We start from the raw sequence: 44,268 nt of genomic DNA, 5'->3' as shown, positions 1-44,268 counted from the left end.
TGCCCGTGGAAGAAATCCTGTGCGAATTGGAGGAAGAAGAACTAGAGTGTAAGACCTGCGGCAGTTCCCTGCGTCCCCTCGGCAAAGAGACGGTGAGGGAAGAGATAGAGTTTATCCCTGCCCAAGTGAGGCTCCTCCGGTATGTCCGTTTTAGTTATGTCTGCGAAAACTGTGAAAAGGAAACCGGCGAAGCCACTATTGTTAAAGCCCCCACTCCAGCACCTGTTATCAAAAAGAGCTTGGCTTCTCCTTCCAGTGTCGCCCATGTGATGTATCAAAAATATGTCAACGGGATGCCCTTGTACCGGCAGGAAAAAGACTGGGCCAACCAGGGAGTAACTCTTTCCCGGGCCACCTTGGCCAACTGGATTATCCGTTCGGCCCAGGACTGGCTGTTACCCTTGTGGGAAGAAATGAAATCCTATCTTCTTAAACAGCCGGTCATCCATGCCGATGAAACGGTGATCCAAGTGCTGAAAGAAGAGGGGAAAAAGCCTTCTTCTGAATCCCGCATGTGGGTTTATTGTTCGGGCAATACCGGATCGTCTCCGGTGATACTCTACGAATACCAGCCCACCCGTTCCGGGGAACACGCTAGGCGGTTTCTAGCTGGCTTTAAAGGTTACCTGCAAACCGACGGTTACAACGGTTACAACAAAGTGCCTGATGTCACCCGGTGCGGCTGCTGGGCCCATGTGCGACGAAAATTTGAAGAAGCCATGCCAAGAACCGGTGACAAGTCAGGCTCTTCGGCAGCGATAGGATTTGATTATTGCAACCAGCTATTTGCCATTGAAGAACAACTAAAGGACCTGCCACCGGAAGAAAGGAAAAAGAAGCGTCAGGAACTGTCTAAACCTGTTCTTGAGGCTTACTGGTCGTGGATTAAAACCATTAATCCTCTCCAAGGGTCCAAACTTGGCGAGGCAGTGGAATATTCCTTCCATCAAAGGGATGCCTTGCATACTTTTCTTAAAGACGGGAGAATTGAGATCTCCAACAACCGGGCTGAGAATGCCATTAGACCCTTTGTGATGGGCAGGAAAGCGTGGCTTTTTGCCGATACCAAAAAGGGAGCTATGGCCAGTGCCATTGTTTACAGTATTGTGGAAACGGCTAAAGCCAATAACCTGAACGTGTACCATTACCTGACCCACATTTTCCGCACCATGCCGGCCATGGATTTCAGGAGCAATCCATCTTTGCTGCAGGATTTGCTGCCTTGGTCCTCCAAGCTGCCGGAGGATTGCCGGAACAACAAAAGTCAATAGTGCTGGACAAAACCGGAGAAAGCCTAAAGGCCGTTCCGGTTTTTTCTTGTCAATGGGCGGAAACTTTCTTGTGGTCACTTGAAAAACATCGATGTGACGAATCCCCGGCGCAACACGTAAAGATAGACCGCCCTGATGTTGTCAAGGCATCTAATTATTGAGCGCTTACAAATCAACGCACTTGCCATCCACTACGAGCAAGGGTTTGGTGATATTCTGGGGCAGGATGCAGGCTATTTCCCCGATTTCCCCGGTGTTCAGCTTTACTTTGGCCCCGGTGTAGTAGCTGGCGATGTTGCTCAGAAACACCAGCAGTACTTGGGGATCGAAGTTCTCATAGCCCATTTTTTCCAGCTCTGCGAAGGTATCAAAGGGAGTGATCCTTTTCTTGTATACCCTCTCCGAGGTTAAAGCATCATAAACGTCCGCCAGCATGATGATCTTAGTATAAATACTCAGGAATTCTCCCGTAATCCCCAAGGGATAGCCGGTGCCGTTGACCCGTTCGTGGTGCATGAGCACGGCTTCCTTCACGTCTTGACTGACTTCCTGATGGGCTTGTATCAGTCCGTAGCCGAAGGCAGCATGTTTCTTGACCTGCTCCCTTTCCTCCGGCGACAGAGGGCCCTTTTTGTTTAAAATTTGCGGCGGGATTTTAGCTTTGCCGATATCGTGGAGCACGCCCGCTTGGATGACTTTCCTGATCTCATGATCCGGAAGCCCCATCCAGCGTGCAATGAGGCCGCCGTAGAGGGATACGTTTAACCCGTGGGTAAAGGTGTATGCGTCTGTTTTTCTCATTTCATTGATGCTTTCAATGAGGCTGTAGTTGTCCATCACCTGGGTAAAGGCCGAATTAAAGACGACTTCCATTTGCTCAAGTTTCAGTTTCCTACCTGCCGCCAGGTCATGGAGCACCGTTTTAATCCTGTCCACGTTCTCCCGGTACTGCTTTTTAAACTCCCGGTGGGGATCGGAAGCAGGCGGCGGTGCTTCCTTTTCCGGCTCGTGGCCGGTAGGCACGTAGACCGCGATGCGTTCCACGCCGAAGGCTCTCAGCTTGGCAATGATTTCCTCATCGACATGGGAATTCTTCGGCATAATGAGAACGGAGTTCTTGAAAACATCCTCGGCCAGGATGAGGCCCGGCCCACAATCCTCCAGGGTACGCACTACTTTCTCCATTACCTTATATCCTCCAGGTAACAGATTTGGTTTCTCATCCCAGGCAAGCCCGGGAAGGAAGCCATCACCTCCAGAGGGTGATGGCTCTTTTTTTTTTGTTACAGGTTCCATTCTACAAAAGGTGACTATCCTCCTGTCGTTATTTGTCGTTCCTGCCAGGAAATTAGGGCCGGGTCTCCGGGGCGCGGGCGGCAGGGAGGATGTACCATGCCTGCTTATGTTGTTTCGCCGGAGCGGTTAAAGTATCATAGTGGTAGAATAGTTCTTCGTGGTACATGCCGGCCAGGACAATGACCCGGCGGCCCAGGGCCGGGTAAGGGAGGAAATGCCGTGCTACCCATCATCAGAGCCAAGGAGATATACAAAACCTATCAAATGGGAGAGGTGACGGTAGAGGCTTTAAAAACCGCTACCTTTGAGCTTTACCAGGGGGAGTTTGTGGTGGTTCTCGGCCCCAGCGGGTCGGGTAAGAGTACCCTGCTAAACATCGTCGGAGGTATGGACACACCCACCGGTGGGGAGCTTTACTTCAAGGACACACCCCTCCATCAAGCCGACGCCAAGCAGCTAACCTATTATCGCCGGCACGAAGTTGGCTTTGTTTTCCAGTTCTACAATCTCATGCCCAACCTGACGGCCTACGAGAATGTGAGCCTGTCCGTGCAGATTGCCAGGCACCCTCTTTCGCCGGAACTATTGCTGGAAAAGGTGGGCCTGGCGGACCGGGCGGATCATTTCCCGGCCCAGTTGTCCGGCGGTGAGCAGCAGCGCATCGCCATCGCCCGGGCGGTGGCCAAAAACCCTACCCTCCTTTTGTGCGACGAACCCACCGGTGCCCTGGATTTCCAGACCAGCATCACCGTATTGAAGCTGCTGAAGGAGTTTTGCGAAGAATACGGTAAAACGGTGGTGGTGATTACCCATAATACAGCCATTGCCGCCGTGGCGGACCGTATTTTTTACCTAAAAGACGGGGTGATCGAGCGGGTAGAAAAGAATTCTAGTCCCCTCTCGCCGGAGCAGGTGAACTGGTAATGCTGTGGAAAAAGATGTGGCGGGATTTAAGCCAAAACAAGGGCACCTCTGGGGCTTGTATCGTGATCATCATCCTGGCTTTGATGCTGTTTACTTCCATGTCCCTGGTGTCGGATACCTTAAAAAGTTCCCGGGACCGTTTCTATGCCGCCCAAAACTTTGCCGCCGGTTTCATTCAAGTGCAGGCTCTTCCCTTTGCTGAAATTGAGGCTTTGCGGCAAATTGAGGGTATTGGGGACATACAAGGGAGGATCGTCAAGGATGTCAGGGTTTTAGCTCCGGCCAGGGGAGATAACGTTTATCTCCGCTTGGTATCCCTGGACTTGGAACAGGAGAGGCTCATTAACGGCGCCTCCCTCCTCCAAGGGGCGCCGCTGAACGGCCAACAGCCCAATGTTTGGCTTGACAATATGTTTTTCGCTGCCCACGGGCTGGCGCTGAACGACGAAATCGAAGTGGTGGCCGGCGGGAGCAAAAAGGTGCTGCAGGTGGTGGGGGTGGCCCAGAGCCCCGAGTTCATCTATGCCTTGCGAACCGCGGCGGATATGTTTCCCCGGCCGGAAGAATTCGGTATTGCCTTTGTGCCCCTGGAAGTGATGAAAGCACTCTTTCCCGGGGAAAAGGCTTTTAATGACCTGGTCTTTACCCTGGAGCCGGGGGTGGAATTTGATGATGTCAAAGATTCCCTGGAATATCACTTGAAGCCCTATGGGCTTACGGCCTTGTACCCGCGCCAGGATCAGGTGAGCCACTTGTTACTGCAGGGCGAGCTGGACGGGTTGGAAGCCATGGCCACCGCCCTGCCCGTCATGATCTTGCTGATCGCCGCCGTGATCCTGTATATTGTGTTGACCAGGCTCACCGAGCAGCAGCGGGGTCAAATCGGGACCCTGATGGCCCTGGGCTATACCCGGCGGGAAATCCTTTATCACTACTTGTCCTATGCCCTGGTGGTGGGAGTAAGCGGCGGCATCGCCGGTGCCATCTTGGGAGGGCTCCTTTATTACCCCATGGTGGCCCTCTACCGGCAGTTTTTCAATATGCCCATCGAGCCGGGGAGCTTCACCGTGCACTACTTGATCTTCGGTCTCATCCTCACCCTGGTTTTGTCTTTGGCCGGGGGTTACCAGGGCTGCAAGAAAGTGCTGGCCCTGGCTCCGGCGAAAGCCATGCGTCCCCCGGCGCCGCCCGCCGGGAGAAAAGTGTTGCTGGAAAAGATCAAGCCGGTTTGGGAGATGTTTACCGTGCAGGGCATGATGGCGGTGAGAAACGTTTTCCGGAACAAGGGGCGCAGCGCCTTCGTTTTTGCCGGCATCATGCTGTGCTTTGCTATTTCTTCCTTCACCTGGTCCATGAACGACCTGTTTCAAAAGATGTTGTTTGACCAGTATGAAATCGTGGAAGTCTATGATGTCAAGGTAACCTTCGCCCGGCCGGTGGACGCCAAGGGAGCGGCCCGGGAACTGGAATCCTTTCCTGGGGTGTCCCTGGTGGAAGCCCTGGCGGAAGTGCCGGTGACCCTGCAAAACCAGTGGCACAAGCTGGATACGGTATTGCTCGGCCTGCCTGCGGGCAGCCGGCTTTATAATATTGTCGACAAAAATAGTAACAAGGTCTCCCCTCCTAAAACAGGCATCCTGCTGTCGGAACGGCTGGCGAAACAGCTTGAGGCCGGCACCGGCACGATGCTAACCGTGGAAAGCCCTTTGCTGAAATCAGGGGAGGCCAAGGAGTTGGAAGTGGTGGGTATCATACCCCAGTATGTGGGCATGAACGGTTATATGGAACTGGGGGCGGTCCAGGATTTCCTCGGGCAGGGACCGGTGGCGACGGCGATGATGGTCAGCATTGAAGAAGCCAGTGTTCCTGCCTTCCAAGAAAAATACATGCAAAGCCATGTGGTGGCCGGGCTGGATCACAAGGAGCAAAGGCTGGGTAAACTGAAGGATATGATGGACAGCTACGGCAGCATGATTTATATCTATATGGTGATTGGGGTGATCATCGGGTTTGCCATTATCTACAGCAGTTCCGTCATTACCGTGGCGGAACGAAGCCGGGAATTGGCGTCCATGATGGTGCTGGGCATGACTCCCAAGGAAGTGCTCTCGGTCATCACCTTTGAACAATGGTTTGTGGGGATACCGGCTATGGTGGCGGGCATCCCGCTGGCCAAAGGGATGTTATCGGGCATGTCCCAGGCCGTCAGCTCCGACGTGTTTACCATCCCGGTGGTGCTGACCTTTTCTTCCTATCTCCTTGGGTGTATTGTGACCTGCCTCTCCATCTGGCTGGCCCAGCGAGGGGCGGCCAAGAAAATAGAAGGTTTAAGCCTGGTGGAAGTCTTGAAGTCGGTGGAATAGAAAGTGGGTGACCCATGTGAAAAGAAAATGGAAAATCATTCTGGGCATCTTAGCGGCGGCAGCGGTGGCAGGCTATATGGTATGGGAAATCTTGAAGCCTTTGCCGGCGGAGGTTCTGGCGGTGCAGCCGGGTACCATCAGCATCATTTTCAAGGAAGAAGGAAAGGTCGTGCCCGCAAAACAGCAACCCGTTTATGCCATCCACGGCGGGCGCATTGAACAGGTGCTGGTGGAGGAAGGACAGGCGGTCCGGGAAGGGGATTTGCTGGCGGTAATTGATGTCAAAGAAATAGATTACCAGCTGCAGGAATTATCAGCCCAGTTAAAGAGCCTGCTGGGGGAAAGAGCAGGCAAGCTGCGGGAGTCTTAAGAGATCCAGCTGCGCAGTCAGGAACTCCTGGTGGAGCAAGCGGAAAGGGAGTTGGCCGTCCGGCAAGTGAATTTTGCCAGGCTAGAGCAGCTGTACGAAGCAGGTGCCATCACGGAGGCTGACTATGAAGAAGCCAGGAACATGCTGGCCCAGGCCCAAACCCGGCTGGAACTGGAAAGACAGGCCCTGGCGTTGCTGAGGGAATCCGCCGGCCCCGGCAGCGGCACCCAGCAGTTTTATGAGGGGAAAATGGAAGCGCTGCAGGCCCAGATCAGTTACCTGGAGTACCAGAAGAGCCGGAGCCGGATTACCGCGCCGCTAAGCGGCATCGTGAGCGACCTGGGAATTAAAGAGGGTGAGCCGGCCAATCCGGCCGTGCCCCTCATGAAGATCTTTGACCCCAGCCGTTATGCCGTAGAGACTTATGTGTTAACCGGCGACATCCGGGGCATTAAGGAAGGTATGGAAGTAGACGTGATCCTGGACGGGAGAGGAGAAGATGTTGCTTATCGGGGTCTAGTCAAGAGTATCGCCCCTTCCGCCGTCTCCATGATTTCGGCCCTGGGACTGGAAGAACAGCGGGTGAAGGTCACTGTCGAACTCAAAGACGCCGCCGCGGCCGGACTCTTTCCGGGGTACACGGTAGACGTGGCCTTTACCGTGGACGAGAGAAAAGATGTTCTGGTGGTTCCCAGAACGGCTCTCTTCCCCTACGAGGGAGGCGATGCCCTGTGGGTGGTGGTTCAGGGCCGGGCGGAAATCCGGCCGGTGCAGACCGGATTCCACAACAGCCGGGATGTGGTGATTACGGAAGGATTAACAGCGGGAGACCTGGTCATCCTGAATCCGCAGCTGGAAGGCTTGCGCAGTGGCAAGAAAATCAAAGTCCTGCAGTAAGGTTCCGGCACAGCACCTGGTACAGAAGCCTGCTGTTTTCCTGCGGGAGTGAGAAAAGGGGTTGTAAGTACACATGGGGCTGGTTCAATTGTGGAGTAAGGCAATTTGTGCAATTTATTTCCGAGCGGGAAAGAGGTAACCAAAAGCTTGATGGTTCGCGCCTGAGTCCATGATTGAAGGGTAACGTTTCTAAAGTGAGAAATTTTAGCATTAGTAACAGAATAAAGAAGGAATTTGGTCAATTAAAGCGAAACATAAAACAAACGTATGTTTGCCCATTGTTAATGCCTTATGTCATGATGCCGGTGAAGGGAGTAAAGGCTGTGGTGGAGGTAGCCTGCCAGTTTCGCGATCCGATTCATGGTATGATCCCTCTAAACGCAGGAGAATTGGCCATTGTAGATTCCGAACCTTTTCAACGATTGCGATATATTCGCCAGCTAGGCACATCCTATTTGGTTTACCATGGAGCTGAGCATACCCGATTTGGACACAGTATCGGGGTGATGTTCTTAGTTGGACGAGCCATGGATGTCTTGAAAGAAAAATTACCGGAACAAATTGATGACTGGGAATATGAACGCCTTAAGCAAATCGTTAAAATTGCTGCTCTGTTGCATGATATTGGACATGCACCGTTTTCCCATGTGGGGGAAGAAGAGGACGGATTATTTCCACAATTGCAGGACTATGACGGGGAATTAGATTATGGACATGAAGTCTATTCACGTCTTATAGTCCAGAATTGTTTTAAAGATGTAGTCGAACAAAACAAGTATTTAAGAGAGCTGGACATTGATATCGCCACTGTACTTTCCTTTATGAAAGGAAATGTGTTAGAGCCAAAATGGTTTTTTGCCAAGGAACTTATCAGCGGTCAGATCGATATGGATAGGATGGACTATCTTCTGAGGGATTCTTATTATTGCGGTGTAAAATACGGTGAGTACGATTTGCACCGTTTATTGGATACGTTAACGATTTGTCCTTCGCCGGAAGGGATCTGGCAGCTGGGGATCGAATCAGATGGGGTACAAGCTGTAGAAGGGTTTGTTTTCGCCCGGTATTGGATGTTTATTCAGGTATATTTTCATAAGACGCGCCGAATTTTGGACTACTATCTGGTAAATTTCCTCAAGGAATGTCTGCCGAAAGGGCATTATCCTACTGACGTTCGGGAATACCTGGAATATACTGACAACCATATTTTAGAGTTGATGGGAGCAAAAGCGCCTAGAAATCTTTGGGCGAAGCGTTTATTGAGAAGAGAATGTTTGAGCGAGGTGTTTGTCTCCAATCCTCATCAATTGATGCATGAGGAAGATGGTTTTAGCGATTACCATAAGCTTGGATGGATAGACAAAGTACTGAGAGAAAAGTTTCCTATAAACAGCGAACCGGAAAACTATTATGTGGATCAAGCGAAAACCCTGGCTGCCAAGTACCAGATTAGTCCTAGTACCTTTCTCTCGGGCGAGACGGAAGAGGAAAGTAAGAAGCTTTACGCGATTCCTGTTAAAGATAAACATACTGGTACTATAAAGCCTGTGCAGGACTATTCTTTGCCCATTAAAAACTTGTCTGACCTAAAAATTAACATTATCCGGGTATATGCGAATAAAGAGCACCATGTCCAAGAAGACAACGTAACCGCCTATGAAAAAGTAAAGCAATACATGGAAACAGTTGACGGGGAATGGCAAAAACACGTGGAGGAAATGAAAGACCTAGAAAAACGGTATAAAGAGATGCAGTCAGAGAAAGAAGCGTTAAGTAAGCGATTTCAATAGATGGAGGGACCATTATGAACAAAAAGGCCTTTTTGACGGCTCTACTAACTCAACTGGGGGAGGTAAACGGGAAAAAATCCCTGCACAAACTGGTTTATCTCGCCCGAGCCTTTGGCCTTGAAACAGGGTATTCGTTTCGCTTTCATTATTATGGACCTTATTCGGATGCCCTGGCCTCTGATTTTGAGTATCTTTTGGAAACCAATCAAGTAAAACTCTTAGATAATACCAAATACAAATACGGCTTATCTGATACCTTTACTTGGAAGGCAAGCCTTCAGGGGTCGTTAACAACCGAGGAGCAAGGAAAAATTAATAAATTGATTGAAACCTTTGGCAACAAGACCCCGCATGAATTAGAACTATATGCTACCATTTATTTTATTGACCACCATGAAAAATATGTTTTGGGCAATAGTGCGGAAGAAGATCTGTCCCGCACAGTCTTGGAAAAAACCCATAATGTTAAACCCAAGTATCGCATGGCAGAGATTAAAAAGGCATATGATGAACTGGAGAGACTGGGTTTACTTTACCAATTACCTCATAGATCGTCCGGACATTGACCGTATCCAACGGGATGGGCCAATTAAGAGTCACCGGTAGTCATGCATGGCGATACAGCCACCAGGTAAGCCAATGTTCACCTACTTCATAAAGGAGGTCTTGCCGGTTCGGATTGGAAAACAGCTCTGCACAATTGTCGACTGTAAGAGGGACAAGGTCTGTTTAAAGACTGCACAAGGGGCCGGAACTCCTATATCCTTCTTTTGTGCAACGGGATGAATAGAATAGCCTAGCCTTCAAAATGAGAAGCTTCGCCTGTCTGATGCTTCTCATTTTGTTTTTTATGGCCGCGACCCTTCTTGCCGGGCTACCAGTGAAGCACTGTTCCATGAGAAAAAGTATTCTGCATGTCGAAATGTGACGGAAGGGATTCGGCAAGAAATAAAGAATAATTTAATTAAAAGGCCAATTTTTAAATGGGAGAGGAAAGCTGATGAAAAAACAGGAAGTAGTGGTCTTCAATTTGGTAGCTTTCATTTCTTGTGCAGTGATCCTATTGGCCAATCAAGTTTGGTGGGTTGTCTTATGGGTGGTGGTTTTAGCATACGGCAATTTCCTGCTGCTGCGCCAAAGTTCCCGGGACCGGGGGGACATGGTCAGCCGGGCTTTGGAGGTAGCCCAGGGCAATTACGAGGGAGTGCAGGCGTCGGATGATCCAAAGCTGCTGGAGCTGGCCGCATATGTCAAGGAATCCAACAAGAAGATGCTCCACTCTTCCTGTGAAGTGCTGCAAATGAGTGATGATTTAGACCGGGCCATCCACGAATTGACCGCATCGGCGGAGCAGGTCAGTTCCACCTGTGCCGACATTGCCGAAGAGCTGCAGGAGCAGCAAAGCATGGTGGAATCCGTGGCCAGGGCTTCCAATCACATGATTGAAGCCAGTAAACTCCAGGATGCCAACGTGGCGAAATGCCGGTCCATCAGCGAGACGGCCCTGCTGCAAACCAGGGCATGTGAACAGTCCTCCAACTCTTTGAAATCCCAAATGGGGGAGATCTCCGGCTCTGCAGAAGAGCTTTACGGCATGGTTTTGGCCCTCAAGGACAAAGCCGGGGGCATTGCGGAAATTGTGGACAGCATTACCGCCGTTGCGGAGCAGACCAACTTGCTGGCCCTGAATGCCGCCATTGAGGCGGCCAGGGCAGGGGAGAACGGCAGAGGTTTCGCAGTGGTCGCCGAGGAAGTGCGAAAGTTGGCCCAGGAAGCGGGGGAGGCCGCAGACAACATTGTGGGAATTATCAAAGAAATCCAAACGGACATCGTGGCGGCGGCGGCCAAGGTGCAAGAGGTACACCACAGCACTAAGGATGGTAACCGGGTAGTGGGCGAAACGGAGCAAAGGCTGCGGCAAGTGGGGCACGTCTTCCAGGAGATCGCCCATCACTTGCAGGAGGTATCCAGTACCAATGAACAGCTCCAGGCTTCCATTCAAGAAGTGGCCCGGTGCATCGAGCCCCTGCACCGCATCGCAGCGGAAACGGTAGCCTTCAGCGAGGAGATTGCCGCTTCCGCCGAAGAGCAGTATTCCATCCTGGAGTCGGTGTCGGACTTGACGGTGAAACTGCATAGTGAGAGTGACAAGCTCCAGCAAATTATAGGCGACCGGGTCTTGGAAAGCAGGCTGAAAAACCTGGGCAAGCGCGCCCAACAGTTGGATCTGGAACGGGTGATTGACCAGAACAACGTGGCTGCCGTTGCCAAGGAATTGGGAGTGGATGCCTTTGGTATCACCGACGAAAACGGGGTGGTAATCTATCATACCCAGCGGGATCAGTTGGGGCTTGATCTGGTGAAAATCGACAGAGAATATGGGGATTTATTAAGCGGAAAACTGGAGCAGGTGATCACTCCTATTAAAAAATCGGAAACTGACGACAGCTACTGGAAGTATGCTAATTTCCCGCGCTTAAAGACCAAAGGCATCATCGTGCTGGCGGATAAAATGGAGACGATCTTGAGCAGGTGATAGTTATTTCATATGCGAGCGGGGCCGGTTCTTCGCCGGCCGCTGTTTTTCCATGGCACATAGCCTGAGGGAAAAGCCCATCACCATCAAACCCAGGGATGCTACCGTCCCCGGGTTTTGTTCTTCTTTCTCCGGCCTCCCTTATGGGCTCTACGGGCGTCTTGCGGGGAAATCTTATGGGAAATGGCGAGTTGGTTGGCAAAAGGTTTAGTGAATGGCGGCAAAAATGCGGCCTCACTCAAAAGGTGGCGGCTGAGTATTTAGGCGTGGATCAAAGTTATGTTTCAAAATGCCAAAAAGGGTTTTGTGAGAGGCCAGGGTTGAACTGAGAGGAAGGGGTAACCTATCCGTTAACCTGCCTGAAGCCTGTGATCAGCAAAACCAGCCCGATGACTACGCCGGCCCAGAAGCCCCATTTGCCGAATGTTACAGCCATGAGGAGGGGAACAGTGAAAACAATGAACATCAGGCAGCCGATGGCTGTCATTTTCTCCCCGGCTTCCCTCATGCGCTCAACGGGCGATTCTTCTTGTTTGTTTTGCTTGCCGGTCATAGAATCCTCCTTTACCTCGCTGGGGTTGGCGCCTGCTGGGCAGTATGCAGGGTTATACCCCCAGGGCTTGCCAGGCTTGGCCCCATTCCCGTCCCTTTCATGCCGCAACGGAACCGGGTCAAATCAAATACAAACACAGATTTTTTGCGAATTTTCAGTAATTATAATACATAGTTAGCACTAGGTCAAGGGGTTTGACTGGGAAAATGGAAAAATTATGCAATGAGTAATTGGAGTCGGGGGGGCGGGTAGGGTCCGGAGCATCCCTTTGCCTTACAACGCGAAGAGGTGGGCGCCCTCGCCGCTTCCACCTCTCAAATACTGTTATCCGTTACTTGGGCTCCTTCCCGCCAAATACCTCTTCCCATTCTTTTTCCCGAAAGCCCACCAGTACCGTCGTCCCGTCGGTCAGCACCGGTCTTTTCACCAGCATGGGGTGGGCGGCCAGGTAATCGTACAATTCGTCTTCCGGGGCGGTGTCAATGATGTCTTTTAATCCCAGTTCCCGGTATTTGACGCCGCTGGTATTGAAAAACTTTTTTAAAGGCAGGCCGCTCTTCCGGTGCAGATCCATGATTTCTTCCTTGGTTAAAGGCTCATGGAGGATATGGCGGGTTTCGTAAGCTATTCCTTTTTGGCGGAGCCAATCCTTGGCCCTCCGTACCGTCGATCATTTAGGATAATCCAGCAAGAGCCACGGCATAAACATCCCTCGATTCTTCAGTATTGTGTCTTCATTGTAACGATGGCAGCGCCTGGTTGTCAATCCGATGAACCCTGGCGAGCTTCCCATGACCGGGGTGACAGTGAGGGGTTCCGGCATAAACCTTTGCATGACGGCAGAAAGAAAGGATCCGGAAGACGCGTGTTTCCGGATCCTTTGCTTATGAAGCTACCAATTCCTGATGTCAAGGTGTTGATACTTGGGCAGTAACCGGGTGGGTTTCTTCAGGGCGTCCTTTCTAAAGGGCGGGGCCAGTTGGCTCCCATCGCAGACGATTTCCAGGACCGTAGGTTTCCGAGACGCCAAAGCGCTTGCCAAGGCCGGGCCCACGTCCTCCGGTTTGGTAACCCGGATGCCCTCGGCGCCCATGGCCACCGCTACCGGGACGAAGCTTTCCGGATTGGGAATTTCGACGCCGACAAAGCGGTTGTTGTAGAAGTCGATCTGGTTCTTCTTCTCCGCTGCCCAAGCCATGTTGCGGAACACGATGGCCACCACGGGTAAGTTGTGTTCCACGGCGGTACTGACTTCGTGGAGGCTCATGCCCCAAGCGCCGTCGCCGATAATGGCCACTACCGGGGCTTCCGGTTTGGCCAGCTGGGCTCCTAAAGCCGCTGGGTAGGCAAAACCGGTGTTGCCGAAGGTCAAAGCGGCGATGTGCATTCCTTCCCCTTTGAAGCGCAGGTAGCTGTTGGCCGTGGAAGCCACGTTGCCGATGTCGGTGGCTACGATGGCATTGCCGGGCAACACTTTTTGAATTTCATACAGGGCCCGGCGCGGGTTGATGGGGTTGCCGTCCACCATGGCTAATTCATGGATTTCCTTATCCCAAGCCTCTTGCCGGCTCTTGATGACTTGCAGGTAGTCTTCTTTCGCCTGGGGTTCCAGGAACCGGGCCTGCAGCCGCTTCAGGATTTCCTGAGCCGCTTCCCTGGCATCGCCGATGATGCCCACTTCCACCGGGTGGGTTCTGGCGATATGCCGCGGGTTGATGTTTACTTGAATGATCTTGGCCTGGCCCGTGAAATACTTGATGTCATATTGGGGCAGGGTACCGAAGACCGACAGCCTTGTGCCTAAAGCGAGGATCACATCGGCTTCCGCCAGGGTCTGCATCGCCGCTTTGGAACCCATGTAGCCGATGGGTCCTAACCACAGGGGGTGATCCGCCGGGAAAGCGTCGTTATGGAGATAAGTGCAGGCTACCGGCGCCGTCAAAAGTTCGGCAATCTTGGCCACGATGTCTTTGGCTTTGGTATCGACCACGCCGCGACCGGAGAGAATCACGGGCCGCTGGGCTGAGGCCAGCAGTTCCACGGCTCTTTCAATGGCGGCCAGGTCCCCGCAGCCCCGCTGGTCCACCCGGTATTGATGGGGTTGGAGAATCTCCTCTTCGATCTCACCGTAGAAATAATCCCGCGGGATGTCGTAGAGGACGGGGCCCCTTTCAGCATAGGCAATGCGGAAAGCGGTGCGCAGGCAATCGGCTACCCGGGAGGGGTGGGGCACCCGGATGGCTTCCTTGGTAATAGCTTTAAAGATCTGCACCGTATCGGCTTCTTGGAAACCGTCCCAGCCCACGGTAGTGCTGCCGGCGGAAGGGCAAATCACTACCATGGGGGTGTGGGCCATGTTGGCGGCGGCCACGGAGGTCACCATGTTGGTGATCCCGGGACCGTTTTGCCCGATGACCACGCCGGCCCGGCCGGTGATGCGGGAATATGCATCCTCCATGTGCCCGGCGGACTGCTCGTGGCGGACGGAGATAAATTTAATCCCTGCCGTGGGGAATAGATCCAAAAGATCCATGAAAGCAGAACCGACGATACCGGTGACGTGGTCCACTCCTTCCGCCAGCAGTGTTTCGCAGATCGCTTCACTGGGGGTCATTTTCACTTTTGCCACAGTTCTCTCTCCTCCTTGCTTCGTGTAACGTGTTTAACCATTTTAATAGTAGTTCTTGACGATTTCCAACAGTTTAAAGGCTTTATCCACCCGGTCCACTTTGACCTTGCCGGTCATGAGAGCCACGGTGGTATTCAGCTGGTTCTTGAGCAGTTTGGCATAATCCTCATCGGAAATGGTGATGGTCAGGTCCGGTTGATGGGGGCAGTCCTCGTAGACCGTAATCCGGCTGTCTTTGATGACCATTTGTATGGGACCGCTTTCTTTCAAGTTCACCTGGAAAGTCAAATCTACCCCGTCCATATAGCTGGGATCCGCATTCATTTTTTCGCAAAAGGCATAGATTTCTTCTTTGACGCTCAATGTTTTTACCTCCTATGCTGTAATCTCCGTAGATTGTTGATGGGACAAGGGAAAGCTCCCTTGTCCCGGATGGTAGCCTGAAGCAGCCTTCTTACCGGCTGGGCGGTCCGAATTGCGGATCGGTAATGACGTTGACGCAGGACATCTTGCCGGAGGCCAAGGCCCGGTCGATGGCGTTGCCCACCTCAGCGGGGTCGGTGACGAATTCGCCGTAGCCGCCCAGGGCTTCCACCACTTTTTCGTAGCGGACTTCGTTCATGAGATCCACGCCCACGAATTTGGTCTTGCCTTTGGCCTTCTTGGCTTCGGAGCGTTTAATCATGCCCCACAGGCCGTCGTTCAGAATAACGGTGGTGATGTCCAAGTTGTAGCGCTGCAAGGTATCGAATTCGGCCATACCATATCCGAATGCCCCGTCACCGGTGACCAGGATCACTTTCTTATCCGGGTGGGCCAGTTTAGCGGCGATGGCGTAACCCATGCCTACTCCCAGGGGTCCGAAACTGGTGGAGGCGATGGAGAGCATTTGGCCGGGCCCGTAAGCGGGAAGGATCAAGGTGGCCCAGATGGCGGTATCACCGCCGTCGATGACCACGACGGTATCTTCATCGATGCGCTGGGCAATTTGGTGCATCAGGTGTACCGGGTGGATGGGGGTATGGGTCGGATCGCAGAGTTGGCCGAACATGCCGGCGAATTGCTGTTTAACAGCATTCATAAAGCCGACCCATTCCGGATAGCTGCTCTGGTCCAGTTCCCCGGTGAGCTGCTGCAGTACTTGTTTTGCGTCCCCGTGGATACCCACGGTGATGTCCAGCTGGTTGGTCAGCTCGGCGGCATCGATGTCGATGCGGATGATCTTCAGTCCCTTGCGGAAGTTGCCGGGGCTTAAAGTGTAGCCCGGTCTGGTGCCGACCAGGATCACCAGGTCCGCTTCCGACAGCAGGGCTTGGAGAATGGGATGGTCATAGCCGGGGCTGATAAACAGCGGGTGCTTGTCGGAGATGCAGCCCCTGGCGGCATTGCGGGTGGCAAAGGGGATGCCGGTTTTCTCCACGAAGGCCTGCAGTTCCGGGTGGGCCTGGGAGAACCAGACGCCGGAACCGGCGATGATGACCGGCTTTTTCGCATTCTTAATGAGTTCCACGGCGGCCTTAATGCTGGCCGGATCCCCCATGGGCCGGCTGGCGGCCACGTATTTTTCTTGGAGCTCTATTTTTGAAGCATCAATTTCCATTTCCATGACGTCCCGCGGGATTTCCAGGTAGACGGGTCCGGGACGGCCGGTGGTGGCCTGGGCAATGGCCTGGCCTACATATTCGGGGATCCTATCCGCCTCCACCACATGGCGGGCGTATTTAGTCATGCTGCTTAAGATGGGCATTTGGTTGAAGTCTTGCAGCTGGTTGCGGTCCTCTTCGCTGATCCTGGCCTTGCCGCCCAAAGCGAAGACCGGGAAGCCCCCCACATAGGAGTTGGCCAAACCGGTGAGCAAGTTGGTCACGCCGGGGCCGGCGGTGCCGGTGCAGACCCCCAGTTTACCGGTGGTCAAGGCCCATCCTTCCGCCGCAAAGGCAGCGGTCATCTCATGGCGTACCCCGATAAAGGGGATGCCCAGTTCTTCACAGCGCTCCATGGCCGGGTACACGTGCCCCCCCGGGATACCAAACAGGTACTGCACACCTTCTTTTTTCAACACCTCAGCGACCAGGGCTCCTGCTCTGCATTTTCCTTCCATGTACGAAACCTCCTTTGTGTTTTATTTCATCAGCATTTGAATCAGCTTCATCTTCCCGTCATAGGGCGGGTACCTGACGGGAATGTCGAACTTGGCGGACTGCTTGATAATCCCCTTGAGGTGGGAGAAAGTGTCGAAGCTGGTCTTGCCGTGGTACCGGCCTAGGCCGCTTTCTCCAATGCCCCCGAAGGGCAGGTAGGTGGAGGCCACATGCACCACCGTGTCGTTGATACAGCCCCCGCCAAAAGGGACCCGGCGAATGAGGTCCTCGGCTTTGGCGTTGTTCCCGGTAAAGTAATAGCAGGCCAGGGGTTTGGGCCGGGCATTCACCAGCTCTACCACTTCGTCTAGGGTGTCGAATTCCACCACCGGCATGATGGGGCCGAAGATCTCTTCTTCCATCACCGGGTCGTCCCACTGCACCTGGTCCAACAGGGTCGGGGCAATGACCAGCTTTTCCCGGCGGGCGGTGCCTCCGTATAAGATGCGCCCGGACCGGAGGTAGCCCAGCAGCCGCTCAAAGTGCTTTTCATTGATAATTTTCGGGTAATCGGGATTTGCCAGGGGGTCTTCCCCGTAAAAATCCCGGATGGCCCGGCACATCTTTTGGATCAGGTCATCCTTTACCTTCCGGTGCGCCAGCAGGTAATCGGGGGCCACACAGGTCTGGCCCGCGTTGAGGAATTTGCCCCATACGATGCGCCTGGCGGCCAGGTCCAAGTTGGCATCCTCATCCACGATGCAGGGGCTTTTGCCGCCCAGTTCCAGGGTGACCGGGGTGAGATGCTCGGCGGCAGCGTGCATGACCATTTTCCCGACACCGACGCTGCCGGTGAAAAAAATGTAATCAAACTGCTCTTGCAGCAGGGCCTGGTTAGCCTCCCTGCCCCCTTCAATGACGGCGATGTACTCTTCCGGGAAGGTATCCCGGATGATGCCGGCCAGCACCGCCGAGGTATGGGCGGCGTAAGCCGAAGGCTTAAGTACGGCGCAGTTCCCCGCCGCCATGGCCCCGACCAGGGGAACCAGCGCCAGCATAAAAGGATAGTTCCAAGGTGACATGATCAAAGCTACGCCGTAGGGCTGGGGGTAGATGTAACTCTTGCCCGGGAAGCTCACTAAAGGCGTTTTCACTTTCCGGGGCCGCGCCCATTTAGGCAAGTGCTTCAGGGCAAAGCTGATTTCCTCTAATACCAATCCTACTTCCGTCGCATAACTTTCATAAGGTGCCTTGTTCAGGTCTTTGCGTAAGGCCAGGAGGATTTCCTCCCGGTGGTCCGTAATGCAGGACTTCAGCCGCCGGAGCTGCTCGAGACGGAAGGATAGCGGCAAGGTTTGGCCGGTAGCGAAGAAATCTCTTTGTTTGGTGGTGATTTCACTGATTTTGTTACTGGTCACGCCTTTATACACATCCTTCCATACTATCTATCAGGACTATTTGGCCGCTTCTTTCTTACCGGTTTCCGGTAGGAAGGCCAGGATCAGCAGCAGGGAAATCACCGGCAAAGCCACGGCGACGGCGGTGGCATTCCCCAGTCCCAGCCAGACCGCCATGGTGGTGACCACGGTGGGTACGGCAATCTGCCCGATGCGGCCCACGATGTTATTGGACCAGGCCATGGCATTGGCGCGGATTTCCGTGGGGAAGAGCTCGTTGGTTAAAGTGGAGCCGACGATTAAGAAGGAGTTGACAAAACCGGCGGCCATGATGCTGCAGAACAGCACCAGGTAGAAGCTCTTCAAGGTAAAGGTCAGGACGCTGAAGACACAGCCCAGGATGATGATCATGGTAGCCGCCCGCTTGCGGCCGATAGTGTCCATCATCTTCCCGTTCACGGCGATGATGATGATGCCGGTTAAGGTCTGCAGGACCAGGCCCAAGCTCACCATGTTGGGGGTCCAGCTGAGTTCGTTGACCACCCGGAGGGAGAAGAAGTTCAGGGTGCCCTTAATGCCGAAATACAGGAAGAACCAGATCAAGCACATGACCACCATGTACCTGGTAAAGGGATGGCGCCAGGGGCCGAAGAAGTCTTCTTTTTCTTGCCGCTTGCCTTGTTTCTTTTCTTCCTGCAACTGCAGGAAGGCTTCCGTTTCCGGCAGCCGCTTGTTCATCAGCAGGACCGGGATCAAGGGGAAGGCCCCGGCCACGTAGAGGGCGCGCCAGCTTAAGCCGATCTTGGTAAAAATGGGGAGCAGGATCCCAATCAGCAGGGCTCCCAGTACGGCGGTGAGCTGGAACCGGCCGACGGCGGTGCCGCGGTGCTCGGTGGAGAACTCCTCGCAGATGATCACATAGCCCACGGACCAGCAGCCGATAAGGAAGATCCGCGCCACAAACTGGATGAAGATAAACAGCTGGGCATTGGGAGCAAAAGCGGTCAAGAAACTGCAAATGGAATACATGTACACGCACATGAGAAAGACTTTGCGCCGGCCGATGCTGTCCGCCAGCCGGGAGACGAAAAAGGCCACCATGGTGCCGAAAGCGATAATAGACAAGGCATAGCCCGTCAACTGGGTGCTCATGTTGAAGTCGGCCTGGATGTAGGGCAAGGCGATGTTCACCAGGGCGTCATCAAAACCCTCGAAAAAGGCACCCAGGATCAGGATGGGCCACAGTTTTCGTTGGCGATCGGTGAAGACCAGTTTCTTACTTGCCGTTGTATTTGAACTCATGTACCATTGCCTCCCGTATAAGAGGGTTCTGACTGCGGGTAATCTTTATTTCTTGAGCAGGTAGGCGTTAAACAGCTTCAGCTGCTCCAAGAGGCCGGACTGTCTTTCCAGGGAAACATCGGCGGCCCCATCCGGATAGGTGAAGAAGCCTTCGCCGGTCTTCAGGCCCAGTTTGCCTTCCTTGACTTTTTGCATGATGGTTCCCGGTACCGTGGTGTCACTGCAGAGATCCGGGAAGATCACGTTGTAGGCAAAGGCGCAGGTATCCAAGCCGATGTAATCCATGGTTTCAAAGGTGCCCTGCCAGGCGGATTTGAAGCCGATGCAGGCGGTGGTTGCAGTATCCAGGTCCTCCAGGGAGACAATGCCTTTTTCATACAGGTAGAGGGCTTCCCGGGCCATGGCGGCTTGCATGCGGTTGATGAGGAAACCTTTGATGAATTGGTTGATGACAATGGGTTTCTTACCGCACTTTTCCAGTTCCCCTTTGAGCCAGGCTACCTTGTCCGGGTTGGTCCGGTCATTTTTCACAATTTCCACCAGGGGAATGATCTGCGGAGGATTCATAAAGTGAGCCACGAAGAAGTTTCCCGGCCGGAATTGCGGGAAGATGTCGGGCAAGGGAAAGGCAGAAGTGTTGCTGACAACGACGGCGTCGGGCCGGCAGTACCGGTCCAGTTCATCATAGACCTTTTTCTTGATTTCAATTACCTCAGGGACTGCTTCCACTACTAAATCGGCGTCTTTGACTGTTGCTAAGTCGGTGGTGGTTTCCAGATTCTCCAACAGGGCGGGCACGTCCAGGTCGCTGATCCCTTTGGAAACCATCAGCTCCAGGCTGTTTTTGATTTCCCGGGCGCCGGCGGTTAAAGCTTCTTCTTTAATGTCCGTGAGCGCCACCCGGTGCCCCCCCATTAAAAACACTTGAGCAATCCCGGGCCCCATCACACCAGAACCAACAACTGCCACCTTCATTTTTATTCCCCCTTTGAGCATGATGACGAGGTTTCCGCGAGCTTGTGAACCTCTTAACATAATTGTACCGCGGGTAATTGGAAATGGCTAACAGATAATTTTTGAATTTTCAACGTTTGTTACAAATGACATTTGTGACTGGGGTAAAAAAAGATCAGCCACGATAATCCTGGGTGGCGGATTTCAGGTGAGCAATGAATTCTTTGGCTGTTTCGCTGAGGGCATTTTCAGGGGGATAGACCAGGGCAATGCTGATGCGGTTGTGCTGCTCGATGGAGATGGCTTTGATTTCACCCTTTTTAAAGATCAGCTCTTTTTCCAAGCCGATACCGGTGACAAAACCGACGGCCAGGCCTTCTTCAATGACTTTTTTGTAGATCTGCACGTTGTCCGATTTCTGGATCTGCAGTTTGGCGGGGTCCTGGTGGCCCATGAGGATCTCCAGCAGCCAGTCGTACAGGACGCCCCAGACGATGAGTTTTTGTTTCAAGAGCTCGGGCAGGGAGATGACGTGCCTGTGCCTGAGGGGTGATTTCTTGCCGGCGCATACAAAAACACGGTCCTCGATGATGGTATCGTAATGCAGGCCCAGGTCATGGATGAATCTCACTAAACCCGGTTCATCAACGGTCCGGATGATAATGCCGATATCGCTCATGCCCTGGGCTACGTTCTTGACAATCCGCGGCGGGCTGTTCTCCCGCAGGGTCAGGGTGACCTGGGGATGGAGCTTTTGGAAAGAAACCAGGACGTCCGGCAGGGTCATAAAAGGCACGACTTCGATTTGCAGCCGGCCTTTGAGCACTTTTTTCACCGGTTTTTCTTTGCTGAACAGGTCATACAGCTCGTCAATCTTGGCGACAATTTCCTGGGCCTTGTGGACGAACATTTCGCCTTCCGGTGTCAGGGCGATGCCCTGGGGGGAGCGGACCAAAAGCTGGACCCCGAATTCATTCTCCAAATTGCGCAGGGCGACGCTGAGATTCTGCTGGGATACGTGAATCTCCTTCGCTGCTGCCGTCATGGATTTGTGCTGGCTTACGGCAATCAGGTAATGCAGCTGCTCAATTCGCATATAGCCCATCCATCCTGTCATTAGTATTGTATGGGTAACCTGAATAGGTAGCCCTGGGTTAGCTGCTTGTTTGGGTGCTGCGACCAGATGTCCCCAGCGCCGGTTGATCCTGCGCCTTTGGCGAAGGCCGGTCCCGACCCTTGGTATGGTCCCGGTATGCCCCGTTAGGTTCAAATCGACAAAAGAACTTAATTGGTTTATCTAGCTTAATTATAACATAGTTTCACAAATAAGGGGAAAGAGCCTGAGTTTATCCGCCGGTAGAGAAACCTGATTCTGCGCCAGGTCCGGCACAGGCTGTTGTCCAGTGAGAGGAAAACAGTGTATAATATTGGCAACTTTTTGTCGGCAAAGGAGGGCTGCCCGTGAGCGGGAGAGAGCTCGCTGGATTGGCGTGCAAAGTGTTAGGGCTTTTCTTAGTGATGCAGGGTGTTAATCTTTTGTCTAATGCTGTCTACCTATACATTTCCGTACCGGTGATGGAGACGGACATTTTGCCCGCGGTGCTGTACCCGTTAGGTTATCTTGTTTCCGGGGTGCTGTTATGGGTCCTGGCCGGCCAGGTGGCTGCCTTGATGGTGAGGGGCAGGCAGGACGGCGACGGGGGAGAAGCTGTCAGCGCCGAGGAACTACAGCGCCTGGCCTTTTCCGTCCTCGGCCTTTACTTCGCCGGGAATGCCTTGCCGAAACTGGTCAGAGTCGTAACCAATATATATGCGGCTGACCGGTGGATGCCCGGTACGCCGGCCGTCTATGTCCGTGACCTGGCCGGGGTTATCACGGAACTGCTAATCGGAATCGGGTGCTTTTTCGGTGCCCGGGGTTTGGTCAACTTGCTGCGTTTCTTGCGGCAAGCGGGCCCGGGGATGAAAGGATAGGACCAAGGGGAGAAAAGAGCGGGAGCCCCGGTGGAGGCCATAAGAGCGCGGATTTTAACGGCACCGGGCCACTGTCATCGTTGCGGGCAAAGGGAACCGGACCGGTAGATGGCTGCCTAGGAGCCTGGCATGAAAAGGGGATGTTACGAAGCTATATTTAAGGAAACCTCGGTCCGGGTGAAAGTTGGACTTAACCCGAGCAGCAATTTTTCATTCATGGATGGCCGTTGAAGGAAATCTCGTGACGGAGGGAACTAACTAACGGGGGAGGTTTTTGACAGCTTGTGCAAACGGACACTTGTGCGGGCACTCTAATAATGAGGGGACATTGGGCTTTTGCAAAAACAGCGGCTGGTTTTTTGTACCGGGGCATCATCCGGTGTCGTCCTTTAGTGCTCAGAGGCCGGCCGGTGCTGTCGTGCCGGTGCGGGGTTTGGCGGGTGGCGCCACTAATCGGAATGCTTCCGCCGGCAGGGCTCTTTGCAGCCGGTGAGGAGGTCTACAGCAGGTCCTGGCGTGCCGGGGTTAGAAAAGCAGGAGTGGTTGCCGTTTCGCTCTGGGCGGTTTCTTTATATGATGTCTCCAGTTCCTTTAGGTCGCTAATCAGCTTATCGAGATCCTCGTGCCAGGCGAAATCGTGGTCCGGGTGGTTTAAGAGCTGTAACTTGTCTATGCCTCCCTGGCTGTCGATATAATTCCTGACGTACTGGTAGAAGAGCTTCGTCACATGGGCTCTTTCTTCTACCGTCACCAAGCCGTCCACCTGGCAGATGCCGTCAGAGATGTGCTGCCGGCACATTTCCCAGATATCCTTGTGACCGGCGTAGAAATAATCAGTGATGAAAAACTCCACGCTTACCCCGTAGCCGTACCTCTGCCAAGCTTTTTCCGGTGTCATGAGATGGTAGCGTCTGCGCATGGGGTTCGCCTCCTTGCAGGTGGTTTTCCCGAAAATTTTGCTAGGAGTTTGCCATAGTCTTATGGTAATTTAAATATAATAAATATTCTTGCAAAAAGCAAATGAAAATTCTTTAAATAGCATTAATTTCGTCATTTCTCAGGGGCCGGTTCTTTATTGCGGTGCGGGGTTCCCGGCCACATGGTGTGCTCCGGACCGCCAAGTACCGTGTACCCGGGTGCAATCCCGGGCCCGTTTTAGTACACCATTAAATTTGCCATCCTCAAGAGGTAAAAACCGGGCAATTTAGAACAAGATAATTAGGGAAGGGCGAAAACCCAGTGCTTTTCCAAGCTCAAGTGCTGCCCGGCTTGGGTGAGAAGGGTTGACCCTAACTCTGGCACAAGGAGTGATTACATGTTTACCGGTAAACCCGTGCGGGAATATGTAGAGGCCATAGGCAGTACCACTTTTCCCTCACCAAAAGGAGGAAGTGTACTGGCTGTCACCGGGGCCATGGGAGCGGCCTTAATTAGGATGTGCTGCCAGGTGTCGGCCAACCGGAATCCGGGCGAGACCCGGCGTTACCGGGATTTCCAGCAGCAGGCGGAAACCCTGATGCACAAGTTCCTTGCTTTTGCGGACCGGGACACGGAAGTGGTGGAGGAAATGATCGAAGCCCTCCGGGAAGCCAAGGGAAAAACCATGGAACAGTGTATCCGGCTGCAGCAGAGCTACGAAGCCGCCGCCCGGTCTTTAGAGGATATCAAGCATCACCTCCAAGAGCTGACGGAGCTGGCGGAGGCATTAAGGTCCTGGTGCGCCACCAGCTGTGTGATTGATTTATTTATCGTCCAGCACCTGGCCAGGGCGGCCATGGAGGCCACGGCGGAATCCGTTTTGGATAACGGACTGATGCCGCAAAAATCCGGCTGCCCCTTGCCGGAGCAGCCCCGGGGGTGATGGGAAGTAAAGCCTGGGGGCTTTTCCTATCTATACTTGGTACAAGTCGCCATCCCTGGCGGCTTTTTGCTTTTTCCGGCCGGGCCTCCCGGGACGGGGGGTGGAATCGTAATCCGGCCTCCAGCCCGGCCTGGGGCCGGGGACGGGAACTTATCCAGGTAAATTTCGTCAAAGGAGTAAACGACGAAATCAAGCAAGAGGTGAGAACAAATGAGAAAATGGGGAACGGTGCTGCTGGTGGCTTGCCTGGCCGCCGGTATTCTCACCGGGTGTGGAGCCGGGGTATTTACCGGCAGCCGGCAGGTGGATTTGAGCAAGCTGGACCCGGCAGTGCTGGACGGCAACACGGAGTTTGCCTTTGACCTTTTCCGGGAAATCAACCGGGAAGATGCAGAAAAGAACATCTTCATCTCGCCCTTAAGTATCTCCACAGCCCTTACCATGACTTACCAGGGGGCCCGGGGCACCACCATGGAAGGGATGACGGAAGCCCTGAACTACCAAGGTATTGAGCTTGCATCTTTAAATGAGACTTACCGCCGGCTGCTGGGCTATTTAGCCGGGGTGGACAAGGACATTGAGTTAAAGATCGGCAACTCCATTTGGCTCCGGGCCGGGGAAGAGATCCAGCCCGCTTTTCTGGAAGTAAACAAAGACGTTTTCCGGGCGGAAGTGGCGGAACTGGATTTTGCCCGGCCGGATGCCGCGGAAACCATTAACCGGTGGATTGCCAAGGCCACGGAAGGTAAGATTGACAAGATGCTGGAAGGGGAAATCCCTCAAGATGTGATTATGTATTTAATCAATGCCATCTATTTTAAAGGACAGTGGACGGAACAATTTGACCGGAAAAACACTTTTCCGGCGGAATTCCGCGCCGGCACCGGCGCCAAACAGCCGGTCCAGATGATGAGCAAATTTGGTCAGGCCGAGTACGGGGAAGGGGCGGACTACCAGGTGGTCAGGCTCCCTTACGGGAAGGAAAAAACCGCCATGTATGTGGTACTGCCCAGGGAAGGATTAGAGATTAACGCCTTTATCGACAACCTGACCAGGGAGAAGTGGGAAGAGATCAAGCAAAGTGTCAGCACCCAGCGGGATGTGGTGGTGCAGCTGCCCCGGTTCAAAATGGAATACGGCATCAAGCTCTTAAATGACAGCTTGTCCAAGCTGGGCATGGCGGAGGCTTTCACGGACCGGGCGGATTTTTCCGGAATTCGAGACGATGTCTATATTGACCGGGTAATGCACAAGGCGGTCATCGAGGTCAATGAAGAGGGCAGCGAGGCTGCCGGGGTGACGGTGGTGGAAGTGAGGGAGACGGGGGCCATGGAGCCCCTGCGGTTCATTGCCGACCGGCCCTTTGTCTTCGTGATTGCCGAGGAAGACACCGGCAGCATCTTGTTCCTGGGCAAGATGTGGGCGGTGGAATAAAGGCTGGGCCCAAAGCACAGGGGCGTAAGCACGCGGGGACGGATCTGTTGTGTCGTCGTTAACACACAAGAACCGTCCCCCTGTGTATGATACGTTCCCCTGAGCACCTGATGGCCCCCTTCAGAGAAGGTTCATCAACTCCTGCAGCACTTCCCCCGCCTTGCCCCGGATGAACAAGTCAAAATCATAGGCGGCGCGGCGGCCTTCTTCCAGGTTGATGTAGACGGTCTTGCCCCTGGCCAGGCGGGGCAACTGGTTGACGGGGTACACTTCGAGGCTGGTGCCGATGACCAGGAGCAGGTCCGATTGCTGGATTTCCGTAACGGTGTTGGTCCAAGCTTCTTGGGGCAGGCTTTCGCCGAATAAGACCACATCGGGTCGCAGCAATTGCCGGCCGCAGCGGCGGCAGCTTTGCTTCTGCAGGAACTCCTCCCGGGTGGCGGGAGTGCCGCAGCGATGGCAGTAGAAGGTCCGTATGTTCCCGTGGAGCTCATAGACGGTCTTGCTGCCCGCCAGCCGGTGGAAGCCGGTGATGTTTTGGGTGGCGATGGCGTCGATGAGGCCTTGTTCCTCCAGTTTGGCCAGGACGTAGTGTCCTTGATGGGGCTTGCATTTCTCCAGCAGTTCCAAATTGATGCGGTTAAACTCGTAAAAAAGCTCGTAGTTTTCCTCCAAGGTGTCAACGCTGGCTACCTTTTTCGGGTCCACCTTGCTCCACCAACCGGTTTGGCTCCGGAAATCCGGGATGTTGCTCTCCGTATCCATGCCCGCCCCGGTCAGCACTACCACATGGAGGGCATTGGTCAGCAGCCGGGCCAGTTCCGCAATTTCGCTCTTCATAGGCTCCCCCTCACCTGTGTCGTGGTTTTATCTTCTATTAAGAAATATTAGCCTATTCTCACCGCTTTCCTTTTGAATGGGGCCGTTTTTAGCTTCTTTGGCAGTTGGTGCATGCCGGGAAAAGCGAAGACCTGCCTCACGTCCATTAAACGGGGCAGGCCTTTTTGGTCTTGGGCCGAAGCTCCGGCGTACCCACCTGAGCCTGCGTTTTCCGCCTCCACCAGTTCATGCCGCCGGATCAAGCAGCGCCGGTTCCATTGAAATGGCTGCTTCATGGTCGCACAATTCTCTTAGCCCAGCAGTTTCCCGGTTTGGCCGGGCCGTGCCCGGGTTAGCCTCCTGCCGGGAGGGGCCGGGGCCTTGAAGCCGGGGCTAATACTTTGGCATGGTAATCATGGCTTTGAACAAGTCCCCGTCGATTTCAATCCCGAATTTCCCCTTTTGCAACTCGATGAGGCTCTTGGCAATGGACAGGCCCAGGCCGCTGCCTTCGGTGGTCCTGGCCGCATCGCCTCTGGTGAAACGCTCCATTAACTCCTCCGCCGAGATGTTGAGTTCGTGAGCGGAAATGTTCTTGAAGGTGAGCCGCACTTCACTCCCCAGGTCCTCCAGGTCGATGTAAACCCGGGAGCCCGGCAGGGCATATTTGAAGATATTGGACAAGAGGTTCTCGATGGAGCGCCACAGCAATCTCCCGTCGGCGGCCACGTAAACTTTTGCCTGGGGATGGTGGAACCGGAAATCCAGGCGGGTGGCTTCAATCCTGTCGCTGACTTCTCCCAACCCCTGGTTGATGAGGGATACCGGGTCTAGTCGTTCGATGTTTACCGGGATGTTGCCGCTGGAGGCCTTGGCCGCTTCAAACAAATCATCGGTGAGGGTTTTCAGCCGCTTGGCTTTTTGGTCCAGGATGTTGATGTACTCTTTTTGTTTCGACGGATCCCCTTCTGTTTTCAGCAGGTCCACGTAGGTAATGATGGAAGTGAGCGGGGTCCTGATGTCGTGGGACACATTGGTAATGAGCTCCGTCTTGAGCCTTTCGCTTTTCAGCTCGTTTTCCACCGCTTTTTTCAACCCCCCGGCAATGCTGTTGATATCCGCTGCCAGCCGGGCCAGTTCCCCCTCTCCCGTGACGGGAATGACGTGCTGGATGTCCCCGTTCTTGATTTTCTCCACACCTTCTTTGATGGTGTTATAAGTCTTCACCTGCCGGTAAGCCAGCCAGGCGGCCAAGCCAATGGTGACCGGGGCGAGATAGAAGGTGAGGGCCACCAGCAGGGGATAGCCGATCACCGCCAGCACCACTTTCACCGCCAAATTGCCGCTGGCGTATACTTGACTAGCCGCCCTGTAGGCCAGGTGGAAAGACCGGTAGAGTAAAGTGTGTTTCCAGAGGGTGCCGTTCTTGTAATGCTTCACTAAGGACAGGAAAAGGAGCAGCACCAGGGTGACCGTGGGCGCGGTCAGGTAAACTATCACTTGATCGATGCGCTCAAATAGGAAGTCCACCGCGCCGATCCAAATAGCGGCAGCCCCCAGGCACAGGAGAAGATTGAGGTCGTTGTAGATTTTGTCCACGGGCAGGAAATGGACTTCCTTGTCTTCCCCGCACGTGCGCCCGGCGGTCCATACCAAATAGGTGACGGACAGCAGGAAACCCAGCAGCAAGCCGGCCACCAGCCAAAGGCCCCTTTCGATGTCAGCCTTGGCCGTCTCCCAAGCCTGCATCCTGTCCTGCAGGAAATCGTTCGTAAAGGCTACATAGACCCTGGTATCCAGCAGGTCCAACCGTTCCAGCAGGTGGGTCAGCCGGTAAAGGTGACGGTTGTCCGCAAAAGATTCCGGGTAGAATTCAAAGCGGTAGTTTTCCGCCAGCAGGTAGGCAGGATAGGATTTGAACCGTTCTTTCCCCGTATCCCGGCTGTTGGTGTAGACGTGTTCACCGCCGGCGGCGTAATACACAAACCCATGGTATCCGGCCAAGCGCTGCTTGAGGGCCTGGTAGGCTTTTAAATCTTTTTTAATGAGCGTATCCCGTACCTGGGCTATTCTATCGGGGTACAGCTCTTGATAATTGTTAAAGTTCTCTTCATCGCTTGCTTCGGGGCGAAAAGTTTCCCCGTGGAACCACAGTTTCCAGGTTTCCTCCCGCAGCCGTTCCTCTGTTACCAGCCCGCCTTGCAGGATGTACTCTTCATCCTTGTATTTGCCTACCAGGTCCACCAGATCCCTGAACATGGGTTCGATTTCTTCCACAAAGGACAGCCCGGCCAGGTAATTGTCTTCCAAGACGATAGGGAAATCCCCGTCCACCTGCACGCCTACGTCCACAAAGAATTTCACGGCGCCGGTTAAACAGGCCACGGCCAAGATAAAAGCGAGCACCTTGGTCATGACTCCATGGCTAAATTTTCTCCACCTTGTAGCCAACTCCCCACACCACCTTCAGGTATTTCGGTTCCTTTGGATTGATTTCTATTTTTTCGCGGATCTTGCGGATGTGCACCGCTACCGTATTTTCCGGGTTAAAGGCCGTTTCGTTCCATACCTTTTCATAGATTTCTTCAATGGAAAAGACCCGGCCGGCATTGGCCGTCAGCAGCTTGAGAATCTTGTACTGCACCGGGGTGAGATGGACTTCTTCCCCGTCCACTGTGACTCTCTTGCTGTCGTCATCAATTACCAACCCGCCGGTTTTGTAGACATTGTTTTTGGTTTCCAGGCCCCCCAACACGGTGTATCTCCTTAACTGGGATTTGACCCGGGCGATTAACTCCAGCGGGTTGAAGGGCTTGGTAACGTAATCGTCGGCGCCCACATTGAGGCCCAGCACTTTATCGTAATCCTCCCCTTTGGCGGACAGAATGATCAACGGGATGTTTCTTTCCTCCCTGATTTTCTGGGTAGCGGTAATGCCGTCCATTTCCGGCATCATGATATCCATGATGACGAGATGGATCTCCTGGGTGTCGAGGAGCTCCAAAGCTTCGCGCCCGTGGCAGGCTTTAAGCACTTGGTAGCCTTCGTTTTCCAGGTAGATGGCAATAGCATCGACAATGGCTTGATCGTCATCACAGACCAGTATCTTCATGACAACTCACTCCCGGTTTGGTATTCTGCCCTATTATAACATCTCCCGGCTGGGGGTACGGTTCCCTTCTCCTTTCCGCCGGCTGAAGGCGGCCAGTATTTTCTTCCTGCCGGCGGGCAGGAAGAAGCACATGGCGGCGGTCGCCGCTGCCAGGGCGGCTAAGCCCAGGTCAAAGCGGTGGGCAAGGAAAAATGATCGGACCGCTTCATAATTGCCGTGAAAAGTCCGGCCCAAAAGGAGCATGGCGCAGGCCCAGGGGTAGATGCCCCCAAAGGTCAAGGCCAGATAGGGAGACACTTTCATCTGCGCCATGCCGGCTACATAGGAGATATAGTTGCCCAGCCCGATGGGCCGGGTCGCGGCCACGGTCCAATAACCGTAGCGCAGGAAGATCCGTCCGGCTTTGGCCAGTCCTTGGCTCCCTCTTCGCTCCAGCCACCAGCCCAGTTTCCGGCCGAGAAAATAAGGAATTAAACTGGCCAGGGAATAGACGGCGCTCATGCCGGCGGCAATCCAGGGGATGCTGCTGGACGGGAACAGGTAGCCGTATGCCAGGGCCATGACAATGCCGGGAAACGGGAGGGACGAACCTTCCAAAAACATGGCGATGTATAGCCCGGCCAAGCCCAGTTCCTGCAACGTGTCCAACAGGACGGCAGTCATACTGCACCTCCCTTCCTTGCTGCTGCTGGTTTCAGGGTTCATTATATAAGTCAAAGTTTAAGAAACACCGGATGAGATTCTTAAGGTTTTCTTAAAATGACAAAAAAATAGCCTTGTACGTGGGGGTCACGTCAAGGCTATTTATATGGACTGTGCTGGTTTAGCGGGACCTACAAGCACTAAAGGTCAATTTCTAGAGCCACCGGGCAATGGTCGCTGCCCAGGACCTGGGAATGGATCTGGGCGTCCTGGATCCTGTCTTTGATTTTCTCGGAGACGAGGAAGTAATCAATGCGCCAGCCGATGTTCTTCTCCCTGGCGTTGAACATGTAGGACCACCAGGTATAAGCCTCTGTCTTATCGGGGTAAAGATACCGGAAGCTGTCCACAAAGCCTGCCGCTAAAAGCTCCGTCATCTTCTGCCGCTCTTCATCGGTAAAGCCCGCATTCTTCCGGTTGCCTTCAGGATTCTTCAGGTCAATTTCCCGGTGGGCCACATTGGTGTCCCCGCAAATAATGACGGGCTTCTCCCGGTCCAATCCTGTCACGTAGTTCCGGAAATCATCTTCCCACTTCATCCTGTATTCCAGGCGCGTCAGACCCCGCTGGGAATTGGGGGTGTAAACGTTGACTAAATAGAAATTGTTGAATTCCGCCGTAATTACCCGGCCCTCCTGGTCGTGTTCCTCTATGCCTAAGCCGTATTTTACGGACAGGGGCTTAATTTTCGTAAACACGGCGGTGCCGGAATACCCTTTTTTCACGGCATAATTCCAGTACTGTGCATAGCCCTCCAGTTCCAGCTCGATTTGTCCCGCTTGGAGTTTGGTTTCCTGTATGGAAAATATATGGGCATCCACTTCTTGAAAATAATCCAAAAAGCCCTTGGCTAGACAAGCCCGTAGTCCGTTTACATTCCAAGATACCAGCTTCATCTTGCTCCTCCTTGTCCCTTCCTCGGTGTATCCATTATAACACCGTAACCGGCTTTTGGAAATGACCCCTGGGACGGCGGCTTCCATGCCTGTTTCCCATCCTACCTTCCCAAACCGGGTTCGCAACTCCCGCAAGACATCCGCCTACCGGAGACAATACCTTCCCGCCCCCGGCGGGTGCGAAAAAATAGCCTTGCGCGTTACCAAAGACGCCAAGGCTGTTTTTCGTTTGCCCGCCTTCGGTCCCCTTGTTAACGGGTCATGGAATGCACCACCAATTCCGGGTACCGGAGCGTGGGGATCAGGCTTTGTTTCAGTCCCCTTGTCAGCGGGTCATAGAGTGCAACCGACGGCAGGCAAATATGGAACCCCTTGATTCTCTAGGGGGATGGCCGCTAAACTCGCGGCGGTTTGTCTCAAGTTCTTCGAAAATGGCTTGTTTGCTAAAAAACCCATTGCATTTTCGAAATTCATTCCTGAACTCCTAATTCTTCGGAATTGCAAGAAATCCTTTAAATATTATTTCGCCCCCGGTTAAAGATTAGTCTATGCGGATATATGCCAACAACATCTTCAACCCAGGAGGCGGTATTTGATGTGGAAATGCAGTGTCTGCCGTTATGTGCATGAGGGGGACGGCGCACCGGAAAAGTGCGTAAAATGCGGTGCCTCCCAGGACAAGTTTGAAGCCCTCAGTGACGATGGGCGCCAGTTAATGGAAAGGGCTCGCTTCTCTAACCGGCTGTTGGCGGCTTTGATTGACATAGGTTCCTAACTGGAGGATTTGGCGGAGGACGGGATCGAGGACAACCTGGACCCGGGCTGCGTAGGCATTTACAAGTATGTCCGGAAGGTCGGGACGGAGATGAAGCAGATGGCGAAAGCGGAAATTCAAACCCATGTGTCCAAAGGCAAGTGGGGCTAAACCAGGGCTCGACAGTCAAAACAGCCATGATTAGCGGACTCCGGGGCGGCGTGATGCTGCCCTTTTGTGGCTGCCGAAGCCCATAACGGATAGTTACAAGTGGATACATTAGCGATATACAAACTCATTTGGTTATGGTATATTTTTGATAACTAGCTCAAAATATGCCGAGAAAAGTTGAACCAAAACCGGAGGTGGATCTATGGAGGATTTTATGCGTCCAGCTTTTATGCTGCACTATGTGTTAAGCGGCCTGATTATTGTTGCCGGCCTTATCTTGATGCGTTACTCGTTCAGGCATTTTAAGTTGTGGCACTCCGTGACCATGAAAATCCTGACCAGCCATCGAGACGGGACTGCGCGCACCCGGGTAAGTAACAGTGCTCACAATCCCCGCCGGCCCAAAGTTAGGCCAAAAGGCCGCCCGGGCGGGATGATGACCGTCGTGGCTGTCTTTTTATTCTATTTCCTTTCGGAGCATCTCTTTCACGTGGTGCTGGTTCCTGACGTCAGTATGGTCCTGGCCCCCCTGTTTACCCTATTGTATTGTTACCAGTCCTTCGTTTGTCAAAGGACCGGGGAAAGGCTGCTTTTGGTGATCCTGGGTTTCCTCGGTTATCACGTGGCCATCTACTACTATGACTTCATCATTTTGAGCTTCGATTACGATTTGCAGGCGGGGATTAATCTCGCTGCCTATTACATATTGCGCTTAGGCACCTTTGTGAACCTGGTGCTCTTCATCTTTAAAGGGCTGCAGGGGATTGCCGGCGGGCTCTTCCGCCGGGTCGACGAAGGATTTGATGAATATGAAGATGCCTTCCACGGGTACCTGGATTACATCCTCCAGATGCAGAAGAAGGGAAGATATTTTGGCCAAAAGTCCGGGGAAGAGAGGGCGCAAGAGAGCGGCCGGGAAGGTGAAGCCAACGTCAGGTACCACTTGAAGTGGCTGGAGGGGTATAAAGTCTTACATAACGTGCGCATCCCCAACCCGCTGGAAGCCCAGGAAATTGACCACATTGTCATCGGGCAAAACGGGGTCTTCCACCTGGAAACGAAGAATCACGGCGGCAAGCACGGGGCCAGGATTGTCATCAACAAAGAAGGGGACTGGAGCATCATCCAGTCCAACGGTAATGCCCAGGGCATGACCAACCCCCTTTTTCAGGTGCGGCGGCATGAGAGGGTTTTGCGGGAATTCTTGGAGAAGGAGTTTCCCAATGTCAAGCTGCCGGTGAAAGAAATTGTGGTCTTGTCCAACGAAAAGACCATCTTGGAAGGACAGGAAAACTCGCCCATTACGGTCCTCAAATTGGAAAGGCTTAACGATTTCATTATGAACTATCGCTCCGGCGTTACTCTGGATCAAAAAACCGTGGATGCGATTTACGCCAAGCTGGTTTCCTTAAGCCGGGCGAACCCGGCTTAGGGGTGAAGGTTTCTCCCGGCGGCCGCGGATTCTCTTGGCTTCCCCCTGCCCCACCGCCGCTACCCCTAACGCAGGTGCCGGGTACTGGTGGGGTTGGCGGGTCCACCCCGCCGGGGGCTGGGCTTGGGGGGTTCCCTGTGGCCTTATACTTTAATTAGTTAATATGAAAAGGTAATAGCGCATTAACGTAGAATATATAATTATGCTGACTTGTTGATTCAGGGAGGAGATGACGTCTTGTTTTCCAGAAAATCCATCATGATTTTATCACTCTTACTGGTGGCCGGCCTGGTGCTGGCGGCCGGCTGCGGCGGCGGTGCCAATGACACCTCCGGGAATGAGCCGGTGAGTTTTAAGCTGGCCCATGCCACCTGGGTAGGTTACGGCCCCTTGTACATCGCGCAGGAAAAGGGTTTCTTCGACAAGTACAACATCAAACCGGAACTGGTGATCATCGAAGACGAATCCCAGTACGCCGGGGCCCTGGCCTCCGGCCAGATCCAGGCCTTAGGCAACGTGCTGGACCGGGAAGTGATTCACTTCGCCAAGGGGACGCCGGAGGTTTTCGTCTTTGCCATGGATGAGTCCGCCGGAGGTGACGGCATCGTGGCCAAGGCGGAGATCACTTCCGTGGCGGATCTCAAAGGAGCGACGGTGGGCCTTGACAAGTCCTCCACGGCCTATTTCTTCTTCCTCACGGTTTTAGAAAAATACGGCCTCAAGGAGGAAGATGTGATCATTCAGGAAATGGGTGCTGGCGATGCGGGCGCTGCCTTCGTGGCGGGCAAACTGGATGCGGCGGTAGTCTGGGAGCCCTGGCTCACTAATGCTTCCCAGCGGGAAGGGGGCCATGTGCTGGTGGACAGCAGCGATTTCCCCCGGACCATTGTGGATGTGGTGACCGTGGCCAAGGATTTCGCGGTTCAGCATCCGGAAGCCATCACCGGGTTAACCAAAGCCTGGTTTGAGGCCATTGATTATTACCGGGCCCATCCTGATGAGGGCAACCAGATCATGGCTAAAGCTTTAGGCATTACGGCGGAAGAAGTGGCGGAGATGGCTGCCGGGGTGGCCTTCTTCGGCCGGGAGGAGAACCTGTCCTTTTTTGCCGGGGAAGGGGAGGACACCGTCTTTACCGTATCCGACCGGGCGGCGGGCTTCTGGCTGGAGAAAGGCATCATTGATGCGAAACCGGACCTTAATGAATTAATCGATACCAGGTACGTGAAAGAGGCTGCTAAGTAACATGCCGGATAAACCAGAAACCAGGACCAATCATGCCAACGGCTATAAAAAACTGACGATCTTAAGTTTCTTAGTGATTCTCATGGCCTGGTGTGCTTTATCTTACAGCGGCGCCGTGAAGGAAGTATTCTTACCCACCCCGGGGGCGGTGCTCCGGGATTTTTGGGCCATGCACCAGGAAGGGATCTTGCTTTCCTATACCCTTGCCAGCACCTACCGGGTGATGGTGGGCTGGTTCTTGGCGGTGGTGGCGGCGGTACCCCTGGGGATGCTCATCGGCACCTCGAAAGCCGCCGAGGCCCTGTTTGAACCGGCCATTGACTTTGCCCGGTACCTGCCGGTGGTGGCCATGGTACCCCTGACCCTCCTTTATTTCGGTATCGGGGACCTGCAGAAGTTTGTGATCATCTTCCTGGGCACCTTTTTCCAGCTGGTGCTGATGGTGAGCGACGTGGCGGCCAATGTGCCCCGGGATTTGCTGCGGGCGGCGGCCACCCTGGGGGCCAACAAGTGGCAAACCTACCGCCTGGTGCTGATGCCCGCTTCCCTGCCGGGTATTATGGACAGCCTGCGGATTACCGTGGGCTGGGCTTGGACTTACCTGGTGGTGGCGGAGCTGGTGGCCGCCAACTCCGGTCTGGGCTACATGATCTTAAGGGCCCAGCGCTTCCTGGCCATTGAGCGCATTTTTGCCGGGCTGGTGATTATCGGGTTGTTGGGATTGCTCACCGATTATTTCTTCAAATGGCTGACCAACCTGGTGGTGCCCTGGAGCGAAAAGGCGGGTGGTAAAGCATGAGCCGGGCGAAACTGGTGCTGCGCCGGGTGAACAAGTGGTTTACCGGTGCCCGCGGGGAAAGGGTAGAGGCCCTAGCGGATATTGACCTGGATATCAAGGAGAATGAATTGGCCGTTATCGTCGGGCCCAGCGGCTGCGGTAAGTCGACCCTGCTGAACATCGTGGCCGGTTTGGAACAGGCCAGTGCCGGGGAGGTGCTGCTGGAGGGCCGGGCCATCACCGGGCCCGGGGCGGACCGGGGTATGGTGTTCCAATCCTATACTTTGTTTCCCTGGCTCACGGTGCAGCAGAACGTGGAATTCGGTTTAAAGCTCAAAGGCCTGCCGGCCGCAGAAAGGGCCAAGAAAGCACGTCATTACATTGAACTGGTGGGCCTTACCGGTTTTGAAAGCGCCCTGCCCAAGACCCTGTCCGGGGGCATGAAACAGAGGGTGGCCATTGCCCGGGCCCTGGCCAATGATCCGGAAATGCTTCTCATGGATGAGCCTTTCGGGGCCCTTGATGCCCAGACCCGTTCCGTTATGCAGGATTTGCTGCTTTCCGTTTGGGAGAAAGAACGGACCACCGTGCTGTTTATTACCCACGATATTGATGAAGCGGTGCTCTTGGCGGATAATGTGTATGTGATGTCCAAGCGGCCCGGGCGCATCCGGGCCAAGATTCCCGTGGACATCCCCCGGCCGCGGGATCACCGGGTGACGGTGTCCCAGCGGTTTACGGAAATCAAGAAAGAAATCATGGAGATGCTCTGGGAAGAATCCTAGAAGACAGGGAAGGGTTTTCGCCCCGGCACGCAGCGCGGTGTGCCGGCAGGCGGCCGGGGCAGCCTGTGGCCACCGGCCCTCGCCGGTGCCCCTGGCGCTGGGCCGTAGGGAGAAGCCGTTTTCGGCAGGAAGATGACCAAAAAGACGGGAGAGAAGACGCTTGGGCCGGACTGCCTTGTTAATCATCGACATGCAAAATGATTTCTGCCTGCCGGGGGCTCCATTTTATGTAAACGGGGCCCTGGCGGTAGCGGATCGTATTAAAGAGGTTTTGGAGGCCTGCCGCCGGTACGGGCTGCCGGTAGTCCACGTGCGGCGGGAGTATGAGCCCGGCGGCAGCGATGTGGAGATTACCCGGTACCCCCATTTCGTCCGGGTGGGCGGCGGGGTGGTCAAAGGAACCAAGGGGGCGGAAATCCTAGCGCCCCTTAAACCCCTGCCGGGGGAGCCCGTCATCGTCAAGAAGCGCTGGAGCGCCTTCTTCCGGACGGAACTGGACAGCCTTCTCCGGACACTGGGTGTCACCCAAGTGGCCGTCGCCGGGGTGCAGACCCCTAACTGCATCCGGGCCACCGTGTGGGATGCCAATTCCCTGGATTATGAAGTGATTGTCCTCACCGACGGCACCGGGGCCCAAACGCCGGAAATCCACGCGGCCAACTTGCGGGATATGGAGAATATAGGGATTAAACTGATGACTGCCGCGGAGTTTATTGACCATCTGCCTCGCCTGTGACGGGGGAAGGTGGGTTGGCAGTCTGCTCATCATTGGTTGGGTGCAAGTAAGACGGCCACCGGTGGCCGTATGTGTGGCCTGTCAATAAGCTGAGCAAGGGAGGATGTTTCCGCATCCTCCCTTGCTTTTAGCTCTTTATGTAAACTGTTCCCGTAAACCTGGCCACCGGGGTCTCGTCCTCGTCAAGAATATCCACCTGGTAGTGGCCCAGCTTCCGGCTGGAGGTGATCTCCCTGGCCTTGGCGGTGAGCTTTTTCCCTTGGGGGGACTTAAAGTAGGAAATCTGGGCGTTGACAGCTAGAGCTACCGGTCCTTTGGAGTTGGAAGCCACGGCGAAAGCATAGTCCGCCAGACCGAAGATGGCACCGCCGTGGACTACGCCCACACCGTTTAAGTGGTTTTCGGTGACTTCCATTTCCGCCACCGCATAGCCCGGTTGGACCTCCACCAGCTTAATGCCTAAATAGCCGGCAAACCGGTCGTTTTTTGTGTTCTTAATGAGTTCCTCATTAATCAATACTCGCCACTCCTTCTAATACCATGTTCCAGAGGGGTGTGTTTTTGTGCCCTTTAGCTTAACAGCAGGGCCGAAGCCGGCAGGCCCTGTTTAATAAGTGGACCACTTGCCGATGGGCTCTTTACTGTTGCCCGGGATGTAAATATAGTACTGGACCTGGCCGGGGCTTTCGAATTCCAGGGTGAAAGTCCGGCGCCACTTGGCGTTCAGGTCTTTATCCGCCGTCAAGTTGAAATCCGCCAGCACCCCGATGGTGCCGTCGCTCAGCTGGTAAGCGATGGTGGGAATGGTGCCGAAATGGGCATGGGTGCCGCTGGTTTCCATCAGCTGCAGGTTGACATACCTGGTGGTGCCTCTGGTGGTATAGCTGATAGCGGTAACGGCGTACTCGATCTTGTCTTTTTCGATTCTTTCACTGAGCCTCTTGGTGGGCAGTTTTTTCACCTGCTCCGCCGTGAGGCTCAAATGGCCTGCGCCCGGCTTACCTTGTCCTGTTTCCACGAACACCTGGCCGTCCCGGTAGTCCACTTTCGCTCCCATAGCCTCGGATAAATAACGCAGGGGAACGTAGGTGGAACCTTCGATGAGAACTCCTTCCACAGGGGCTTTCTGGCCGTTGAGAAAGATGGGGAGCCGGTTCATGGCGGTGACCGCCGGGGTTACCAGTAGAGCGCCGGCCAGTACCAGGGTCAGCGGCAGTGCAAGTTTTTTCATTATGTCCTCTCCTTTGACAGATTTTTGGCACGAAACAGCCAACAGGTCTTCCCTGTTGTTCCCATGATTTAATTATAATGGATTCTCCGCCTGAACTAAAGCCAATTATTTACCGGGCGGCCGGAACTTGGGCGTTACCAATTACGTCGAAATAAAAAGGGAATCGAATGCCTGCATAGAATTTCCATACTAACGGAAAGGAGGTCGATTTGTTGCCCATTTTAGAACTCAAGGGAGTATCCCGTCGTTACAAGAACGGTCAAATCGTAGTGGAAGCGTTAAAAGACATCAATCTTACCGTGGAGCAAGGTGAATTCCTATCCATTATGGGACCTTCCGGTTCCGGCAAGTCTACTTTGCTGAACTTAATCGGCTGCTTGGACCGCCCTTCTACAGGCAGTGTCATCCTGGCGGGACAACATGTGGAAAAACTGAGTGACGGCCGGTTAGCCGAAATCCGCAACCAGTTCATCGGCTTTGTTTTTCAAAGTTTTCACCTGCTGCCGGATTTAGATGCCCAGGGGAATGTGGAACTTCCCCTCATCTACCGGGGCGTAGGAGCCAAGGAAAGGAGAATGCGGGCCAGGGCCGCCTTGGAAGCGGTGGGCTTGGGAGAAAGGTGCCATCACCGCCCCACCCAGCTTTCCGGTGGGGAGCAGCAGCGGGTCGCCATTGCCCGGGCCCTGGTGGGAGAGCCCACTTTAATCCTGGCCGACGAGCCTACGGGGGCGCTGGATTCCAGGACGGGCCTGACCGTGATGGCTATTTTCCAGCGGCTCAACCGGGAAAGGGGTCTGACCATTGTCCAGGTGACCCATGAGAGGGACATTGCCCTGCACGGCACGCGGGTGGTCCATTTAAAAGACGGCATGATTGAGAAAATCGAAATGGTGGAGCAGCCCCTGGTAGCGGTGGAAGAACCGGAGCAGGGGCAAACACCGGTGGCATAGGAGGAAAGGCCATGTGGCAAAAAGTGTTAACTATCGTCGTGATTGTCCTGATTGTTTTGGGCGGGGGTTACTATGCCTACCAGCAGTTGATACCGCCCCCGGAGGAAGAGAACCAGGGACCGGTATACTCCACGAAGCCGGTCACCCGGGGTGATATCTCCGTCGGCGTGGAAGTGGTGGGCAGCCTGAATCCCACCAGCGGCGGCGGGATCCAGGTGCCCGGTTACCGCGGCAGCGGCGGCATTACATATTTGATTGAGGAAATACTGGTGAAGGAAGGAGACGAAGTGAAAAAGGGGCAGCTGCTGGTTCGTTTAAAAGCCCCTGACTTGGAAAGCCAGATTAAGAGCTTGGAAAGGAAAATCCTAGAGGACAAAAAAGACATCGCGGAACTCCTAAATATCCCGGTGGCAGAAGTGGACCGGTTGGATGCCAGCCGGGGCATTACCTTGACCACCCCTATCGGCGGGCGGATTACCGAACTGCAGGTCCGGGAAGGTGAAGAGCTGAAATTGGGACAGATTGTGGCCAAAGTGGTGGACGATTCCCGCTTCCGTTTGGTGGCCAAGCTGACCCCCTGGGAATTTCAAAATGTCCAGATCGGTCAAAAAGTAGCCCTGCGCTTTGCCCAGTTTGACGGCATTATCGTCGGGCGGGTAACGGATGTGAATTTCGAGCCGGTGGCGGAACCGGCTTCCAGCCTGGCTGATCCCTACAAGCCGGCGGGCAGCGGCCAGGCCAACGAAGAGCACGTCTATGTCCACTGGGTCAGCATTGAAGCGGATAACCCCGGTCTCATCCGCACCGGCATGCTGGCGGAAGTAGGGCTGCCGGTGGATCCCAAAGCGGAGACCATTGACGCGTTTAGTGCCCGCTGGACTCGTTATCCTTCGGTGGTGGACGGTTATGTCGACGAGGAAACCATCTACAGCCGGGCCGAGGCCATTGTGACCAACGTTTATGTGAAGAACGGCCAGAAGGTGAATCCGGGAGACAAAATCGTTTCCCTGGCGGGGGACGACGCCCGCCAGACCATTGACGCCAAGGTCAATGAGCTCCGGGACAAAGAAGATGAGCTCCAGCGCTTGTACGACCAGTACAATAACCTGGACATCCTGTCGCCCATGGACGGGGTCGTGGCTTACATAGAAACGGATGTGGGGCGGACTTTGACCCCGGGGGAATGGTTGGGCCATATCTATAATACTTCCGACATGCGGATGTGGTCCACCGTGGACGACATCGACGTCCTCCTGGTGCAGCAGGGAGCGAAAGTCCAGGTGACGGTGGATGCCCTGCCGGGGCGCACCTTTGAAGGAGAAGTGAACCGGGTGTCCACCATGGGCAGGGACCGGGACGGCATGACCATGTTTGAGGTAGACATCAAAGTCGTCGGCAGCCCGGAGCTGAGACCGGGCATGAGCGCCAGGGCCTTTATCCAGGCCGGTAGTGCCGAAAATGTACTCCTGGCGCCGGTGGAAGCCATTTTTGAAGAAGACGGGCGTTCCATGGTGGAAGTGTTAAATCCTGACGGTACGGTGAAAGTGGTGCCTATTACCGTGGGCTTGATGGATGATCGTTACGCGGAGGTTAAAGAAGGGCTGGAGGAAGGGGAACTGGTCATTACCGGCAGTTCGGCGGACGTCCTGCCCAGCCAGCGCATCCAAGGCAAGGATACACTGCTGCCCTCGCAGCCTGACGACGGCTCCGGCGGCGGAGGCCAGGGCAACGGCTCCGGTGAAGGCGGGGTGTAATGGTGATGGCGAAAGGGATCAGAGCCCTCTGGGTGCGGTTCTGGTTTGCGGCCCAGATGGCCGCCCATGGTGTCCTGGCCAATCCCCTGCGGTCCGCTTTGACGATTCTGGGTGTGGCCATTGGGGTGGCCTCCATTGTCAGCCTTATGGGCATTGGCGAAGGGGCCAGGCAAGCGGTGGTGCGGCAGTTTGAAAGCTTGGGAACCAATGTGATCGTGGTGCGGGCCGAGGACGATTCCGTCACCCTGGACCCGGCCCAGGCCCAGGAGCTGGTGGAAAGAGTAGACGGCCTGGACCTGGCGACGCCGGTGGTGAAGATAGAAAAACCCATCCGCTGGCGCCGCACCAGGGGGACCGGAGAAATCCTCGGCGTGAACAACCAGTATCCCGAAATCCGGGACCAGGCGGTGATCGCCGGGCATTTCTTCACCACCTGGCATGTGGAACAGCGGGCCCGGGTAGCCGTCCTGGGCTATAACATCGCCGCCGGGCTCATGGGCGGCAGGAGCCCCGTGGGGCAAACCATTACTATCGACGGGTTTACTTTCAGGATTACCGGGGTGCTGGCGCCCAAGGGCGCCGGCCAGGCGGAAGGTATCGATGACATGATCGTCATTCCTTATACCACGGCCCTGAAACTGGCTAACCAAAAAGCCGTGCAGGAAATCTGGGCCAAGGCCAGCGACCCCAAGGCGGCGGACTTGGCCGTGGTGCAAATGGGACGGATCTACCGGCGGCAGCTGGGCTTGGACCAGAAAGCGCCCACCCCGGTACCTGCCGGTCCAGGGGAAGCCGGTGGGGCGGAAGGCATGACCGTGCCGGTAGACATGGCGATGATGGAGGAGCCTGTGCCCCCCGGGGAGAGCCGGGAGATTCCCGGCATTAGCACCGGTAAGGACCTGATTACCATTACCAACCTCAACCAGCTGGTGGAAGAAGCCGATAAAGCCAACCGGGTGATGACCTTGCTGTTAGGAGGCATTGCCGCCGTTTCCCTGCTGGTCGGGGGGTTAGGCATTATGAACATCATGCTGGTGGCGGTGACGGAGCGCACCAAGGAAATCGGCGTGCGGCGGGCCATCGGTGCCAAGCAGGGGGACCTGTTGACCCAGTTCTTGCTGGAGGCGCTGTATTTAAGCGGTGTGGGTGCCATTGCCGGGGTGGCCGCCGGGATTTGGGGCATCAACATTTTTGCCCGCTACGGCTTTGAGACAGCCATTAGTTTCCAAGCCATCCAGATCGCCAGTTTGGTGGCCGTCGGGGCGGGGCTCCTGTTCGGTGTCTATCCCGCTATTTCCGCTTCCTCGGTACCCCCGGTGGAGGCCCTGCGGCGCTAGAGGAAAGGGCCGGCAGGCGCCCGGTCCGGGGTAAATATACTGGATACACGACTTCCCTCCCCTTGCAAAAATTATTTAATAAGGTAAAATATCAATATAGGAGTAGTATCTTGTCCGGGATGCTGCTCAAAATTATGTGTAAAGGGGGAGCGATTCTGTGTCTTTGCGTATGGCAACTCAGGAAGAACGAAGGACCGTTGAAGCGTGTATCGAGGAACTGAAAGCAGGCATCGATGAGTTGGCAGAAGCTTATAAGAAAAAGAATATCCCCCAGTTAGGCGCTGCCTTATGCGATATCGAATACCACGTGCAAGAACTGTTGGAGAGGCTGGAGCGAGAACAGCCCTTCTTTAAAAAGGAAGATTTCCGCAAGTTTGTGCGGCGAGCCCACCAGAAGAGGTGAGACGGCTTCTTGGTAAAAGGTGCTACCGGTTTAGTACAGGAATTGGTATAATCAAAGGAAAAACACGGTTGGGTGATTGTATTGCAGAGAGTAAAGGTAGTAACTGACAGTACCAGTGATTTGACCCAGGAGCTGCTGGCGCAATATGATATCCGGATGGTGCCCCTTTACGTTCGCTTTGGCGAAGAAGTCTATGCAGACGGCGTCGAAATCAACAACCGGCAGCTGTTCCAAAAGGTAGCCCAAACAGGCATCATGCCCCAAACGGCGGCTCCGACGCCGGAAGATTTTCTCTCGGTTTTTAAAGAAATCATTGAGGCGGGCAGCGATGTCATCTGCATCTGTCTGTCCAGCCACCTGTCAGCCACGGTCCAGTCGGCTATGATTGCCGCCGGTGAACTGCCGCCCGGCAGGGTGGAGGTTATCGACGGGTTGAACCTTTCTTCCGCCACCGGCATGCTGGCCATTTATGCCGCGGAGCTGGCCCAGCAGGGGTTGCCCCTGTCAGAGATTGTCCCCCTGGTGAAGGCGCGGGTGCCCAAATTGAGCACCCAGTTCGTGGTAGACACCATGGAATACCTGTATAAGGGAGGCCGTTGCTCCGGGCTGCAGAGCCTGATGGCAGGGGTGCTCAAGATTCATCCCATGCTCACCATGTCTGAGGGCAAGATTGTGGTGAAGGAAAAGATCCGGGGCGGCGGGAAAAAGATCGTGGACCGGTTGGTGGAATGCATCGTGACCGACAAGGATAAGGTGGACCGGCAGTTCATCGCGGTGACGGGGGCGGCGTGCCCGGAGATGGTGGAGGCCATCGTACAGCGGGTGCAGCAAGAATTCCCCGGCGCCCGGGTATTTGTGACGGAAGCCGGCAGCGTGATCTCCAGTCACTGCGGGCCGGGTACCGTCGGCATCTTGTATATGTTGCAATAAAATGGAATTATATGGACAGGAGGAATTCCTGTCCATTGATTTTTTATGGGCATTTTGTTTGCTGAGCGAAATTAAGAACGACACAAAAGACGAAAGAACAGGGCATAAACGGAAGGGAAATGGAAGCATTTATATAATTTTCTATTTGTGGAAGGAGCTTTCCAATAAAGGGGGAGCGGGATGGGGAAGATTATCAGAGACCCGATCCACAGTATTATCAAAATAGACGATACCGCCTTAAGGCTTATTGACACTTACGCCTTCCAAAGGTTGAGAAGGATTAGGCAGTTAGGGATAGGGTGGATGGTATATCCTGCTGCCGAACACAGCCGGTTCACTCATTCCCTAGGGGTTTACGGCATGGGCCGTTCAGTCATGCTTTGGAGAACGCTGTCAAGAGCCTGGGCGGCAGTTTCAAGCACGAGGATATGTCGATTATAAGCAGTACTTGAACCCGTACATAGGCTCAATCATAGGTCAAGTCCAAATTAGTGTGTAAATTCCTCAGTGAGTTCGGTTTGCTTGTAAACCTGAACACTGCCGCTTAGATTATCCGGCTCGCCAGTCACCAGTCAAGGGTAAAGGCTGGGCCTCCGCTTCG

Annotated in this window: 43 protein-coding genes; 24 read left to right on the top strand and 19 right to left on the bottom strand. The window is 54.3% G+C overall.

What is annotated here, in order from left to right; genetic code table 11:
- Positions 1-1,271: IS66 family transposase (locus GXX34_07110; GenBank protein HHW07284.1), on the top strand; the 1,271-nt coding region annotated here is incomplete at its 5' end.
- Between the two features lie 165 nt (positions 1,272-1,436).
- Here the strand turns inward: GXX34_07110 and GXX34_07105 are convergent.
- On the bottom strand, positions 1,437-2,456 hold the full coding sequence (locus GXX34_07105) for an HD-GYP domain-containing protein (protein ID HHW07283.1): 1,020 nt from the start codon (positions 2,454-2,456) through the stop codon (positions 1,437-1,439).
- A gap of 330 nt (positions 2,457-2,786) precedes the next feature.
- Between GXX34_07105 and GXX34_07100 the strand changes: the two genes are divergently transcribed.
- The 8 genes from GXX34_07100 to GXX34_07065 all read left to right on the top strand — a co-directional run bounded on the left by GXX34_07100 (position 2,787) and on the right by GXX34_07065 (position 11,776).
- A complete protein-coding gene (locus tag GXX34_07100) occupies positions 2,787-3,491 on the top strand; it encodes an ABC transporter ATP-binding protein (GenBank protein HHW07282.1) in 705 nt (234 codons plus the stop codon).
- The gene (locus GXX34_07095) at positions 3,491-5,854 is read left to right on the top strand and encodes an ABC transporter permease (protein ID HHW07281.1); all 2,364 of its coding nucleotides are present in this window, start codon (positions 3,491-3,493) and stop codon (positions 5,852-5,854) included. The genes GXX34_07100 and GXX34_07095 overlap by 1 nt, the downstream gene beginning before the upstream one ends.
- A gap of 16 nt (positions 5,855-5,870) precedes the next feature.
- Positions 5,871-6,224 (top strand): biotin/lipoyl-binding protein, encoded by a 354-nt coding sequence (locus GXX34_07090; protein HHW07280.1) that lies wholly within the window; start codon positions 5,871-5,873, stop codon positions 6,222-6,224.
- A 30-nt stretch (positions 6,225-6,254) separates the two neighbouring features.
- Positions 6,255-7,121, top strand: coding sequence for an efflux RND transporter periplasmic adaptor subunit (locus GXX34_07085; protein ID HHW07279.1), 867 nt, complete (start codon positions 6,255-6,257; stop codon positions 7,119-7,121).
- Between the two features lie 173 nt (positions 7,122-7,294).
- A complete protein-coding gene (locus GXX34_07080; protein HHW07278.1) occupies positions 7,295-8,911 on the top strand; it encodes an HD domain-containing protein in 1,617 nt (538 codons plus the stop codon).
- Between the two features lie 14 nt (positions 8,912-8,925).
- The gene (locus tag GXX34_07075; protein ID HHW07277.1) at positions 8,926-9,477 is read left to right on the top strand and encodes a hypothetical protein; all 552 of its coding nucleotides are present in this window, start codon (positions 8,926-8,928) and stop codon (positions 9,475-9,477) included.
- 434 nt (positions 9,478-9,911) lie between these two features.
- Positions 9,912-11,447, top strand: a complete 1,536-nt coding sequence (locus GXX34_07070) for a hypothetical protein (protein HHW07276.1) — start codon at positions 9,912-9,914, stop codon at positions 11,445-11,447.
- A 176-nt stretch (positions 11,448-11,623) separates the two neighbouring features.
- Entirely contained in the window at positions 11,624-11,776 is a 153-nt protein-coding gene (locus tag GXX34_07065) for a helix-turn-helix transcriptional regulator (protein HHW07275.1), read from the top strand.
- A gap of 14 nt (positions 11,777-11,790) precedes the next feature.
- On the opposite strand, the gene GXX34_07060 is transcribed toward GXX34_07065, so the two are convergent.
- From GXX34_07060 to GXX34_07020, 9 genes are all read right to left on the bottom strand, one after another.
- On the bottom strand, positions 11,791-12,000 hold the full coding sequence (locus GXX34_07060) for a hypothetical protein (protein HHW07274.1): 210 nt from the start codon (positions 11,998-12,000) through the stop codon (positions 11,791-11,793).
- A 331-nt stretch (positions 12,001-12,331) separates the two neighbouring features.
- Positions 12,332-12,703, bottom strand: coding sequence for an arsenate reductase family protein (locus tag GXX34_07055; GenBank protein ID HHW07273.1), 372 nt, complete (start codon positions 12,701-12,703; stop codon positions 12,332-12,334).
- A 189-nt stretch (positions 12,704-12,892) separates the two neighbouring features.
- Positions 12,893-14,629, bottom strand: a complete 1,737-nt coding sequence (gene xsc / locus GXX34_07050) for a sulfoacetaldehyde acetyltransferase (protein HHW07272.1) — start codon at positions 14,627-14,629, stop codon at positions 12,893-12,895.
- A gap of 42 nt (positions 14,630-14,671) precedes the next feature.
- Complete coding sequence (locus GXX34_07045) at positions 14,672-14,992, bottom strand: SCP2 sterol-binding domain-containing protein (protein HHW07271.1); 321 nt, start codon at positions 14,990-14,992, stop codon at positions 14,672-14,674.
- A 91-nt stretch (positions 14,993-15,083) separates the two neighbouring features.
- The gene (locus tag GXX34_07040; protein HHW07270.1) at positions 15,084-16,730 is read right to left on the bottom strand and encodes a thiamine pyrophosphate-binding protein; all 1,647 of its coding nucleotides are present in this window, start codon (positions 16,728-16,730) and stop codon (positions 15,084-15,086) included.
- Positions 16,731-16,751: 21 nt separating this feature from the next.
- Positions 16,752-18,113: an aldehyde dehydrogenase gene (locus tag GXX34_07035; protein HHW07269.1), complete on the bottom strand. Its 1,362-nt coding sequence runs from the start codon at positions 18,111-18,113 to the stop codon at positions 16,752-16,754.
- A 51-nt stretch (positions 18,114-18,164) separates the two neighbouring features.
- Positions 18,165-19,409 (bottom strand): MFS transporter, encoded by a 1,245-nt coding sequence (locus tag GXX34_07030; GenBank protein HHW07268.1) that lies wholly within the window; start codon positions 19,407-19,409, stop codon positions 18,165-18,167.
- Between the two features lie 45 nt (positions 19,410-19,454).
- The gene (locus GXX34_07025) at positions 19,455-20,384 is read right to left on the bottom strand and encodes a 3-hydroxyacyl-CoA dehydrogenase family protein (protein HHW07267.1); all 930 of its coding nucleotides are present in this window, start codon (positions 20,382-20,384) and stop codon (positions 19,455-19,457) included.
- Positions 20,385-20,538: 154 nt separating this feature from the next.
- Positions 20,539-21,459 (bottom strand): LysR family transcriptional regulator, encoded by a 921-nt coding sequence (locus GXX34_07020; GenBank protein HHW07266.1) that lies wholly within the window; start codon positions 21,457-21,459, stop codon positions 20,539-20,541.
- Positions 21,460-21,824: 365 nt separating this feature from the next.
- Here GXX34_07020 and GXX34_07015 point away from each other — a divergent pair, with 365 nt between their 5' ends.
- A complete protein-coding gene (locus tag GXX34_07015) occupies positions 21,825-22,337 on the top strand; it encodes a hypothetical protein (GenBank protein HHW07265.1) in 513 nt (170 codons plus the stop codon).
- A 499-nt stretch (positions 22,338-22,836) separates the two neighbouring features.
- Here the strand turns inward: GXX34_07015 and GXX34_07010 are convergent, their stop codons facing one another.
- Positions 22,837-23,256, bottom strand: coding sequence for a hypothetical protein (locus tag GXX34_07010; GenBank protein HHW07264.1), 420 nt, complete (start codon positions 23,254-23,256; stop codon positions 22,837-22,839).
- Between the two features lie 396 nt (positions 23,257-23,652).
- On the opposite strand from GXX34_07010, the gene GXX34_07005 reads away from it, so the two are divergent.
- Positions 23,653-24,198: a cyclodeaminase/cyclohydrolase family protein gene (locus GXX34_07005; protein ID HHW07263.1), complete on the top strand. Its 546-nt coding sequence runs from the start codon at positions 23,653-23,655 to the stop codon at positions 24,196-24,198.
- A 210-nt stretch (positions 24,199-24,408) separates the two neighbouring features.
- Positions 24,409-25,632, top strand: a complete 1,224-nt coding sequence (locus tag GXX34_07000) for a serpin family protein (GenBank protein HHW07262.1) — start codon at positions 24,409-24,411, stop codon at positions 25,630-25,632.
- A 120-nt stretch (positions 25,633-25,752) separates the two neighbouring features.
- On the opposite strand, the gene GXX34_06995 is transcribed toward GXX34_07000, so the two are convergent.
- The 6 genes from GXX34_06995 to xth all read right to left on the bottom strand — a co-directional run bounded on the left by GXX34_06995 (position 25,753) and on the right by xth (position 31,161).
- Entirely contained in the window at positions 25,753-26,472 is a 720-nt protein-coding gene (locus GXX34_06995) for an NAD-dependent deacylase (protein HHW07261.1), read from the bottom strand.
- A 47-nt stretch (positions 26,473-26,519) separates the two neighbouring features.
- Complete coding sequence (locus GXX34_06990; protein ID HHW07260.1) at positions 26,520-26,747, bottom strand: hypothetical protein; 228 nt, start codon at positions 26,745-26,747, stop codon at positions 26,520-26,522.
- Between the two features lie 97 nt (positions 26,748-26,844).
- Positions 26,845-28,902 (bottom strand): HAMP domain-containing histidine kinase, encoded by a 2,058-nt coding sequence (locus GXX34_06985; GenBank protein HHW07259.1) that lies wholly within the window; start codon positions 28,900-28,902, stop codon positions 26,845-26,847.
- The gene (locus GXX34_06980) at positions 28,877-29,563 is read right to left on the bottom strand and encodes a response regulator transcription factor (protein HHW07258.1); all 687 of its coding nucleotides are present in this window, start codon (positions 29,561-29,563) and stop codon (positions 28,877-28,879) included. Before GXX34_06980 ends, GXX34_06985 begins: the two co-directional genes overlap by 26 nt.
- 33 nt (positions 29,564-29,596) lie before the next feature.
- Complete coding sequence (locus GXX34_06975; GenBank protein HHW07257.1) at positions 29,597-30,226, bottom strand: hypothetical protein; 630 nt, start codon at positions 30,224-30,226, stop codon at positions 29,597-29,599.
- Between the two features lie 179 nt (positions 30,227-30,405).
- Positions 30,406-31,161, bottom strand: coding sequence for an exodeoxyribonuclease III (gene xth / locus GXX34_06970; GenBank protein ID HHW07256.1), 756 nt, complete (start codon positions 31,159-31,161; stop codon positions 30,406-30,408).
- Between the two features lie 595 nt (positions 31,162-31,756).
- Between xth and GXX34_06965 the strand changes: the two genes are divergently transcribed.
- From GXX34_06965 to GXX34_06935, 7 genes are all read left to right on the top strand, one after another.
- Complete coding sequence (locus GXX34_06965) at positions 31,757-31,936, top strand: hypothetical protein (GenBank protein HHW07255.1); 180 nt, start codon at positions 31,757-31,759, stop codon at positions 31,934-31,936.
- A 9-nt stretch (positions 31,937-31,945) separates the two neighbouring features.
- Positions 31,946-32,086: a hypothetical protein gene (locus GXX34_06960; protein ID HHW07254.1), complete on the top strand. Its 141-nt coding sequence runs from the start codon at positions 31,946-31,948 to the stop codon at positions 32,084-32,086.
- A 214-nt stretch (positions 32,087-32,300) separates the two neighbouring features.
- Complete coding sequence (locus GXX34_06955; protein ID HHW07253.1) at positions 32,301-33,518, top strand: NERD domain-containing protein; 1,218 nt, start codon at positions 32,301-32,303, stop codon at positions 33,516-33,518.
- 258 nt (positions 33,519-33,776) lie between these two features.
- Positions 33,777-34,763 carry an ABC transporter substrate-binding protein gene (locus tag GXX34_06950; protein HHW07252.1) on the top strand — a complete coding sequence of 329 codons (987 nt, stop codon included), beginning with the start codon at positions 33,777-33,779 and terminating at the stop codon, positions 34,761-34,763.
- A 1-nt stretch (position 34,764) separates the two neighbouring features.
- A complete protein-coding gene (locus tag GXX34_06945) occupies positions 34,765-35,562 on the top strand; it encodes an ABC transporter permease (GenBank protein HHW07251.1) in 798 nt (265 codons plus the stop codon).
- A complete protein-coding gene (locus tag GXX34_06940; protein HHW07250.1) occupies positions 35,559-36,326 on the top strand; it encodes an ABC transporter ATP-binding protein in 768 nt (255 codons plus the stop codon). The genes GXX34_06945 and GXX34_06940 overlap by 4 nt, the downstream gene beginning before the upstream one ends.
- Positions 36,327-36,486: 160 nt before the next feature.
- Positions 36,487-37,062, top strand: coding sequence for a cysteine hydrolase (locus tag GXX34_06935; protein HHW07249.1), 576 nt, complete (start codon positions 36,487-36,489; stop codon positions 37,060-37,062).
- A gap of 127 nt (positions 37,063-37,189) precedes the next feature.
- Here GXX34_06935 and GXX34_06930 read toward each other — a convergent pair whose 3' ends face one another.
- Positions 37,190-37,576 carry a PaaI family thioesterase gene (locus GXX34_06930; protein ID HHW07248.1) on the bottom strand — a complete coding sequence of 129 codons (387 nt, stop codon included), beginning with the start codon at positions 37,574-37,576 and terminating at the stop codon, positions 37,190-37,192.
- 93 nt (positions 37,577-37,669) lie between these two features.
- Positions 37,670-38,293: a hypothetical protein gene (locus tag GXX34_06925; GenBank protein ID HHW07247.1), complete on the bottom strand. Its 624-nt coding sequence runs from the start codon at positions 38,291-38,293 to the stop codon at positions 37,670-37,672.
- Positions 38,294-38,511: 218 nt separating this feature from the next.
- Here GXX34_06925 and GXX34_06920 point away from each other — a divergent pair, with 218 nt between their 5' ends.
- The 5 genes from GXX34_06920 to GXX34_06900 all read left to right on the top strand — a co-directional run bounded on the left by GXX34_06920 (position 38,512) and on the right by GXX34_06900 (position 43,667).
- Complete coding sequence (locus GXX34_06920) at positions 38,512-39,243, top strand: ABC transporter ATP-binding protein (GenBank protein ID HHW07246.1); 732 nt, start codon at positions 38,512-38,514, stop codon at positions 39,241-39,243.
- 11 nt (positions 39,244-39,254) lie between these two features.
- Entirely contained in the window at positions 39,255-40,997 is a 1,743-nt protein-coding gene (locus GXX34_06915) for an efflux RND transporter periplasmic adaptor subunit (protein HHW07245.1), read from the top strand.
- A gap of 5 nt (positions 40,998-41,002) precedes the next feature.
- Entirely contained in the window at positions 41,003-42,334 is a 1,332-nt protein-coding gene (locus tag GXX34_06910; GenBank protein ID HHW07244.1) for an FtsX-like permease family protein, read from the top strand.
- Positions 42,335-42,491: 157 nt separating this feature from the next.
- Positions 42,492-42,737, top strand: a complete 246-nt coding sequence (locus GXX34_06905; protein ID HHW07243.1) for a hypothetical protein — start codon at positions 42,492-42,494, stop codon at positions 42,735-42,737.
- A 72-nt stretch (positions 42,738-42,809) separates the two neighbouring features.
- The gene (locus tag GXX34_06900) at positions 42,810-43,667 is read left to right on the top strand and encodes a DegV family protein (GenBank protein HHW07242.1); all 858 of its coding nucleotides are present in this window, start codon (positions 42,810-42,812) and stop codon (positions 43,665-43,667) included.
- Positions 43,668-44,268 lie beyond the last annotated feature (601 nt).

The organism is Clostridia bacterium (genome assembly GCA_012840125.1).
GTDB lineage: Bacteria > Bacillota > DULZ01 > DULZ01 > DULZ01 > DULZ01.
Note: the sequence above shows the minus strand (reverse complement) of the source record. Positions and strands in the feature narration are given on the sequence as shown.

Bases quoted from the DNA above. Each gene is read 5' to 3' on its own strand.
- GXX34_07010 (HHW07264.1), bottom strand. From the start codon at position 23,256: ATGCGCAGACGCTACCATCTCATGACACCGGAAAAAGCTTGGCAGAGG.
- GXX34_06975 (HHW07257.1), bottom strand. From the start codon at position 30,226: ATGACTGCCGTCCTGTTGGACACGTTGCAGGAACTGGGCTTGGCCGGG.
- GXX34_06915 (HHW07245.1), top strand. From the start codon at position 39,255: ATGTGGCAAAAAGTGTTAACTATCGTCGTGATTGTCCTGATTGTTTTG.
- GXX34_06945 (HHW07251.1), top strand. From the start codon at position 34,765: ATGCCGGATAAACCAGAAACCAGGACCAATCATGCCAACGGCTATAAA.
- GXX34_07025 (HHW07267.1), bottom strand. From the start codon at position 20,384: ATGAAGGTGGCAGTTGTTGGTTCTGGTGTGATGGGGCCCGGGATTGCT.
- GXX34_07075 (HHW07277.1), top strand. From the start codon at position 8,926: ATGAACAAAAAGGCCTTTTTGACGGCTCTACTAACTCAACTGGGGGAG.
- GXX34_06995 (HHW07261.1), bottom strand. From the start codon at position 26,472: ATGAAGAGCGAAATTGCGGAACTGGCCCGGCTGCTGACCAATGCCCTC.
- GXX34_06980 (HHW07258.1), bottom strand. From the start codon at position 29,563: ATGAAGATACTGGTCTGTGATGACGATCAAGCCATTGTCGATGCTATT.
- GXX34_07000 (HHW07262.1), top strand. From the start codon at position 24,409: ATGAGAAAATGGGGAACGGTGCTGCTGGTGGCTTGCCTGGCCGCCGGT.
- GXX34_07005 (HHW07263.1), top strand. From the start codon at position 23,653: ATGTTTACCGGTAAACCCGTGCGGGAATATGTAGAGGCCATAGGCAGT.
- GXX34_06940 (HHW07250.1), top strand. From the start codon at position 35,559: ATGAGCCGGGCGAAACTGGTGCTGCGCCGGGTGAACAAGTGGTTTACC.
- GXX34_07030 (HHW07268.1), bottom strand. From the start codon at position 19,409: ATGAGTTCAAATACAACGGCAAGTAAGAAACTGGTCTTCACCGATCGC.
- GXX34_06925 (HHW07247.1), bottom strand. From the start codon at position 38,293: ATGAAAAAACTTGCACTGCCGCTGACCCTGGTACTGGCCGGCGCTCTA.
- xth (HHW07256.1), bottom strand. From the start codon at position 31,161: ATGAAGCTGGTATCTTGGAATGTAAACGGACTACGGGCTTGTCTAGCC.
- GXX34_07095 (HHW07281.1), top strand. From the start codon at position 3,491: ATGCTGTGGAAAAAGATGTGGCGGGATTTAAGCCAAAACAAGGGCACC.
- GXX34_07105 (HHW07283.1), bottom strand. From the start codon at position 2,456: ATGGAGAAAGTAGTGCGTACCCTGGAGGATTGTGGGCCGGGCCTCATC.
- GXX34_06990 (HHW07260.1), bottom strand. From the start codon at position 26,747: ATGAAGCAGCCATTTCAATGGAACCGGCGCTGCTTGATCCGGCGGCAT.
- GXX34_07020 (HHW07266.1), bottom strand. From the start codon at position 21,459: ATGCGAATTGAGCAGCTGCATTACCTGATTGCCGTAAGCCAGCACAAA.
- GXX34_06955 (HHW07253.1), top strand. From the start codon at position 32,301: ATGCGTCCAGCTTTTATGCTGCACTATGTGTTAAGCGGCCTGATTATT.
- GXX34_06950 (HHW07252.1), top strand. From the start codon at position 33,777: ATGATTTTATCACTCTTACTGGTGGCCGGCCTGGTGCTGGCGGCCGGC.
- GXX34_07060 (HHW07274.1), bottom strand. From the start codon at position 12,000: ATGACCGGCAAGCAAAACAAACAAGAAGAATCGCCCGTTGAGCGCATG.
- GXX34_06910 (HHW07244.1), top strand. From the start codon at position 41,003: ATGGCGAAAGGGATCAGAGCCCTCTGGGTGCGGTTCTGGTTTGCGGCC.
- GXX34_07070 (HHW07276.1), top strand. From the start codon at position 9,912: ATGAAAAAACAGGAAGTAGTGGTCTTCAATTTGGTAGCTTTCATTTCT.
- GXX34_07065 (HHW07275.1), top strand. From the start codon at position 11,624: ATGGGAAATGGCGAGTTGGTTGGCAAAAGGTTTAGTGAATGGCGGCAA.
- GXX34_07040 (HHW07270.1), bottom strand. From the start codon at position 16,730: ATGGAAGGAAAATGCAGAGCAGGAGCCCTGGTCGCTGAGGTGTTGAAA.
- GXX34_06965 (HHW07255.1), top strand. From the start codon at position 31,757: ATGTGGAAATGCAGTGTCTGCCGTTATGTGCATGAGGGGGACGGCGCA.